The following is a 57,671-nucleotide window of genomic DNA, read 5'->3' on the forward strand; positions in this document are numbered from 1 at the left end:
GCCAGAAGCCGGCAGGAGCAAGGCTTACCTACGATGAACGATGACACGATTCATCTGACAGATCGCGGTGCGACAATCGCGGGCAAGCCTTGCTCCTACAGCACCCCGCTGCCGCACCACTGCCGGGGAATGCTTCCCGAGGTGAAAAAACCCTGATGCAGGCACTGGACATGCCGCACAAGTGGGCTCACCTTAGGGGCGCTGTCGTCCAATTCCTAGAAAGTCTGGAGTCCTTATGTCGCTTACCCCTGAGTTGGTTGCCGAACTGGAAGTCCTCGCACTCTTCAACCTGGACAGTTCCCAGGAAGGTTTGAAAATTCATCAGACCGCTGCCCCGAAACACATCGCCGCTGCCAAACGCCTTTTCGAAAAAGACCTGATCGACCAGCCCGATGGCGGTTATCTGACCAGCCTGGGGCGTGACGCCGCGCAAAATGTGCAAACAGTGCTGACCATCCTGAGCGTCGAAGAAACTGCCTGAAGTTCACCGCATCGCCCACGGAAACCCCAGCGACGGGATTTCCGCGGGCAAACCCGGTGACCCGCCGTCGACCCTCGATATAAATCTGACGTCAAAATCCAAATTCAGCTTAAAAGTGCCAGGCCCGAGGCGCTAAACTGCCCCTCATCTGCCGACCCCACTTCCGAGCCTCGCGAGCCGGTTTGAGCTGACATGACCCGCACCCATGAAATCCGCCCTGATCTGGACGAGGGAATCGACCGCAAGGTTCTCAGCCAACTGCGTGCACGCTTTCTAAAGCTTAATGAAGGTCGCATGGCCCGGGCCATGGAAGGGTTGTCGACCCGCCAGCAAACGGTGCTGACACTGCTACCGCTGTTTTTCCACGTTAATCATCCGTTATTGCCGGGGTATGTTTCCGGCAGCACGCCGGCCGGGCTGTCGAACTTCGAGCCGGATGCCAATGCCCTCGCTGAAGCGCAACGCCTGACCCGCTCGTTCTCTTACAAACCGCGCCACGGCAGCAATCCGCCGCGACCGATCCACGGCCTGTTCCTGATGGGTAGCCTTGGCACGCTGGCTCAAGCCGATCAAAGCGACATGGACGTTTGGGTCTGTCATGCGCCGGACCTCAGCGAAAGCGAACTCGCCGAGCTGCGTAAAAAGTGCCAGCTACTGGAGATCTGGGCCGCCAGCCAGGGTGCCGAGGCGCATTTCTTCCTGATCGACCCAACGCGCTTCGTGCTTGGCGAGCGCGATTCCCGGTTGAGTTCCGAAGACTGCGGCACCACCCAGCACTACTTGCTGCTGGACGAGTTCTACCGCACCGCCATCTGGCTGGCGGGCCGCACACCCATCTGGTGGCTAGTGCCGGTCTACGAAGAATCAGCCTACGACCGATATACCCACACGCTCCTGTCCAAACGCTTCATTCGTGCCGATGAAAGCCTGGACCTGGGGCATCTGGCCTACATTCCTCCCGGCGAATTCATCGGCGCCGGGCTCTGGCAGTTGTTCAAGGGCATCGAGTCGCCCTACAAGTCGGTGCTCAAACTGCTGCTGACCGAGGTCTACGCCAGCGAACACCCGAAGGTTCATTGCCTGAGCCTGCGTTTCAAGCAAGCCGTATTCGCCAATCAACTGGACCTCGACGAGCTGGACCCTTACATCGTGGTCTACCGGCGCATCGAGGAATACCTTATGACTCGGGGCGAACCGGAACGGCTGGAATTGGTGCGCCGCGCGCTGTACTTGAAGGTCAATCGCAAACTCACCGGCAACAGCCGCACTCAAAGTTGGCAACGCTCATTGCTTGAGCGGCTGGCTCAGGAATGGGGCTGGGATCAACGGCAACTGGCGCTGCTCGATAGCCGCAGCCAATGGAAAGTGCGCCAGGTCAGCGCCGAACGCCGCGCGCTGGTCAACGAACTGAATTACAGCTACCGCTTCCTGACCCAGTTCGCCCGCACTGAACGCACCGCCAGCCTGATCAACAAGCGCGACCTCAACGTGTTGGGTCGCCGGCTGTATGCGGCTTTTGAGCGCAAGGCCGACAAGGTCGAATTCATCAACCCGGGCATCGCCCCGGACCTGGCCGAAGACACGCTGACGCTGGTGCAGGCGCCCAACAAGAAAGAGCCGGGGCAAACCCAATGGGGTTTGTACAACGGCAGCCTGACTGCTCAGGAGTGGGAGCATTTCGCGCCGATCAAGCGCAGCCGCCAACTACTGGAACTCCTGACCTGGTGCCACCGCAATGGCGTGATCGACAGCAGCACGCGGCTCGCCCTGCACCCCGGAACCAGCGACCTGAGCGAGTTCGAACTGTTCAACCTCCTCGGCAGCCTGCAACAGAGCATCGCGCTGCCCCTGCCTACCGTCGCAGAGGAGCCTTTGCTGCGCGCCAGCGTACCGAGCGAGGTGCTGATTCTGGTGAACGTTGGCGTCGATCCGCTCAAGCACCATCGCGACTTGAACATCCTGATGACCACCGAGCGCACCGACTCCCTGAGCTATGCCGGGGTCCGCGAGAACCTGGTGCTGACACTGGACCAGGTCACGCTCAACAGCTGGAACGAAGTGCTGGTCAGCCGCTACGACGGCCCTCACGCATTGCTCGACTGCCTGAGCGCTTATCTCAACAATCTGCCGAGCGGACCACAGCAGCCCAAACTACGGGTTCGCTGTTTCTGCCATAACCGTGCGCAGTTCATTGCCCGACGGGTTGAAGAGGTGATCGACACCGCGCAGAACCTGCTGCTGAGCAACCTCAATCACCGTTACCTGATACAGGTCCAACAGCACTATCACGTGCTGGAGTTGGTGCCAGGCCAGGTTCATCACGTCGCCATCGCCACCTTGCCGGCGCTGATCGATTACCTGGGGGAGGAACTGGCAGAGTACAGCCCGCTGCACCTGGACCCGATGGCGCTGGAAGACCACGACCTCGCGCTGATCCTGCCGATGGGTCAGCCCGAGTGCATTCAGGTGTTCTACAGAATCAACGAGGATCAGGCCGACCTCTACGTTCTGGATGAATTCAATGCGCTGTGGCAACAACGCTTGCCCTATCACGACGAACAAAGTCTGTTGGTGCCGCTGCAACGTTTCCTGCAATCGATCCAATATCGGCGCGATGCCTTGTTGCCGATGGACGCCGCGCAGCCCTTGAGCCTGGACACGCTGTATTACCAACTGCTGCCGTCCGGCCCCGGGCGGGCGCGCCGGGTTGAAGTGCGGCCAGCGCCGCAAACGCCAGTCAACAAGCCGTTCTACGACGTGCAGGCGATCATCGGCAAAGCCGCACCGGGCAAGGTGCAGGTAACGTTGTATTGCAATCAGCGAGAGTTTTCAGAGCTGGAGCATGGCGACCAACTGTTCAGCGTGGTCGCGCAAGAAATCGTCGAGCAGCGTCGCGAAACGGAACGTTATCGCTGCTACATCACCGACCTGGACCTCTCGGGCCTGATCGGTGACGGTCAGAGTTCCAGCAATCTGTACCTGCGCTATAAGGCCGACCTGGAGCGCTCGTTGAACGAGGCGCTCGAACAGGTCTGAGGAGCGTTATTCCGGGAAATCGCCGCCATTGGCCGGCTGTGATTCGACTTCCAGCAACGTCAGCTTGAGAGTCTTGCCGCCCGGAGCCGGCCAGTCGATGTGCTGACCGACCTTGAGACCCAGCAACGCACTGCCGACCGGCGCCAGAATGGAAATCTTGCCTTCGTCGGCGTTGGCATTCTTGGGATAAACCAAGGTCAAGTGATAGTCCTTGCCACTGCTTTCTTCACGGCAATGCACACGGGAGTTCATGGTCACGACATCGGCAGGCACTTCGTCGTGACCGACCACGGCATCGGCGCGATCCAGTTCGGTTTGCAGCGCGATTACGCCCGGCAGCGTGTCATCCAGGCTGTCGATCAGGCGCTCCAGACGTTGCACGTCCAGACGAGTAAGGGTGATGGAAGGTGCGGTCATGATTGAGGCAGACTCCTTTCTTCTGCGCAGAAAAAGCAAAACCCCGCCAGAAAAAGACGGGGTTTTCACGGAGCCTCGATGGGTTGAGGCGTTTCTGGACACTATCACAGCTCAATAAATATACAAGTCAGGCGCGACCACGGTGCCGACAGGTGGAAATTGTAAATGGCACAGAGAGACCTTGTGGGAGCAAGCTCGCCCCTACAGGGGTTATGCGTCAGACGCAAGATTTGCGCTGGACCGCCTGCGCACAAATAACGCGCCGCCGTTCATCATCCGCCGAGCGCCATTCGCGGATGTCTTCGACATGGCGAAAACACCCCAGGCAAACCTTTTGCTCGTCCAGCCGGCACACTCCGCTGCACGGCGAAGGCACCGCCGGGCTGACATTGCTGTAGAGCGGCTTGGGCGGGCGAACGACGGCAGGCTCGGTCACGATCTCACAGACCTTCGAAATCGAGTTCGACGTCAGCTTGCTGCTTGACGATGCGCTCCAGCATTTCGCCCAGCTGCTCTTCGCTCTTGTCGCACATCCAGCGCTCGCTCTCTTCGTCGTAGTCGAAGTGGAAGCCGCCGGACACAGCTGCCAGCCACAGCTGACGCAGCGGTTCCTGTCGACTGAAGATCAACTGGCTGCCGTTTTCAAATTTCACGGTCAGCACACCGGCCGAGCTTTCCAGATCAATATCCAGGCCACTTTCGTCGAAAATATCTTCCAGCATCTGCTGGGTGGCATCGACCAGATCGTGGAAACGGGCTTCGGTCAAACTCATTGCGGCAACCTCAAAAAGTGTCTGTTCTCGCTCAAGCGCCGCAAGATACGGGCGAGCCCCAGTGATTGCAAAGGATAACGACCCAGCGTCGATATCGATACGGTAAGCACTGTACTTGTGGGAGCGAGCCTGCTCGCGAAGAGGCCGGCACATTCAATATCTTTGTTGACTGAACTATCGCTTTCGCGGGCAAGCCCGCTCCTACAGGGATTGGGCATGGCTGACCAGCATCGTGCGAAGCCCCGCCGGACGGGAGCCCCATCGCATAGGCAAGCTGTCGGGTGGCCGGTATACTCCGGCGCAATTAACGCATTTTCAAGGATTTCGCCATGAAGCGCCTGATCTCGTCCTTTGCTGCGCTCGCTTCGCTCGTCGCTTTTGCCTGCTTATTATCGGCCTGTGGTCAAAAAGGCCCGCTGTATTTGCCAGACGAAAACCTGGACCCTGTCGAGCAGGCCAAGTCGTCGCAGCAGCAGCCTGCATCCAAAGCACACAAGCACGACGTCTACCAATAAGGGAACGACATGGACGCTTTTAATTACCGTGGCGGTGAGCTGTTCGCGGAAGGTGTGGCCCTGTCTGCCATCGCCGAACGTTTCGGCACACCGACCTACGTCTACTCCCGCGCGCACATCGAAGCTCAGTATCTGGCATACGCCGATGCACTGACCGGCATGCCGCATCTGGTTTGCTTTGCAGTCAAGGCCAACTCCAACCTGGGTGTGCTGAATGTCCTGGCGCGTTTGGGTGCCGGTTTTGACATCGTCTCCCGCGGCGAACTGGAGCGTGTTCTGGCCGCTGGCGGCAGCGCTGACAAGATCGTGTTCTCCGGTGTCGGCAAGACCCGTGACGACATGCGTCGCGCCCTGGAAGTCGGCGTGCACTGCTTTAACGTCGAATCCACCGATGAGCTGGAACGCCTGCAAGTGGTTGCCGCCGAGCTGGGCGTTCGCGCACCGATCTCGCTGCGTGTGAACCCGGACGTTGATGCCGGCACGCACCCGTACATTTCCACCGGTCTCAAAGAGAACAAGTTCGGCATCGCCATTGCTGACGCGGAAGACGTGTACATCCGTGCCGCGCAGTTGCCGAACCTGGAAATCGTCGGCGTCGATTGCCACATCGGTTCGCAACTGACCACCCTGCCCCCGTTCATCGATGCCCTCGACCGCCTGCTGGGCCTGGTCGACCGCCTCGGCGATTGCGGCATCTACCTGCGCCACATCGATCTCGGTGGTGGTTTGGGCGTGCGTTACCGTGATGAAGAGCCGCCATTGGCTGGCGACTACATCAAGGCTGTGCGCGAGCGTCTCGACGGGCGTGACCTGGCGCTGGTGTTTGAACCGGGTCGCTTCATCGTGGCCAACGCCGGCGTGCTGCTGACGCAAGTCGAATACCTCAAGCACACCGAACACAAAGACTTCGCCATCGTCGACGCGGCCATGAACGACTTGATCCGCCCGGCGCTGTATCAGGCCTGGATGGACGTCACCGCTGTGCGCCCGCGTGATACGGCGGCTCGTGCCTACGACATCGTCGGCCCGATCTGCGAAACCGGCGACTTCCTGGCCAAGGACCGTCAGCTGGCCCTGGAAGAAGGCGATCTGCTGGCTGTGCATTCGGCCGGCGCCTATGGGTTTGTCATGAGTTCCAACTACAACACCCGCGGCCGCGCCGCTGAAGTGTTGGTGGACGGTGATCAGGCAGTTGAAGTGCGTCGCCGTGAGACGGTAGCCGAGTTGTTTGCTGGCGAAAGCCTGCTGCCGGAGTAACCCCATGCTGCTGCGTTTTACCAAGATGCACGGCCTGGGCAATGACTTCATGGTCCTCGACCTGGTCAGCCAGCACGCGCATATTCTGCCCAAGCACGCCAAGCAATGGGGCGACCGGCACACTGGTATCGGTTTTGACCAGCTGCTGATCGTCGAAGCGCCGAGCAACCCGGACGTGGATTTCCGTTATCGGATCTTCAATTCCGACGGCTCAGAAGTGGAACAGTGCGGCAACGGTGCGCGCTGTTTCGCCCGCTTCGTACTCGACAAACGCCTGACCGCAAAACGGCAGATACGCGTCGAAACCAAAAGCGGCATCATCGAACTCGATGTGCGTAGCGACGGCCAGATCAGCGTCAACATGGGCGCACCGCGCCTTGTGCCGGCCGACATTCCGTTTGTTGCCCCGGAACAGGCACTGAGCTATCCGGTTGACGTCGATGGCACCCCGGTCGAACTGGCCGCCGTGTCCATGGGCAACCCCCATGCCGTGCTGCGGGTCAGCGACATCAACAATGCGCCGGTGCATGAACTGGGTCCAAAAATCGAACACCACCCGCGCTTCCCGGCGCGGGTCAATGTCGGTTTTCTCCAGGTCATCGACCGGAGCCGTGCGCAGTTGCGCGTCTGGGAACGCGGTGCCGGGGAAACCCAGGCCTGCGGAACCGGTGCCTGTGCAGCCGCAGTGGCCGCAATCAGCCAGGGGTGGATGGATTCGCCGCTATTGATCGACCTGCCTGGCGGGCGTTTGTCCATTGAGTGGGCAGGCCCAGGCCAACCGGTCATGATGACCGGCCCGGCAGTACGCGTGTATGAAGGACAAGTGCGTCTTTAAGTGAGCGAAATCCATGACCGATAAGCCCCAGGTTCCCGCCCTGCAGCCCGACGAAGCCCCTTGCGAAAGCCTTGAGGCGGCGGCGATTGCCGCGTACCTGGAGGCTCATCCGGATTTCTTCATCGACCACGAAGAACTGCTCCCGGCCATGCGTATTCCGCACCGTCGAGGTGACACCATTTCGCTGGTCGAACGGCAGATGACCATCCTGCGCGACCGCAACATTGAGCTGCGTCATCGCCTCTCGCACTTGATGGACGTGGCCCGCGATAACGACCGACTTTTCGATAAGACCCGCCGCCTTATTCTCGCGCTGATGGACGCCACCAGCCTGGAAGACGTGGTGATCAGCGTCGAAGACAGCTTGCGCCAGGACTTTCAGGTGCCCTTTGTCAGCCTGATTCTGCTGGGTGACAACCCGATGCCGGTGGGTCGCTGGGCCACTCACGCCGAAGCGCAAACGGCCATCGGCGGCTTGCTTACGGAAGACAAAAGCATCAGCGGCAGCCTGCGTGAACACGAACTGGACTTCCTGTTCGGCGAAGAACAGCGCAAGCAGATCGGCTCCACCGCCGTCGTCGCGATCAGCCACCAAGGTATTCACGGCATCCTGGCCATCGCCAGCCGTGATCCGCAGCACTACAAAAGCTCGGTCGGCACCCTGTTCCTGAGTTACATCGCCGAAGTCATGGGCCGCGTGCTGCCACGGGTCAACACCTCCCTGCGCTCGGTACGCTGAGCATGGAACGGCAACTGGACGCTTACTGCGAACACCTGCGCAGTGAGCGACAGGTGTCGCCTCACACGCTGTACGCCTACCGCCGCGACCTCGACAAGGTGCTGGGCTGGTGCGCCAAACAGAACATCGACAGCTGGGCCGCCCTGGACATCCAGCGCCTGCGCAGCCTGATAGCCCGCCTGCATTCACAAGGTCAATCATCCCGCAGCCTCGCGCGGCTGCTATCGGCGGTGCGCGGGCTTTATCACTATCTGAATCGCGAAGGTCTGTGCGACCACGACCCGGCCAATGGCCTGGCGCCGCCCAAGGGTGAGCGTCGCCTGCCGAAAACCCTCGACACCGACCGCGCACTGCAACTGCTGGAAGGCGCAGTCGAGGATGATTTCCTGGCGCGGCGGGATCAGGCGATTCTGGAGTTGTTCTACTCCTCTGGCCTGCGCCTTTCAGAACTGACCGGGCTCAATCTGGATCAGTTGGATCTGGCCGACGGCATGGTTCAAGTGCTGGGCAAGGGCAGCAAAACCCGTCTGCTGCCGGTTGGCAAAAAGGCGCGCGAAGCGCTGGAACTGTGGTTACCGCTGCGGGCCATGACCAACCCGGCGGACGACGCCGTGTTCGTCAGCCAGCAAGGCCGGCGCCTCGGCCCACGAGCCATTCAGGTGCGGGTCAAGTCTGCGGGTGAGCGCGAGCTGGGGCAAAATCTGCACCCGCACATGCTGCGGCACTCCTTTGCCAGTCACTTGCTGGAATCCTCGCAAGACTTGCGCGCGGTGCAGGAATTGCTCGGCCACTCAGACATCAAGACCACCCAGATCTACACCCACCTGGACTTCCAGCACCTGGCCACGGTTTACGACAGCGCCCATCCACGGGCCAAACGCATTAAGGGCGATGACTCATGACCATCCAATTGATCACCTTCGACCTCGACGACACCCTGTGGGACACCGCCCCGGTGATCCTCAGCGCCGAAGCCGTACTGCGTGAATGGCTGACCGAGCATGCGCCGAACCTTGGGGGCGTGCCTGTAGAGCATTTGTGGGCCATTCGAGAGCGGATCCTGAGCAGCGAGCCGGGTCTCAAGCACCGCATCAGCGCGTTGCGCCGTCGGGTGTTGTTCCATGCGCTGGAAGAGGCCGGTTACGACCACGGCCAGGCAACCGAACTCGCCGAAAAAAGCTTTGAAGTGTTTTTGCATGCGCGGCATCAGATCGAAGTGTTCCCCGAAGTCGAGCCGACCCTGATAACACTGGCCAAGCACTACGCCTTGGGCGTGATCACCAACGGCAACGCCGATGTACGCCGGTTAGGGCTGGCGGATTACTTCAAGTTTGCGCTGTGCGCCGAAGATATCGGCATCGCCAAACCGGACGCACGCTTGTTTCATGAGGCGTTGCAACGGGGTGGGGCGACGGCGGAAACGGCCGTGCACATCGGCGATCATCCGGGCGATGACATTGCCGGGGCGCAGCAGGCAGGGTTGCGGGCGGTCTGGTTTAACCCGCAAGGCAAGTTGTGGGAAGCTGATCGCCTGCCTGACGCGGAGATTCGCAGCCTGACCGAATTGCCGGCGTTGTTGGCCCTCTGGAATTCCCAGCACTGACCGCAATCCACACACCGCCCGTGTAGGAGCCGAGCTTGCTCGCGATGGCTGCATAACATTCAGAATTTATATCGACTGGCGCACCACAATCGTCGGAACGCCGCCCGGAGCAAGCTCAGCTCCTACAGGGTTGCGTCAGGCCCCAAGGCTTTTGTTCCGCCCATGAAAAAGCCCGCAGCGACGGCGGGCTTTTTCAGCAAGCAAGTGGCAGGCGCTTAGATAGGCCGGCTGCCGTACTTGTTATCAGGCTTCTTGGGAGGGTCGGCGACCACATTGGCCTCCACTTCCTGCACCTTACCGCCTTTGGCCAAAAACTCTTCCATGGCCCGCGCGAGTGCATCGCGTTCCTTGTTCTTGGCTTCAACGCTCGGCAGCTCATCGACCGACACCGCAGCCTTGGCTTTGCCTTTGGCGGTCGGAACAGGCGCTTCACCACCATCGTCTTCAGCGACGTCTTCGGCCGCTGCTTCCAGACCTTCTTCGGTTTCGTCGTCGTCGCCTACTTCGAGGTCGTCGTTTTCCAGATCATCGTCGCTCATGTTCTACCTCATGACTTGCGAAAAGCAGATTAGTTATAGCCCAGCTTCACCGTCTGTCGACAGTCGCCGGAAAAATTCAATAACCGCCGGTGACCAGCGGTTCATGCCTCTTCACCGTGCACGGTGGCGAGGACTTTACGGGCACCGCCAAAATCACGGTGCTCGCCCAGATAAACACCTTGCCAGGTCCCCAGCGCCAGTCGGCCTGCCGAGATCGGCAAACTGAGCTGACAGCCAAGCACGCTGGCCTTGAAGTGCGCCGGGAGGTCGTCCAGGCCTTCGTCGTTATGCTCATAGCCGTCTGTTCCTTGTGGGATCAGACGATTGAAAAATCGTTCGAAGTCGCGACGTACCGCCGGATCGGCGTTCTCGTTGATGGTCAACGACGCCGAGGTATGCTGCAGCCACAAATGCAACAGACCGACCCGACACGCCTTGAGTTCAGGCAAGCCGGCGAGTAACTCGTCCGTTACCAGATGAAAGCCCCGGGGCCGAGCCCGCAGGGTAATCAGAGTCTGTTGCCACATACAGTTCTCCGCACCTTCGGGGCGCATTCTAGCGCGCTCTGGGAAAAAACAAAGGCCCTAATATTCCTTCAATGATGTAAGCCATTGGCCGCAGAAAAACGCCCGTCGTAAACGCCCCTGAACGTGTACGAAAAAACCTTTCAGCAGTTCCTTCACTGACAAACACCAGACAAAAAAATGCCCGGCAAGCCGGGCAAGTTTTTTATGCGCGTCTTACAAGTTGTAGCCGCGCTCGTTATGAAGTGCCAGGTCGATGCCGACAGCCTCTTCTTCTTCCGTGATCCGCAGGCCCATGACGGCGTCCAGGACCTTGAGAATGATGAAGGTGACGATCGCGGTGTAGATCACCGTGAAGCCCACGCCTTTGCACTGAATCCAGACTTGTGCGGCAATGTCGGTGACGGTGCCGAAGCCACCCAGGGATGGCGCAGCGAACACGCCAGTCAGGATCGCGCCGAGGATACCGCCGATACCGTGTACACCGAACGCGTCCAGGGAATCGTCATAACCGAGTTTGCGTTTCAGGGTCGTGGCGCAGAAGAAGCACACCACGCCGGCCGCCAGGCCGATGACCAGCGCGCCCATCGGGCCCACGGTGCCAGCGGCTGGCGTGATTGCCACCAGACCGGCGACAACACCCGAGGCGATACCCAGTGCACTTGGTTTGCCGTGAGTGATCCACTCGGCGAACATCCAGCCCAGTGCCGCAGCGCCGGTTGCGATCTGGGTCACCAGCATCGCCATGCCGGCCGTGCCGTTGGCCGCAGCAGCGGAGCCGGCGTTGAAGCCGAACCAGCCGACCCACAACATCGCGGCGCCCATCAGGGTGTAACCGAGGTTGTGCGGAGCCATCGGGGTGGTCGGGAAGCCTTTGCGCTTGCCCAGTACCAGGCAGGCAATCAGTCCGGCCACACCGGCGTTGATGTGCACCACGGTGCCGCCGGCGAAGTCGAGCACGCCCCAGTCCCACAACAGGCCGCCGTTACCGGACCAGACCATGTGTGCAATCGGTGCGTAAACCAGGGTGAACCACACGCCCATGAAGATCAGCATGGCGGAGAACTTCATCCGCTCGGCGAAGGCACCGACGATCAGCGCAGGGGTGATGATGGCGAAGGTCATCTGGAAGGTGATGAACACCGCCTCAGGGAACAGCGCCGCAGGACCGGTCAGGCTCGATGGCGTGACGCCGGCGAGGAATGCCTTGCCCATGCCGCCGACGAACGAATTGAAGTTGACGACGCCCTGCTCCATGCCAGTCGTGTCGAACGCGATGCTGTAGCCATAAATGACCCACAGGACGCTGATCAGACCAGTAATGGCGAAGCACTGCATCATCACGGAAAGAATGTTTTTGGACCGCACCATGCCGCCGTAGAACAGCGCGAGGCCAGGAATGGTCATGAACAGCACAAGGGCTGTCGAGGTCATCATCCAGGCGGTATCGCCGGAGTTTAGGACTGGGGCCGCCACTTCGTCTGCCGCCATAGCCAAGCCGGGCATTACGAGGGACAACAGGGCTCCTAGCCCTGCGAATTTACGCAGAGTCATATTGTTTTCTCCTGGGGCGTTGGGTTTGTGGCGGCTTAGATTGCGTCGGTATCGGTTTCGCCGGTACGGATGCGAATCGCCTGTTCCAGATTGACCACGAAGATCTTGCCGTCACCGATCTTGCCGGTGTTGGCCGCCTTGGTTATCGCCTCGATAACCCGATCCAGATCCTTGTCGTCAATGGCGACATCGATCTTCACTTTAGGCAGAAAATCGACCACGTATTCCGCGCCGCGATACAGCTCGGTGTGACCCTTCTGCCGACCGAATCCCTTGACTTCCGTAACGGTAATGCCCTGCACGCCGATCTCGGACAGCGACTCGCGCACGTCGTCCAGTTTGAACGGCTTGATGATGGCAGTGACTAGCTTCATGAAAACTCTCTCCCGAATTGGTGGACTTGCCCCAGGAAAACAAACCCGTCTCAAGTCTAAGCGCAGTGCCTGGCTTTGTAACGCATCGTCGGCCTTGAATGCCCGTCCGACTCCAGCTAACCACCCCGTACGAAACACTTCCCCCCCGTTTCGCCTGGCGCACTGCATTCGACACAGCGACTGCATCAGTGCATGGGTTGATAGTCACTAAGCAGAAAGCTTGCCATCTCAACAAAACCCATTGAATTCAATCTCTTGGCCAATACCACAAGCCACCGCCCTGAATTACCCGGGAACTAACGCACAACAACGGTGCGCCGCCGTCCGTCCGCATGCGCGAAAAACGTGCACTGGCTGGCTACCGGAATTGACTATAGACACTGCGTGATACACTGCCCGCCAATGTTTCCAGGACCTTTCCCATGCTCGCGCCCAAAGACTTCCTAGACGCCCTGACGGGCACCGCCTCCCGCCTCTTCAGCGGCGAAACCCCGCTGCCGAAAAGCGAAATCGAAAGCCAGTTCAAGGCGCTGTTGCAGAGCGGCTTCAGCAAGCTCGACCTGGTGAGCCGTGAAGAGTTTGATAGCCAGATGGTCGTGCTCGCACGCACCCGGGCACGACTGGAGAGTCTTGAGGCGAAGGTGGCAGAGCTGGAAGCGAAGCTCAATCCGCCAACCGAGTAACACCACCGCTCCCACTTTGAAACCCGATCTAATGTGGGATCGGTGGTGCGGCGATCCGACTTGCCGCATGTTCAAGAGCTGATGACGCGATCTCGATACCCTCGCGGCACATCGCTGTACCGCGAGCACAATCGACAGTCACCCGCAGTCCAGTACCCAGCCGCGACTATCAAGCATCGCGCTTGACCACGCGCCGGTGGCAATCTGCCGGGGTCAATATCTTGCCCGCTCTGGAACGAACCGTGATGATCTCGACCGGTTCCGACAGATCGTTGTCCAGCAGCACCGAATAACGCTCGCCCTTGCTGAAGAGGAAGCGCTCACCCCACTGGCGCATGCTGACCACTATGGGAAACACGGCGCGCCCCATCTCGCTCAAAACATACTCCTTGTAGGCACTGCCGTCGGATGCCGGCTGGATTTCGAATACGCCCAACTCGACCAACATCTTGAGTTTTACCGTAAGGATGTTTCTGGCGAGGCCAAGACGCTTCTGGAATTCACTGAAGCGGCGAACATCATCGAAAGCGTCGCGGATGATCATCAGCACCCAACGATCTCCGATAGCTTCAAGCGTGCGGGCCACAGGGCATTCACTTTGTGCCAGTAGCTGCTGTCTGGCCATGTCTCTCCAAATTTGAGGGATAGATCGTTTAAAAAAAGTCCTAACGTCAGACGAAAATATTTTGTAAAAGTAGTTGTAGATTAAAACTAGTTTTGTTAAAAATCAACGCATCGGTTTTGTTTAGAAACCACTTGGTTCCAAGGATGGAATGATGTCGCTGAACCCTCTAAAGCCTTCGAAAATGGGCGTAGAAGCCGAAATATCAGCTGGCGGAGGCACCACCCTGCCCCCTCAGGGACGTGCAGCCACCGGCTTAAGTCGTTACCAGACATTTCTCTTCGCCATCACCTGCGCCATGGCCGTGGCCAATGTCTATTTCGCACAACCGTTGCTGGAGTCCATGGCAGCCAGCCTCTCGGTTGCACCCGGCACTATTGGCGTGGTGGTCACTGCTACTCAAGCCGGATATGCGGTGGGGCTGCTTTTCATCGTCCCTCTGGGCGATCTGCTGAACCGCAAGAGACTGATTCTGACGCAGATGCTGCTGTCGTCCGTGGCTTTGTGCGCAGTAGGACTGGCCCAGGATTGGGGCATGCTGCTCGGCGCAATGGTGCTGGTCGGCTTGATGGCCGTCGTGGTTCAAGTGGTGGTCGCCTACGCTGCCACACTGGCGAGCCCGGACCAGCGCGGTCAAGCCATCGGAACGGTGACCAGTGGGGTAGTGCTGGGCATTCTGCTCGCCCGCTTCGTCTCCGGCGCGGTGGCCGACCTGGCCGGGTGGCGAGGCGTGTACTTCATGTCGGCAGCCTTGATGATCGGCATGGCGTTGGTGCTGTATCGAACCATGCCGGCATCGACAACGCCGCCAGCCAAAGGCAGCTACTGGCAGTTACTGCGTTCGGTCTTCCAGTTGTATCTGACAGAACCCACGCTACGAGTCAGAGGCACCTTCGCCCTGCTCATATTCGCTGCATTCAGCGTGTTGTGGACCGCAATGGTCCTTCCGCTTAGCGCGCCTCCGCTATCGCTGTCACATACCCAGATCGGCCTGTTCGGTCTCGCGGGAGTGGCGGGCGCACTAGCAGCGGCACGGGCCGGACGACTGGCCGACCAAGGCTTCGGCAATCGCACGACAGGCATTGCTCTGGCGTTATTGACTTTGTCCTGGCTGCCAACCGCGTTTGTTGAAAGCTCATTGCTGGCCATGGTGGTAGGAGTGGTACTGCTGGACTTCGCCGTGCAAGCGGTGCATGTGACCAACCAAAGCCTGATCTTCGCCGCACGGCCCGATGCACAAAGCCGCCTGGTGGGCGCCTATATGTGCTTCTACTCGGTGGGTAGCGGTGCGGGCGCCATAGCTGCAACTTACACTTATGCCAACTTTGGCTGGGTGAGCGTTTGCCTGTTGGGGGCTGCCATTAGTGGAATAGCGTTGTTGTATTGGTTGTATCTTGAGCTGACTCACCGATAACTTCAAAATTAACCAAGCCCCTCTCCATAGTTTATAAACTCTGGCGTAAAACTGTGTGCCTGCCACACGAATTTTAATATTGACATGAGGCATGTATGGCACTGCACACATTAACAATTACTTCGCATCAACTTGAATTCCAGCTACCGGTCAATGCGCCCTTCACGGACATAGAGTACGAAGCCGGAGGGAAAAACGTGATTCCTCTGGGGTGTCGCGTAGGGGCGTGTGGCGCCTGTCTGATCAGGGTTACATCAGGGATCGAGGCGTTGAATCCTCGGGATGACGATGAAGAGGCTTTTATCGAGGTTCTGGGTTACAGCGGCGAAGAATACCGGCTGGCCTGTCAATGCTTGATAAGAGGTGAAGTGGCCATTGATGTTATTGGCTAACCGTTGCAATTGAACTGTGGTTGTAATTAAAGCGTTTTAAACAAACTAAAAATAGAGGCTTGATTATGCTTAACCGTGTAAAGAATGTTGGCTATGGTGATCGCACTCCTTTTCTCAACGCCGCTGGCTCGGTGAATCTGCGCGCAGAAATCGACAAGATCATCGACGGGCAAGTAGAGCAATGGTACGAAACCGTACCTCAAGCCGCTCACCTGGAAGGCAAGGACGTAAACAGCCTGTACTACAAGCGTCATCTGATCGAAACCGCATGGCGTATCCGTCTGCTGCGGGTTGCCGAAGCAAAAGCGCTAGTGGAAGTGGCTAAGGTCAGCCCGGAAGCTGCGCAGATCTGGGCTCACTACGAGCAGGAAGAGATGCTCCACGACGACTTGTTCATTCAGGACCTGGAGCGTGTAGGCGTCAGCCGCGAGGAGTTCCTCGCCACCGAACCTTACCTGTCCACCAAACTGCTGGCCGGTTTCTTCTCTTACCTGCTGGACCATGAAGGACCGCTCGGCGTGGTCGCTTATTCCTACCTGGTCGAGTACGTCAACGTGAAGCTTGAACCGCGCAAGCTCGAAGCGCTCAAGTCTTCGATCGGCGAGACCAAGATTGTTGGCCAGGTTTCCCACTCGCATACCGACATCAATGATGACCACCCGGGTGAAGTCTGGGCGGCACTGCGCTTCCTGATCAAGGGCGAGCAGGACATCAATGCGCTGAAACGCTACCTCGAAGAGCACCAGAAGATCCTCGCGATGTACTTCAGCGAGCTGTACATCAACACCCTGGCCAAGCCGCAAGACAAGGCAGCTTAAGCCATGGAGCAGGCAATGAATTCAAACCGACCCGGTGTTCTGATCCTGAGCCACTGCGGCTTTTCTTTCCTGGAGGACTTGAAGGAGGAGCTGCATCGACGGCAGCTCCGGTGTTTCGTGCTGTCTTCATTGCCGCTCCCAGAACATGTGCCGTCCAGGCTGGAACAGATTCAGACCTGGACGGACCGGCTTTACACCACCGACTCTCACCAGTTGAGGCTCGAGGATGTACAGAATGCACTGCAGACCCTGCGCAAGTCCGGCGAGCAGGTCACGTGCTGCATCAGTGTATGGGAAGGCTATCGCCACCTGATGGCGGCGGCCAACGCTTCGCTCGGGACTTATGACATTGATGCCGGGCAGGCACTGGCACTGCGTAACAAGCTCAATGTGCGCAACCGACTCGCCGAGGCGGGCTTGTCGCAGGCTAACGCCCACGCGCTGACTGCACCTGTGCTGGAATTGCTGAAGGCGCAGGATCAGCGCTATTTCATCAAACCGATTCATGGGATTGCTTCCTACGCTGCATTTCCCATGCGCGAAGACACTACGTGGAATGCACTCGAAGCTCTGCGTCTGGCCTCTGCCGAAGACACGGTGTACGCGTCTGCGTTCAACGATGGACTGGCGTTCATGGCGGAGAATTACATCCCCGGCCACGAATTCAGTTTCGAGACTCTGCTGGTCGATGGTCAGGTCCATGTCGTGGCCATCCATGAAAAATACGAAGTGACCGAGACCGCCGAGACGGTGCTGGAGGACAGTTGCACCACGCCCCCGGTAAGCCTCGACCAGGCCCAGATCGTTGCAGGTCTGCACTGGCTCGAAAATGTACTGGGCTGCATGGAGCTCAAGTGGGGCTGCTATCACGTGGAAGCGCGCTTCACCGGGGAGCACTGGGACCTGATCGAAATCAATCCGCGAGTCGGCGGCAGCCTGATTTCTCACAGCGTCGAGGCTGTCACCCTCGGTCACAGCATGCTTTCACTGTGGTTGGACCTTCTGCTGGCCAGCCAGGACGATGCGCAGCCACGCAAAGAACTCGTGCAGCGCCTGGCTCAGTATGGCTGGCGTGCGGATGGCACCAGCGCACAGTCCGTGGCGACATTCTTTCGGGTGTATTTCGCGAAGCCGGGAACGCTGAGTTCAGTGACGTTGAACGAGTTGCCGCTCGCCCCGGTCGTGAAGCACATCCTTTTGAAAGCAGGCGATGTGATTCCTGCGCATGCCCGTGAAGTGTTCCTGGGTCAATTGTTGTGGACGTTCGAACGTGCCAGTCAGGCATCGGAGCTTAAACACCTGGCCAGCATTTCCGCTACAGCGCTGGATATCCGGTATCAGGCCCAAAGCCATTAAAAAATCGGCGAGCAATCGCCTGGAACATCACTGCTGTCCATGCCCCCCCGGATGAGGATGACGAACATGCCGCTGCGAGCGCCTGTATTGCTAATTGTGGACTACAACCTGAGCCGGATCGGCGATGTCCTGCACATGCGCGACTATGCGCGCAAACAGTGGGGTGCGCAGACCTGGCTGGTCAGGGCCAACCCCCAGGACCATGACAAGGACATCAGCGACAGAGTGATCGATGCCGATCCTCTGGATCCTGATTTCATCAGTCATGCACTGAGACAGCTGGGCGATGACGCTGCCAGGATCACAGCTGGAATGGTCTTTTCCGACAACGCGGTGGCCAGCGGTGCAGCGCTGCTTGAACGGCTCGGGCTGCCAGTGGACGAGGCAGAACTTGCGCTTGGAGCGTTTGACAAACTGGTGTACCGCATCGCCGAAAATCGCATCCGTCCCCTGCTGAACCAGCAGGGGGTGATGTTGCCGGACTTCGTGCGGATCGATTGTTTGAACGATGTGCGCAATTTTGCCGTCCGCCAGGAGCGCGGTTTCGTGATCAAACCCGCTTGCGAAGGCAACAACCGCGGCGTGGTGATGGTAGCGCCGGGAGGTGACTGTGAGCAGGCCTTTTCGGAAGTGGCGCCTTATCTTGACAAGGGCGTGCTGGCAGAGGCTTTCATCACGTTCACTCGCGAATACTCCTATGACGGGCTGGGGAGTCTGTGGTTCGTCACGGAGAAAGTCAGCGCTACCGGGCGCTACCCCGTGGAAGTGGCGCAGATCCTGCCTGCCCGCCTGAGCGAGGAAGAGCAACGTGCCATTCGAGTGGCGGGCGAGCACGTCAATCGACTGGTCGGCCAGCGCATCGGTCCGTTTCACAACGAAATCAAGCTCAGCGATACCGGCTACAAGACTGCAGTGATCGAGCCGAACCGTCGTCCCGGCGGCATGAAGATCTGGACGCTGGCGCAAGCCGTTCATGGTCTTGACCTGTATGCGGCCTGGGTTGACTCGGTCTTTGCCGGGCAAGTGCCGGATGTGCTGCCAGCCGCCACCTGCAGCGCCGCGACGGTGATGTTCGGTGTGCCTCGCGATGTGACGATCGACGTGGCCGAGCTGGGCGATATACAGGCACTGGTCCACCACGCGCTGGCCCTGGCGGCGCGGGCGTTGATCCTGACGAAGGAAAATATCGCCCTCATCGAGTGCGCGTGGATCGCTGGCGAGTCACGGCTGATCCATGCAATCCCCCGAGACAACAGCGACTTCGTGGCCCACGCATGCGTCGCGCTGCATGACCCGAGCGTCGACATCCGCGATCTGGTGAAGGTGCTGCGCGAGCAGTGGCTGGTCGTACTGGACCGCAGCCTGGCGTCCGAGCGTCTGTTCAAGGTTGCGTCCTGACTCCTATCTTTTACGCTTCGAGACCATTTTCATGAAAATTCTCATCCTTCATCGGGTGCCCTACCCGCGCATCGAGTATCACCGTGGCATCGACCATGAACTGCACGATGTCACGTACCTGGGAAAACAATCGGCGATCGATACGCTGCCGCCAGGACTGCGCTGCAACAGCGTAGTCCGGCCGGGGTCGGCCAGCGCCTACGATGAAGCGCTGCAGTGGCTGGCACAGTTTCCACAACGCTTTGACCGGATCATCTCGATGTCCGAGTACGAATTGCTCGACGCTGCGCGCCTGCGCGAAGCGCTGAATGTCGAAGGTGCTTCGCTGGAGATGGTGAACCTGGCGCGCAACAAGCTGGACATGAAAGCGGCGGTTCAGACCCGACAGCTGCGAGTACCACGCTTCATGTCGCTTGATCGCTACCTGGCACTTCAGGGCCGGGTACCGTGGCACGGGGCCACCGTGCTCAAGCCACACAGTGGCGCATCGAGCATGGATGTCAGCATTCACCAGCAGCCGGCTCGAACCTTTGATGAGATCAGTCGCAAGATCAGCGACCTGTCCTTGTGCATCGAAGATTTTCAGGTCGAAGAATACATCAGTGGTCCCATCCGCCATTTCGACGGCCTGGTACAGAACGGCCGGATCCTCACCATGCTTTCCAGCCAATATGTAGGTACGTGCCTGGACTACATGGAGCGCGGCCATCCTCTGGGCTCCTGGCACCTGGAGACCACCGCGCAGATGCAGGTATGGGTCAGCGCTGCGCTGGAAGCGGTGCAGATCCGCAATGGCGCGTTCCATCTGGAAGCCATCATGGAGGGTGACGAACCGGTGTTCCTTGAGGTGGGTAACCGGGTGGGTGGCGCCGATGTGGTAGCGACCTATGAGTTGGCCACCGGCATCCACATGCCGTCGCTGGAGTTGCGCATCCACATTGAGGGCGAACTGGACATCGCGCATCTGACCAAGCAGCAGCCAAACCTGGGCTTCGGCTGGTTTGTTTTCCCTGGGCACACTCACCCCGAGCGGATCTATCAAGGACTGCACGGCGCAGACGAACTGCGTGAAAACCCATTCGTCGTGCAGTGGAACGAACTGCAACCGGGCGCGCTCCTGCCGGGGCACGTGACTTATTCGGCCTTCGAGGCACCGCTGGCAGGCATCGTCAAGACAGCAGACCCGCAACAGACCCAGGCCTGGATGCAAGCGCTGTTTTCCCGAGTGAGCCTCGCCGAAAACCTGACTTCCGTAGCGTGACATTGCCCACCCTTATCAAGGCGACTCATCAATGAAACCACTGCACGTAGTGTTGGCTGTACTGATCACGGCAATATGGGGTGTCAATTTCTCAGTGATCAAACTGGGACTGGCCACCGTAGATCCGTTCATCCTGGCGGGCATCCGCTTCAGTCTCTGTGCGTTACCGGCGATCTTCTTCATCCGCAAGCCCGATGTGCCGTGGCGCTACATCATCGGATACGGACTGGTGTTCGGCATCGGACTGTGGGGCATGGTAAACCTGGGCATCAAGGCCGGACTCTCGGCAGGCATCGCCTCGCTGGTGCTGCAGTTCAGCGCGTTCTTCACCATCCTGCTGGGCGGGTGGGTATTCAAGGAGGCGCTGACCCGCTTTCAGGTGCTGGGCATGTTGATCGCATTCGGCGGGCTCTTGTGCATCATCATGATCAGCGATGGCTCGGTCAGCCTGCCTGGCGTGCTTCTGGTACTGGTTGGCGCGGCCTCATGGAGCGTAGCCAATATCATCAACAAGAAGGCCAGCACCAAGGATGTCTTTGGTTTTCTGGTCTGGTCCAGCGCCTTCGCGCCGATTCCGTTGTTCGCCCTCGACTACGCGGTGAACGGCAGCGCCGGCTATACCACGTTCGTCAATCAGGTCGACACGACCGCCGTGCTGTCGATTCTGTTTCAGGTCTACCCCAATACCCTGTTCGCCTACTGGATATGGAACTCGCTGCTCAAGACCTATCCGGTTTCGACGGTAGCGCCACTGTCGTTGTTGGTGCCGATCTTCGGCATGCTCGGTTCTGTTTTCGTATTCAACGAAAGTGTGCCGCCGAGCAAAGTACTGGCGGTGGTTCTGATCGTGCTCGGCCTGGCCGTCGGCCTCTATGGACAGCGCATTTTCAATGCTATGTTCGCGCGTCCTGCGCGCACTTCAATATGAATCGACAGGGAGTTGATATGAGTCTGGGAAGACGTGAATTCGTGGGTGCGGCTGTTGGCGCGACCCTGGTTGGAGGCAGCATGATCGCAGGCGTGGCGGGTGCACAGGTGGGTAACAAACCTGTTCAGGATGATTTGGTAGCAGCGCTGGACCCCAACGACTGGGCGTCCGTGCGGGCGCAGTTCAAGCTGTCGCCAGAGTTCGTACACATTTCCAACTTCTTTCTGGCCTCCAACCCCAAGCCCGTGCGCGACGCGATGGCCCGCCACCGGCAGGCATTCGATGAAAACCCCTATACCTACCTGGAGGACAATATGTTCGCCAGACCCGAGGACATGGTTTGGCGCAAGGTCTGCGCAACGGCGGCAGACTATACCGGTGGACGGGCTGAGGACATCGCACTGACAACCAGTACCACGCAGGGCCTGGCGCTGGTCTACAACGGTCTCAAACTGGCACCAGACCAGGAAATCCTGACGACAAACCACGAGTGGTACACCCACGACGAGGCCATGCGCCTGGCTGTCGTCAAATGGGGCGGGAGCGTGAGACGGATTGACCTTTACGAACGGCCCGAGGATGTCAGTGTTGACGCAATCGTCGGCCGAATTGAAGCAGCCATCAGGCCCTCGACCCGGATCCTGGCAATGACCTGGGTGCATTCGGGTACCGGCGTGCGTTTACCGCTGAAGGAGATCGGGGCACTCGTGGCGCGAGTCAATCAGGATCGCGCCGAGGCAGACAGAATCATCTATGTGATCGACGGCGTACACGGCTTCGGTTGTTCCGAGGCGCAGATTGCCAGCCTGGGTTGCGACTTTTTCTGCGCAGGGACGCACAAGTGGATCCTTGGCCCGCACGGTACGGGCCTGGTCTGGGCTCGTGAAGGTCAATGGGCACAGATCATGCCGACCATTCCTACCATCATGGCAGCCGAGCCCGCTAATGCGTGGCGACAACAGCGCGATCCTCAGGGAGATACACAGGCTGCCTGGGTCAGTCCCGGAGGATTCCTGGCGTTCGAAAACCAGTGGGGCGTGATCGAGGCATTCGAGTTCATCAAGCAGATCGGCCGCAAGCGCATTGCTGACCGCGTCGCTGAACTCAATGGACAGCTGAAGGAAGGATTGTCGAAGCTGCCCGGTGTGCACCTGCACACGCCCCAGTCTGCGCAGTTTTCCGCGGGAATCGTCTGCTGTGATGTAAAAGGCCGGGACCCTAAAGAGGTGGTGGCCAAGCTGAAGGCGCAGAAGATCATCGCCAGTGCCACGCCCTACCGCAATTCGACGGTGCGGTTCTCGGCCGGGATCATCAACACGCCGCAAGACATCGACAGGACCCTCAGAGTGATGCGCACTCTGGTCTGACGCCCAGTCCTGGTCGACGTCAGCCTCATGCACTTGCACAACGCTAGTGCAATCGCTGGCGTCAGCCATTCAATCAAGAATCGCCGCGTACTCAAGGGCAAGGATCGATTACATGAATGAACGACAAGTCATGATGAAAAGCACTTCAAAAGAGCTGGCCATGTTCCTGGTCTGCTCGACGGTTTATCGACTGTTTTCCGGCGCGCTGCTGGTCTCGTTGACGTGGACCATCCTCAATCAGAACGAAGGCGATTACCTGCCGTTGGCGCTGGCCATTTTCTGCTCGTTCATACCGGCCTTTGTCACGCCCGTGATGATCAAGCGCCTGTCGAGCCGAATGAACGGTCGCCAGATGAGCAGCTGGTTTCTGATGTGCCTGACCGGCCTCGCCCTGGTATCCGGAGTGTCCAGAGACTTCACGATCGGCCTGCTGATCACCAATCTGTTTGTCTGGCTGATGATCATGGCGCTCGAGGCCAGTCTGGATATGTGGTTCACCCAGATTCAACGTGGCATGGATGAAACGAAGGTGCGCCGGATCAGCGGTGCAACCACTGCCACCAGCCAGGCAGCCCTGATGATTGGCCCTTTGCTCGCGGCGGGCCTGATGCCGATTCTGACCGGTATGGGTTTTTCAATTCTGCTGTGCGCCGGCTTCTTGTTGGTTGCAGCCATCTGTTACACGCGCGACAGTCTACCGGTGCTGGCGCAGGAGGCTGGCGAAGCAGCCGCTCCAGCCAGGCTTCCGCTGACGTTGTTTGTGCCGATGGTACTGATCTGGCCAATCCTCGGGGCGTTCAACTTTATGCTGCCCGTCTATGTGTCGAGCCACGGCTGGGCGCTGTTTGAACTTGGTGTGCTCGATGCGGTGTTCGGCATGGGCATGGCGCTGATCGGGGTACTGGTCATCATTGCCAATACCGGTCGTAACCTGTTGGCTTATCTCTCAGCCCTGATCGCGCTTGCGGTGATTTCCACGTCTATGTGGTTGCTGATGCCAGACACTTTGATACTGAAAGCACTGAGCCTGTTGATTCTCGGTATGGCTTTCGGCGGTGCGCGGGTGCATATCCGTGTCGCCATCGCCTGCCGCTATAGCGAGGCCGCGGTGGGCGCGTATGTCAGCCGGGCGAATGCCTTGGCCACGCCGGTGCTGCTGTTGATCCTCAGCCTGCAATTGGCAATGATCGAGAACGCCTGGCTGCTTCCTTTCCTGCTGGTCACATTGACCGTCACTCTGTTGCTGCAGACATCGGCGACCCGCTTTGCCCGAGGGCATACGCGCGTCGAAACAGTGGGCGCCTGAAAAGTCGCCCTGCATTTCATCTGACAGCTTCGGGAAGGGAGTTTCGAGATATACGCGCGGGTAATGTGTAGCCCTTGCCGAGGTTCCCCGGGGCTCGGCCCGCGCCGTGGTTTGAGCCACTAACGGGGCATCCGGTCAGTTTCGGCGATCTGCACATCGTGGTTTGATTGCAGATTCAGCCAGAATTCGGGCGTGGTGTTCAGGTGAATGGAAAGCTTCTTGGCCAGATCAGGGCTGACGCCTACGCTCTGCGCCACCAACTCACGCATTTCACAGCCACCGTAATACCCAACGGCTCAAGAAACTCCTTTTCAAGGATTTCGCCGGGATGAATCGGCCGCATTCCATTTGTATGCATTTCCCCTCCTGAGGGCTTGATCTGCTGTGAGCATAAGCAGCGCCCTCTAGCGCACAAGAGCGTCCGTGTGCTTTAGCCGACGTCCTTGATGCTTCTCGGCTCAGTCCTACAAATACTAATGTCTATGCAGCCAATACCAGCCCCGACGCAACCTATGCAGCTGCCGAAGGCTGCGCCAGCTGCTACATATCATGCGAACCAGCAATATCTTGCGAAGGTTTCCCTCCTCTCCGGCCAGACTCCACGACTACCCTTCAAAAATCCGCAGGAAGCGGCCCCCGTACAGCTCAAGGAACGACCATGTCCCTCTCCATCGTCCACAGCCGCGCCCAGATTGGCGTGGATGCGCCTGCCGTCACCGTTGAAGTCCACTTGGCCAACGGTTTGCCCTCGCTGACCATGGTCGGTTTGCCGGAGGCGGCGGTGAAGGAAAGCAAGGATCGGGTGCGCAGCGCGATCATCAATTCGGGGCTGCAATTCCCGGCGCGGCGCATCACGCTGAATCTCGCCCCTGCGGATTTGCCGAAGGACGGTGGCCGGTTTGATCTGGCGATTGCCTTGGGGATTCTATCCGCCAGCGTGCAGGTGCCGACGTTGACGCTGGACGATGTGGAATGCCTTGGGGAGTTGGCGCTTTCAGGCGCGGTGAGGGCAGTTCGGGGTGTATTGCCGGCAGCACTGGCAGCGCGCAAGGCTGGACGGTCGCTGATGGTGCCGCGCGCAAATGCCGAGGAAGCGTGCCTGGCCTCGGGCTTGAAGGTGATTGCAGTAGATCATCTGCTGCAAGCGGTGGCGCACTTCAACGGTCACACGCCCATCGAACCTTACGTGTCGAATGGCCTGCTGTACGCCAGCAAACCCTATCCCGACTTGAATGAAGTCCAGGGCCAGCTCTCGGCCAAACGCGCCTTGCTGATTGCGGCAGCGGGCGCTCATAACCTGTTGTTCAGCGGTCCGCCCGGTACCGGAAAAACACTGCTGGCCAGCCGTTTGCCAGGGCTGTTGCCGCCGCTGGCGGAAAGCGAAGCACTGGAGGTGGCGGCGATTCAATCGGTCGCCTGTTGCGCGCCGCTGAGTCATTGGCCGCAACGACCGTTCCGCCAGCCTCATCACTCGGCATCCGGCCCGGCATTGGTAGGCGGCGGTTCGAAACCGCAACCTGGCGAAATCACCCTCGCCCATCACGGCGTTCTATTCCTCGATGAACTCCCGGAATTCGATCGCAAGGTGCTGGAGGTTTTGAGGGAACCGCTGGAATCCGGCCACATCGTGATTTCCCGCGCCAAGGATCGCGTCAGGTTTCCGGCCCGCTTTCAATTAGTGGCCGCGATGAACCCGTGCCCCTGTGGATATCTTGGCGAACCCAGCGGCAAATGCAGTTGTACGCCGGACATGGTCCAGCGTTACCGCAACAAACTGTCGGGGCCGTTACTGGATCGAATCGACCTGCACCTGACCGTCGCTCGGGAAGCCACGGCGTTGAATCCTGCTCTGAAACCCGGTGACGACACCGCTACCGCCGCAGTACTGGTTGCCGACGCACGAGAGCGACAACAAAAACGCCAGGGGTGCGCGAACGCTTTCCTTGATCTGCCGGGCCTGCGCAAACACTGCAAGTTATCCACAACCGACGAAACCTGGCTGGAAACGGCGTGTGAGCGGTTGACCTTGTCGCTGCGAGCGGCCCATCGACTGCTCAAAGTCGCACGCACTTTGGCGGACCTTGAACAAGTCGACGCTATCACTCGCGAGCACTTGGCCGAGGCGCTTCAATACCGGCCAACCACAAACTAGCCGGGATTATTCTTTGCCGAGGTCCACCAACGGTGTAGGCCTCACCTCAGTCTCCCGTCCACCTTGAATATCACTCACCCGCTTCAGAGCCTTATCCACAGCCCCCTTATCCGCCAGCAAGCTGTACCTGATCTGAAACTGCTTCTGCTCTTTAACCCCAATCGTCGGCACCAAGCCAATCGGCCGCTGATAACGACGGTTGTAAGAAAAACTCGTCCCCGGCTCCAACCCGGTCACATATCCCTGCCCTTGCGTATCGGTGTTCTTCCACAACGAAAATACGGGCAACTGCTGAGTATTAAACCCAACCGACACCCCAAGGCTCCCAGCCTTGTTATGCAACACGGTCAACGTGTCCCCTTTGGCATCGCCATAAGGCACAACGTTATAAACCGTTTCGTCATAGTCCTTGGTCGGCGCGCGATAGGTCTGCCAATCCGCCAGATCCCCTTTGGCCTTGTCGTTGAACGGCGACACCTGTTTGACCGGCGCCACAAATCGGGCGCCCTGTTCAAGGAACGGCGTACTGAAGTTACTGTGGTAAAGCGCCTGGTATTCCTTCGGATAATCACCGTTGTTGGTCAGGGTGTCATTGATGGCAAACGCGACGCTTCCGGGCTCAGTGACCAGCTCAGTCATCACCGAGAAATCGACTTTCTTGAACGCCTGCTCTTTGAGTTCGCCACGCAGGCTGATCGCGTAAGGCGGTTTTTCATCAATATGCAGCGTGACTTTGCTGGCCGGGATGTTGGCGGCGCGGCCATGCAGGGTCAGCAGTTCGCCGTTGTCCATGCCAGGATGGCCGACCCATTCGTAGCCGCAGCGAGTGACGAGTTCGTTGAAGCCTTCCAGCCAGCCCAGACCGCCACGACCGTTGAGTTCAATGAAGGACGGATTGACCACGTCCTTGACCGGCGAATCCCAGCCCATGCGCACATTACCGACCGACGCCTGCAGGACGTTCATCCCACGAGTCGGCACCACCGAGAGTTTCATCGTGCCGTTATCGATGTCGACGATGCTGACGCCCTCTTGCCGACCGCCGTGCAAGGTACGAAGGGTCACGGAGAAGGGTTGGTCGGTCTTCACACCGAGTTGCTGGCTGGTGATCTGCCAGTTTTGCGCGGCTTTGTCGCTGTCGAGCAGGACGAAATCCCAGGCCATGGCGTGGGAGGCGGACAGCGCGCCAAGGGCGACGAGGAGTTTGAGCGGGGTCATGGGGAAAGCCTTTCTTGGAGTTGTGCATTTTTTATAGCGCTGATGAAACGATTCAGCAAGCTTAAAAAAACTTACACCCGAGCCTTCCCAAGCCAATTAAAATTGACCTTATGCAACCTCCGCACGCTTACGTTAGTCTCATAAGGTTTGAACCTCCTGCAGATTGACGGCGATATCATGATGACATTAAGGTCGCCCGCTTAATGCAGGAGCAAGCACAGACATCTTTGTCTGTCATTTTTGCGCAACGGATCGTATGGAGTTTGAATGCGCGGGGCACTATTACGCAGCGGTAAGAGCGGGTCATTCACTGCCCTCGGCGAAACAGGTCAACCGGTCTACCGGGCAGCCCTGCAATTGCGCGAAGCCATTCGCCGCAAGAATCCCGATTTGGTCGATCATCTGGCCATCCCTCAAAGCGATGAACTCGGCAACCAGATCGATTGGTACAGCGCCCTCGACGGCGATGTGATTCCGTGGAGCAGCGCGACCGAAGAAGAACGCGCCCCTGCCCGCCGCCAGCTTGAAGCCCTGAAGACCGCGCTCGAAGAATTGAGCCAGCGTTTCCTGGGCACTGATTCCGGCGAACAGCAGCAAGGCGACAAAGCCGTGTTCGGCAAGTTGCTCAAGCGCGTCATTCATATCCCTGACGAAAACTTCGTGTACCTGGTGCAAGGCAAACCGGTGCTGACCTTTTGGGGTTTCGAGCACGCAGGTACCGACCTCAATCGCGATCCCCTGCACTGCCTCTATCAGGTTCCGCCGCTGCCACCCGTAGTCGAAGCGCCTGTTGTTGCGCCCATCGTGCCGGTGGTGGCTCGTCCGTGGTGGCGGCGCTGGTGGTGGCTGTTGCTGCTGCCGCTCCTGCTGCTTTTGTGGCTGTTGCTCGGCCTGCGCGGTTGCGTCCCGATTCCGTTGGTGGCGGTAGATTTGCTGCCTAAGGGCGTCGTGCCGGTGGAGAAACAATTGGAAGAGCCACCACGGACCGGCAATGTCACGACGCTCAATGGCGTCCCCGTGACCGGCACTGTCGTAGGTACCACCAACGGCACCGGCGCCGACACTGCAGTGACTGGAACACAGGGTGTGGAAGCGCCGGACGTCGAGGGTAACGAGGCTGACGCAGCGCCCGCCGACTTGACCAAAGACCCAGCCAAAGACCCGGCAGCCGAAAACAAAACCGTGCCACCCGAAAACAAAACCGCGCCGCCGGATGTCACATCGCCCGAAGCAGAAAAATCCGCCGCCGCAAAAAACGGCCCGCCCCTGAGCATCCCGCCAGACGCCGCCGACGGTGCCGCCAGGTTTCTCGATGGTCAGTACAGCGCAGGCGCCGGGATACAGGACCGCCGGACCGGCAAGCCGCTGCGTCTGGAATACCAGCTCAAGGACGGTAAGGGCCAAGTCACCGTACACCAGGCCGACGGCTCGAAATGTAGCGGGCCGGTGAGCGCTACTATGAAGGGTGGCAGCCTGGCCATCGACAGCCAGGGCCAGGCCGTTTGCGGCGACGGCAGCACTTACGACATGCCCAAGATCAACTGCCGCAAAGGGGCGACCACGGTCGCGGACTGCACCGGCGGTTACGGAAAAGATCAATTCCCCATGTCCATGCGGCACGTGGGCGAATAAAAACGGAATAACCTGACATGTTGCCTGAAGTCACACAATTCGAAGACACCGTCACGCTGGTCAGCGACACCGGCATCCAGTTCATGGATTTCGCCCTGCGCCTGGATCCCCGCAAGGAACCGGCGGGCGAGTTCGCACCGATGATCAGCGGGCTGATCTGCCGCTTGGCGTACAACGAAGAGAAAGACTTCTTTTTCTACGAGCCCGAACCGGAAAAGGTCGAAAAGGCCAAACCTGCGTTCAGCGTCGACATGAAAAGCAGCCTCGATTTGCTCGACGGTATCTGGCTGCCGACCCCGTTTTTCCRCTTCATGCCGCCACATCGCTTCGATGAAGGCCCGACCAACTGGTCGCGCATGCGTCTGGTGAAACTGGCGACACCCGACATCGACGGCAACACCCACCGCCTGACGATGGCGTTCGACAGCCGCGTCATGCCCAAGCGTGACGGCACTGCTTACCTGGCGCCAAACGAAGAAGACATCAGCTCCGGCGTGTCTTTCAAACTGGCGACCAAGGCCAGCGAAACCCGCTGGTTCCTGGCGCAGCCGTGGGTCAACGAGTGGCTGCTCGAAGTGTTCAACGAGGGCAATGCCCACCGTTCGCGCGCAGAGCTGGACATCGATATCCGCGCCAACTATCACCTGGCGCACTACCTCAACTTGCTCAGCCTGTTGAGCAAACCGTCGGCGGCCCAACAATCGACGGCCCGGGCGAAAGTTGAAATCCCCGAACTGAAAGTGGTCGCCAACGACAGCAATGGCCTGGTCAAACCGATTCCTGTGGACCTGGTGCTGGACGTCGGCAACTCGCGCACCTGCGGCATCCTGATCGAAAACCACGGTCAGGCCGGCTCCGGGCTGAAGCAGAACTACGTGCTGGAACTGCGCGACCTGATCACCCCCGAACACACCTACAATTTGCCGTTCGAAAGCCGCGTGGAATTCGCCCAGGCGTACTTCGGCAAGGACCACTGCTCGGTCAAGAGTGGCCGTCACGATGCGTTCCAATGGGCGACGATTGCCCGTGTCGGCAATGAGGCCAGCCGTCTGGCCAGCCGTCGTCGCGGCACCGAAGGCTCCACTGGCCTGTCCAGCCCGAAACGCTATCTGTGGGACGAAAACGCCTATGGCCATGGCTGGCGCTTCAACTGCTCGTACATCAAGACCGATAACGAGCCGTACGCCACCGCCGCGCCGTTCTCGCATCTGATCAACGAAACCGGCGAGGCGCTGTACAGCCTCGAGGAAGACGATCGTCTGCCGGTGTTCATGCCGCGTTATTCGCGCAGCTCGCTGATGACCTTCATGCTCGCCGAAGTGCTGGCCCAGGCGCTGTCGCAAATCAACAGCCCGGCCCAGCGCTCGCGTCAGGGGCACACCCGCGTGCCGCGCCAGCTCAACAGCATTACCCTGACCGTGCCACCGGGCATGCCGCAGGCCGAGCGCAGCATCCTCAACGAACGCATGCTGCAAGCCATCGGCCTGGTGTGGAAAAGCCTCGGCTGGCATGCCGGCGAGGAAGATCCACATCAGGATCAGGCCGTCAGCCCGCGCACGCCGATCCCGAGTATCCGCGTGGAATGGGACGAAGCGTCCTGCGGCCAGTTGGTGTACCTGTACACCGAGGTCAACGAGAACTTCGCCGGTCATCCGGAGGAGTTTTTTGACACCATCGCCCGGCCGGACAAGACCGACCGCCAACGCATCACCCTCGCGACCATCGACATCGGCGGCGGCACCACCGACCTGGTGATCACCGACTATCGCCTTGACCGCGCGGGTAATACCGGCAGCGGCAGCAACGTGCACATCGTGCCCGAACAGCGTTTTCGCGATGGCTTCAAAGTGGCCGGCGACGACATCCTGCTGGACGTGATTCAGGACTTCATCCTGCCGAGTTTCGAAAAAGCCTTGCAGAACGCCGGCGTGAAAGCCCCGGATTCGCTGATGTCACGGCTGTGTGGCGATGAATCGGTCAGCGCCCAGGACATGATCCTGCGTCAGCAATTGAACCTCCAGGTGTTCGCCCCGCTGGGCCTGGCGCTGCTCAAGGCGTACGAGCATTACGATCCGCAGGTCCCGCAAGAAGTCACCCCGCAAAGCTACCGCCAATTGCTCGGTGACAACGCGATCAGCAAGACCGTGCTCGACTACGTCAACGCCGCCGTGCGTCGCGATGTCGGCAGTCAGAGTGGTTTCGACCTGTATGCCGCGCCGATCAGCTTCGACCTGCAAAAGCTCCACGCCGCGTTCCTCAACGACCAGATCAACATCACCAAAATCCTTGGTGCGCTGTGTGAAGTGGTCGCGCAGTACCCGTGCGATGTCTTGCTGCTGACCGGCCGCCCTTCGCGCCTGCCCGGCATCCAGGCGTTCATTCGCAAGGTGTTGCCGCTGCCACCGGGGCGCATTCTGGCGCTGCAAAACTACCGCACCGGCGGCTGGTATCCGTTCCACAAGAACGGCCGGATCGACGACCCGAAAAGCACCGCATCGGTCGGCGCCATGCTCTGCCTGTTGTGCGCCAACCACAGCGTGCCGAACTTCTACTTCCGGGCATCGGCGCTCAAGCCGTATTCGACGGTCAAGCACATCGGCGTCATCGACCTGAACAACGTGATCAAGGATGCTGACGTGCTGTACCGCGACATCCAGTCCGAAGACTACAAAATCAAGCTGCCTGAAATTGGCGTTGGCGACGCCGCCGACACGCCGCAGCTGGAAATGCGCGGCGATCTGCGCCTCGGTTTCCGCCAGTTGGCCGCTGACCGCTGGGCCGCCTCGCCGCTGTACACCTTGCGGTTCACCAAGGCGGGTCGGGAGAAGTTTTCCCGGGCAATCGGTGAAAACGGCAGCGCGCCGCTGCTCAAGGTGCGGTTTGAGGTCAAACCGGCAGACAAATACACGCGCAAGCAGGATCTGGTCAGCGACCGCCTCTCGGTCCGCGACATCGAATCCAACAGCAACAACGTCAACTTCAACCCGCGCAGCGACCTCGAGCTGGAACTCAACACCATGCTCGACGCCGGCCTGAGCGAGACCAAGTACTGGCTCGACAGTGGAAGTGTGAAACGCAAATGAAAGACCTGACCCCCGATCAAACTCAGCTCTCTGCCAGTTGGGCCGCTGTTTATGAAGGCGCCGGTCAGGCGCTGGACTGGATCAGCCAAACGCGCGGCAATGCGCCGCGTCTGGACAGCGAAGCCGACAACCTGAACATCCGCCTGCACCGCGCCCGCAACCTGGCCCAAAGCCTCGGTCGCGTGGCCTGCACGCCGATGACCATTGGCTTTTTCGGCTTGTCCCAGGCCGGCAAGTCCTACCTGATTTCGGCCCTCGCCGCCGGTCAGAACGGCAAACTGGAAACCGATTTCGGCGGCCAGCACCTGGACTTCATCAAGCACATCAACCCGGTGGGTGGTGGCAAGGAAGCCACCGGCCTGGTAACGCGCTTCAGCCGTCGGGCGACGGAAAGTCAGGACAAGGACTTCCCGGTAGAACTCACGTTGTTCAAGGAAATCGAGCTGGCAAAGATTCTCGCCAACGCCTGGTTCAAGGATTTTGACCTTGAACGGATTTCCTACGAGATCGACGAAGAGCGCATCCAGCGCGTGCTCAAACCGTTCGAAGGCCGCGAAACCGGGCCGCTGCAAACGGGGGTCAATGCTGACGATCTGGTGTCGCTGTGGGATTACCTGCGCGACAACTTCCGCAACTCGGTGAAGAAGCTTGAGCACCTGTACTGGCCCAAAGCGTTGCAATTGGCGCCACGCCTGAATTTCCAGGAACGGGCCGAGCTGTTTTCGATTCTCTGGGGCGAGCAAAGCGAGTTGACGCGCGTGTACCAGCAACTGGCCGGCGCGCTGCACAAGCTGGGTCTGCCCGAGACCGTGTTCGCACCGTTGAAGGCCTTGGTGAGTTTCGAAAACGACACCTACAGCCAGCGCGACAGCATCATGAACGTCGACATTCTCGAACGCTTCGGCAGCCCGTTGGACTTGCCGATTGAAGTTCGACCACTGGTTGGCGATCGCCTGCAAAACAGTCAGGCGATTGCGGTCGCGCAACTGGCGGCACTGACCGCCGAAATGACCTTCCGCCTGATCGAAGCGCCGGTGGATGACATCGTCAATCAGGTCGACCTGCTGGATTTCCCCGGTTATCGCGGGCGCCAGAAACTGCACGAGATCGCCGATTCCAACGACCCGCAATCCACCGCCAAGGACAACTCCGTTTCCCAGCTGATCCTGCGCGGCAAGGTCGCCTACCTGTTCGAACGCTACACCGACAACCAGGAAATGAACGCGCTGGTGGTCTGCACCGGCTCGACCAAGCAGAGCGACGTCAACGACGTGGGCCCGGTACTCACCCGCTGGATCGAAAAGACACAGGGCGCCGACTCGGCCGCTCGCAGCAAGCGCGATACCGGTCTGATCTGGGCGCTGACCATGCTCGATCTGCGCATTACCAACTCCCTCAGCCTGACACCGGATCAGTACGACGAGAGCTGGAACGGCATGGTCAAGCTGACCATGCTGGAGCGCTTCGGCAGCCTGAGCTGGATGAACGACTGGGCCGGCACACCGTTTCAGAACACCTATCTGGTGCGCAAACCGCGTATGGACGCGGCGTTCATCGGGCAGGACGCGACCGGTGCGGAAACCGGCCTCAATGCCATCTATCAGGAACGTGTCAGCGCGCTGGGCACCAGCTTCGCCAGCAACGCTCTGGTGTGCAAACACATCAAGAACCCGGCCAACGCCTGGGCAGAAATGCTGCGCAACGATGACGGTGGCATCAGCCACTTCAGCGGCAGTTTCAAAGGCGTGGCCAATATCGAATTCAAATTGCAGCGCATTCGCGAGCAATTGAGCGAGTGCCTCGAAGGCCTGACCACTCATGGTCTCAGCACTTGGTACCACGCAGACGGGGACGGTGCCGCAGCCGCCAAGAAAGCCAAGGCGCAAATGATTTTGACGGGCCTGGGCCGTCGCCCTGCGGTGCTTGGCGAATTGATCGATCAACTCGACATGCCGAGTGAAGAGGTGCGCGACCTGTACCTCAGCGGCGTGTACGAAACCGATGACGAGCCGGCCGTGAACGACGAACCGACTGCCCCGACACCGAGCCAGAGCCTGTACGGCAACGACGCCGGTTTCGATTTCGACTTCAGTGACGACCTGAGCCACGATGCGCCAGTCAGCAGCAAAACCGGCACCCCGGCGCCCGAACTGCAAAGCAACGAGCACCGTTTTGCCAAAGCGGCATTCAAGGCCTGGATCGCGCACCTGCGTGAACTGACCACCCGGCAAAGCCTGCTCAACCTGCTGGGGCTGGAAAAGGCCTTGCTGGAAGCGGTGGTCGATGAACTGATCACCGCCGGCTATCGCCAGGACTTGCCGGGGCAACTGAGCCGCGCCGTCCTCAAACGTGCACAGAGTGGCGCGCGGCGCGATCAACTGGTCGAACGCCAGGTACTGGAAGTGCAACGTGTGCTGCGCGATTTCGTGTCCTGGTTCGGCTACCTCCAGAAGCCGGTGAGCGAGCGTCCGAACAGTCGCGCCGGTGCCAAGGAGCCGTTGTTTTCGTTCTACACCGACATTAGTCCGGGACAAGTCCCCATGCTGCCGGCGCAACCGGCGAATCAGGCGCAGCGGTATCTAGGCGACTGGCTCTCGGGCTTGGCCTACATCACGCAGGACAATGCCGGCCATGGTGCCGGACGTGAAATCACCCCTGAACAGAACGAACGGCTGGGCCAAGTGCTCACAGCCTTCGCAGCGAGATAAGCAATGCCAATTCGTGTCGACCTGCTCGCGTTAGAGCCCAATGTGCCTGGCCAGGCCCGCCTCACTGTGAAGAAATGGCAGGGTGGCGAGGAACAGCTGGAGTTTTCCATTCAGCGCAACCAGGACGGTTTTTACCTTCAGGACCACAAGGCCTGGAGCAACAATCCATTCTGGTTCAAGGTCTCGCGTTTCAACCTCACGGCCAACGGCGAAGCTTTGGAAACGCAGGTCGGCCCGGACGTGGTCGACCCGCTGCTGGAAGGCGGCGCCAACTCGCAATTCCAGATCGAACTGCGCGAACAGAACCACGGTCATGCCGATAAAGGTGTGGTTCGCCCGGGCGTTGGTTTGCTGCCGTCCACGGCCGGCGGCCAGACACGCTCGACTTACGGCGGTGCCGAACTGACGGCACCGAGCGCACCGGCACCGGAGATCCCGGAGATCCCGGAGATGCCTGAACTGATCCTGTCCACCGCCGAGCCAGAAGTGGAGTTGGAGTCGGTACTCACCGAGCCCGACTACACGCCGCCTCCCGCACCGGTGAAGAAAAGCAACAAAGGCCTGATCGGTCTGTTGATTGTCGTGTTGTTGCTGGCAGCGGGCGCCGGATTCTGGTTCTACAAACGTCCCCCGGCCCCTGCGGTTGCAGCCACTGCCGCCGCACCCGCCGGCGCCGACGCTCAAGCCTGCACCCTCGACAGCATGAACAGCCTGCCCGAGTTGACCTTCGTCCAGACCTGCATCAAGGCAGCGCCCGACAGTGCCAAGTTGCTGGAGATCATCAACCAGGCCAAGGCCGGCAAGCACTGCGGCGTCGCCCAGCGCCTGTATGCCAACCGTGCCCAGGCCGGTGACGCGCTGATCGCCAACGCCTATGCCCGCGAATACGACCCTAAATACCTGAAGGCCAGCGAGTGCTTCCCGACCGCGGACAACGCCACCGCCGCTTATTGGTATGAAACCATCCTCACCCAGGACCCGAACAACGCCGAAGCCAAGCAGCGCTTCGAGGAGTTGCAGAAGTGATGCGCTCGCCCATGAGTCGATTCCTGCTGAGCGGTGCCGCATTACTGGCGCTGTGCATCAGCCCGCTGTCCCAGGCCGAAGACAAACCGCTGATCCAGGCCGGTAAAAAGACCCTGTTCCAACGCGTGCTGACCACGCCCGGCTGCAAAATAAGCCCGAAGGCGGGCGGTGCCGAAGGTGACGCACAACCAGTCTTTAGCCGCTTTTATGTGTACGAGCGCGCGCAAGCAAACAACGCCGAGTGGCTGAAAGTCGGCCCTGACAGCTACGGCAAAACCATTGGCTGGCTGCCTGCCAGCTGCACCACCGACTGGAAGATGCAACTGACGCTGGCCTTCACCAACCCGGCCAACCGCGACCGATTGCTGTTTTTCAAGGACCGCGCCACCGTCGAAGGCATCCTTGATGCGCCGGACCCGGTCAGCAAAGTCGCGCCGCTGCGGGCCACGCTGAAAAAGGGCCAGCAAGCACCGGGCGTACTGGCTGAAGAGCCGGAATACTTCGTCGACCTGCAAAAGCAGTTCTACCTGCTGCCGGTGCTCAGTGGCGAAGAAGTCATGACCGAAAGCGGTTTCCGCACGCGCCTGCTCAACGTCGCCTCCGTCAGCAAGCCGGATGACAAGAACGCCAAGGGCGGTGCTGCAAACAGCCCTGCCGGCAGCAAGGAAGCCGAAGACAAAAAGGCCAACCAGCTGAAGGAATTCAGTGCGGCCGTGGTATTTGTCATCGACTCGACGATCTCGATGGACCCCTACATCGACCGCACCCGCGAGGCGATCCGCAAGGTTTACCAGAAGATCGAAGCGCAGAATCTCGGCAAGCAGGTCAAATTCGGCCTGGTGGCTTTCCGCTCCAACACCCAGGCGGTGCCGGGGCTGGAATACACCACCAAGATGTACGCCGACCCGACGAAGGTGAAAGACAGCGCCGACTTTTTCGCCAAGATCGCCGACCTCAAACAAGCCACCGTGTCGAGCAGCAGCTTTGATGAAGACTCGTTTGCCGGCGTAATGGAGAGCATCGACAAGGTCGACTGGAGCCAGTTCGGCGCGCGCTACGTGGTGTTGATCACCGACGCGGGTGCCATCGAAGGCGACGACAAACTGTCGAAGACCGGTTTGAGCGCCGCGCAGGTGCGTATGGAAGCCGCCAACCCGGGCGTGGCGATTTACACCCTGCACTTGAAAACCCCGGCCGGGGCCAAGGACCACGCCAAGGCCGAGGCGCAGTACAAGAACCTGTCGACCTACCCGGGCACCAACACCTCGCTGTATTACCCGGTGAACGCCGGCGATGTGCAGGAATTCGGGCGCAAGGTCGACGCACTGGCCGCGGCGATCACTACACAAGTCAAAGCCGCCTACATGGGCGAAGACGCCATCGGCAGTGCGGCGAACGCCAAGCAGGACCCGGCCGAGAAGAAAATGCTCGAAGACGCGGCGCTGATCGGCCACGCCATGCAACTCGCCTATCTCGGCGAGAAAACCAACAGCAAGGCCCCGCCAGTGTTCAAGGCGTGGATCACCGACCGCGACCTGATCAAGCAGAACATCCCGACCACCGACGTGCGGGTGCTACTGACCAAGTCACAGCTCAGCGACTTGAGTGACGTGATGAAGCAGATTCTCGATGCCGCCAACGAAGGCCTGATTTCACCCACGGAAATGTTCGATCGCCTGCGCTCGGTGGCGGCGACCATGGGCGCCGATCCCAATCAGCTCAAGCAGAACGGCAACGCCAAACTGGCGGACATGCACGTCCTCGGCGAGTACCTCGAAGACCTGCCTTATCACAGTGAAGTGCTGAATCTGGATGAAGAGACCTGGAAGAGCTGGGACGGTCTGGCGCAAGAGAAATTCATCCGCACGCTGAACACCAAACTGCGGCATTACCAGCGTTACAACGCCGATGTCGACCGTTGGGTGGCTTTAGCCAAAGACAGTGATGCGCGGGACAACGTATACCCCGTGCCACTGGAAATGATGCCTTAACGAGACGCCGATGCTTGATATCAAGAACCTGCTGGTGCGCCGTGGTGAAGGCGCACAGGCTCATCACGTGCGATTGCCGCACTTGCAGGTCGGCGCCGGGGAAATCCTCGCCATCACCGGCGAGAGCGGCAGCGGCAAAAGCACGTTGCTCGAAGCCATCGGCCTGTTGCTCGCGCCGGTGGAACTCGAGCGCTTCCGGCTGGGCCCGACGCACGCTCAGGATATCGCCCAACTGCTGGCCACTGACGACCAGCCTGCTCTTGCAGCGGTGCGTTCACGGCATCTGGGATTCATTTTGCAGAGCGGCGGCTTGCTGCCGTTCCTGAGCGTGCGTGACAACATCAGCCTGCCGCGCCGTTTGCTCGGGATGCCGGCAAAGAGCGAGCACATCGACCACGCCGTTGACGTGTTGCGCCTGCAAGGGCTGCTGGATAAACAACCTCAGGCCTTGTCGATCGGCGAACGCCAGCGCGTGGCCTGCGTTCGGGCAATTGCCCATGAACCGCTGCTGCTGTTGGCCGACGAGCCGACCGCCGCGCTCGACCCTCACAGTGCCCGGCGTTTGTTCGAGTTGCTGCTGAGCCTGGTGTCGAGCATGGGTTTGAGTGCACTCGTTGTGTCCCATGACTGGGCCTTGCTGAAGGATTTCGGCTTGCCGCGTCTCGGCGCTATCAGCCATCAGGGAGAGACTCTGTTTGAACCGATGGACTGATCGCTTGCACCTGCTGGGTTCACTGGCGCTGCAAGACCTCTGGCACGACCGCAAGGTCTCGCTGTGCATCGCCGCCTCCCTGGTGGCGGTGATCGCGCCGTTGTTGCTGCTGTTCGGGCTCAAACACGGGGTGGTCAGCCAGCTGCAGGACGAACTGCTGCGCGACCCGCGCAACCTTGAAGTGAAGATGCTCAGCAACGGCAACTACGACACGGCCTGGATCGAGCGTTTACGCCTGCGCCCCGAGACCGGTTTTGCCCTCGGCCAGACCCGCTCGCTCAATACCCAGGCTGACCTGCTGATCGGCATGCAACGGTTTGTCGAAGGTGCGGAAATCATCGCCACCGAACCCGGCGACCCACAACTGAACCTGGCGTCACTCAACCCCGTCGGCAATCAAGTGATCCTCAGCGCCAGTGCAGCGCAACGCTTGCAGGCCAAGGCCGGCGACAGCGTGCAGATGCGGGCCTTGCGCCGCCTGGAAGGTGTCAATGAACGCGGCGAGATGACGCTGACGGTACTGGCCGTGCTCGACGGAGCCCGTTTCGGTCGCGCTGCCGGGTTTGTCGCCCCGCCGCTGCTGCTGGATCTGGAGCGCTTTCGTGACGGTTATCAGGTCAGTGGGTTCGGTGTGACCACCGGCAAGCCTCAGGGTGATCTGCAACCGCTGTATGCCCGCGCCCGCGTGTATGCGCGCGACATCGATCAGGTCGCGCCGCTGGAACACTGGCTCAACGAACAACACATCGAAACCTCGAGCCGACTGGCCGACATCGACAACGTCAAAGCCATCAACCATGTGCTGGGGCTGATCTTCGGTGTGATCGCCATGGCGGCGCTGATCGGCTGCGTGGCGTCGATGGTCGGCGCGTTCCTGGCCAACATCGACCGCAAACGCAAAAGCCTGGCGGTCCTGCGTCTGCTGGGCTTCAAACGCAGGGCCGTCGGCGGTTTCGTGGTCCTGCAAGCGCTATTGCTGAGCCTGGCCGGCTACGTGGGCGGGCTGGGGTTTTATGCCGTGGGCAGTCATTTGTTCGACTACCTGCTCGGCAGCAGCCAGGCCACCGGCACCTTCGTTTGCCACATCACTGTCTGGCATGGCCTGGCCGCCCTGCTCCTGACCTTTTTGGTCGCTGCACTGGTGGCCGTGATCGGCGCCCTGCGGGCCATCAACATCCAACCTGCGGAGAGTCTGCGTGAGCTATAAACGTTTTGGCTTGCTGTTACCCCTGAGCCTCGGCTACTTGCTCGACGCCTCGGCGGCGGGCTGGGAAGAGAAGTATTACAACCCGATGCCCGAGGCTAGCGACGTCGTGCTGCCGATGCCCTGTGAAGGCTCGATGGTGTTTCGCAAGGTGTTCATTCCGGTGGCCGGTCCGCTGGATGACTACCCGATCAACATCGGTCAGGACGGTGCGGAATACGGCTACGTCGAACAGACCCGTCCGACCTTTATCGCAGGCAGCTTTACCGGGGCCAAGAACGACAAATCCCGCTACTACCTGATGGCCAAGTACGAGATGAGTCAACTGCAATACGCCGCGCTGACCGAAGCAACCTGCCCCACCGCCGCCACCAAGATGCGCTTGCCGCAAACGGCGGTGAGCTGGGTGCAAGCCATCGACGCCGCCGACAAGTACAACTTGTGGCTGCGCAAAAACGCCGCCGGCAAGCTGCCCAAGGAAGACGGCGCCCAAGGCTTCCTGCGCCTGCCCACCGAAGTCGAGTGGGAGTTCGCCGCGCGCGGCGGGCTGGAAGTCGGTGCCGCTGAATTCCGCGACACGCACTACCCGATGCCAGAAGGCATCAACGCCTACGAGTGGTTCGCCGGGGCGCAATCGTCCAACGGCAAAGTGCAATTGACCGGACTGCAAAAGCCCAACCCGCTGGGCCTGCATGACATGCTCGGTAACGTCGACGAAATGATGTTCGAGCCGTTTCGCCTGAACAAACTCGACCGCCAGCACGGTCAGGCCGGCGGCTACGTCGTCCGTGGCGGCAACTACCTGACCGCTCAGGCCGACCTGCGTACGGCATTGCGTAAGGAAGAGCCGTATTACAACGCCGAAGGCCAGGTGAAAAACAAGACCACCGGCCTGCGACTGGTGCTGGTCTCACCGACCCTCACCTCTCGCGAGCGGGTCGCCAGCATCGAAAGCAGCTGGAAGAAACTCGGCACCGGCAGCAAGGAAGCCGAATCCGCCGACAAAGGCACCGTACAATCCCTGAACAACCTCGCCTCGGGCGTCGAAGACAAAGCGCTCAAGGAAAAACTCCAGGCCCTGGAAAACCAGCTGCGCGCCAGCAACCAGCAGCAGGAAGAAACCCGCGACCAGGCGATCCGCGCCAGCCTCAACCTGGGTGCATTCCTGTGCACCAAAATGCTCGACGACGGTCAATACGTGGACTTCCTGCAAAAGAACTACAAGCTCAACTGCGAAAGCGCAGACAAAGATGCCAGTTGCGACATGCGTAAAGGCAAGCTCGACGAGCAAAAGGATCGCCTGCACAAACTTAGCCGTTACTACGCCAGCAGCCTGGTGGAATCGGCTACCTTGTACGGCCAGCCACTGCTTGAAACGCAAGTCCCGGTAATGGAAGAAATCATCAGCCGCAACAAACAGCTGCAAGACCTCAAACCTTACTTGCGCACCCACTGGGCCAATCAGAAGGCGTTCCTGCAAAAGCAGAAAATCGATACTGAAGCCTGGTTGAACAGCTGCAAAACCGTCACTCAATAACAACGCGTCAACACCGTTACCTAGGAGTTTCACCATGTCGCGCAGCCTTTGGACTCGCTTCAAGCTACAGATCGCTTTCGTGGTCGCCGGCAGCCTGCTAATGACCGGTTGCGCCAACACCGGCAGCTCTATGCTCGGCGAAGGCGACGGTGCCGACCCGCGCCTGACCCAGGGCAATGACGCAGAGTTCTTCAGCAAATCCGGATACCAGGCCTGCGCCGTCGGCGCCGGTGTCGGCATCCTCGCTTGCGCACTGTCCAACAGCAACAACAAAACCGTGTGTGTCATCGCCGCCGGTATTACCGCATGTGGCGTGGCCATGGGCGCCAACTATTACCTGGATCAACGTCGCAGCGAATACGCCGACACCACCACCCGTTTGGCGAAGATGAACAGCGACGTCCAACAAGACACGCAGAACGTGATCGCCCGTACCGCGACCGCTCAACAAGTGATCAATGATGACCAGGCGCAAATCGCCCAGATCAAAAAGGACATCGCCAACAAGAAAGTCGACAAGAGCAAGGCTCAGGCACAAATCGCCGGGATCGATTCGGACATCGCGCGCCTGCGTAAAGACCTTGCCAACATGCGCACCAAAGTCACCGAGTACAGCAAAGTGGCAGACGCCGAACGCGCACAAGGCACCAGCGCCGAGATGAAGCAGGTAGACATGAACATTCAGAAAATGAACCAGAAAGTCGTCAGCCTGCAGAAGGAAGTCGACGCTCTGTACAGCCAACGCTCCGCAATCACCCTGGGCTAAGCACATGACGCTAAGACAACTGATGGTCATCACTGCCGCCCTGGCCCTGAGCGGTTGCGCGGCCAAGCCTGGCGAATGCGATGCGACCAATCGCGACAGCAGCATGCTGACCAAGATGAACTGCGACTACTCCGGTGGTTACAGCGATCAGGTCAAGCAGAATGAACAGGCCCTGAGCGAGTCCCGTCAGCAAAACGCAATGTTCCGTCAGGTGTACGAGAACATTCAGGCCCAACAACTCAGCACCAAAACCGATCTGGCCAGCCAGCAGAAATCCCAGGTGGCGCTGAATCAGTCGCTGACGCAACTGCTGAACTCGCTCAAGGCCCGGCGTGGCAATGAAGCCCAGGTGCAGAAGCAGATTGCCGACCTCGAGCGGCAGCTCAAGGCTTCGCAAGCGGCGCCAACGACCAAATCAACGCCCGCAACGCTGGCGGCCAAGCAGCAAGAGCTGAAGACGTTGCAGAAGAAGGTCAATCAGCTGCAATTCAGCCTCGGCTACGAAGAGTAACTTTTCACCCCGCAGGGCATCCCGACGGATGCCTGCACTTTTTCAGGAATCGTCGTCATGCAGCGGGTCATCAGGGATGCGCAAGCCACATCGGAGGGGATGAGTGCGCTGCAAGCCAAAGTCGCCCTCATCCAGAAACACTTTCCGCCGACCGTCGCCAGTCTGTTTGCTATCCCGCGGATGGGCAGCGGCGACGTGCTGGAATGGTGGACCGAACTGGGTGGCCAACCCACGCCCTATGCCGACCTCAACGAGGACGCGCAACGACGTTTGCTGGAAACCTATGAAGTGCGTCAGACGTCCCTCGGACAGCTGGCGGATGAACTGCAAAAACGCGGTCAACCGACGGTAGCGGATGACCTGCGCAGCCTGCTCGGCACGCCTGAGCTGGACAAACTCTACAGCCTCAACGGTGAGCCATTGGTGGTGCGCTGGAACCAGCGTCCGCCCAAACCGATCGTGCCTCCGGTAGTTCCGATGGTGCCGGTGGTACCGCCGTCGCGTCGTGGCTGGTGGATCGCGGCGGCTTTGCTCGCGCTGCTGTTGCTGCTTCTGGCGCTGTGGCTCTGGTGGTTCCTGCACCGTGAACCGGTTGTCGTGGTTCCGCCTGTAGCGCCAGCGCCGCCGGTGGTGACGCCGGTTGAGAAACCGGTTGAGAAACCAATCGAGCCTGTCCCCGAGCCTGTCGTGGAACCGGAACCTGTTCCGGCACCGGAACCCACACCAGAACCGGTACCGGAGCCCAAGCCGGTCCCGCCACCAAAGCCGGCACCGGAACCCAAGCCGATCCCGCCACCTAAACCAGTTCCACCACCAAAACCGGTAGTGGCTGCCCCACCTCCACCTCCAGCCCCGCCACCGGCCCCGACGCTGGACAACTTCGCATGCCGTAAAAATGCGCCGCCCGCAGAGGTCCCGCAATTCGTGGTGGTGCTCGACACCTCGGGTTCGATGAACCTGAACATCAAGTCAGTGAAAGCCGACGAGGACTGGTTTTACGGTGGTGGTGACCTCAACAAGCTCCTGGACCCGAATCGCTACATGCGGCTCACCGCCAAACCCAGCCGCATGGACGTCGCCAAGGACTCGCTGGCCGGCATGATCAACGGGCTGGACCCGAAGATCGACACACGCCTGATCACCTTCGCCGGCTGCGAAAGAACGCCGGACCGGGGTGTGTTCAAGCTCGGCGATCGCCCGCGGCTGATCAACGGGATTCGAGGTCTGGTTCCCGACGACGGCACACCGCTGGCGGACAGCCTGGCCCGCGCGGCGAGTACCGTCGACGGGCGTAATAACGATGCGGTTATCGTGATGTTTGTCGACGGTGAAGACGGTTGCGGGCAGGACGTTTGCGCGGTATCCCGTCGAATCGCCAGGGAACAACCGCGGCTGCGGGTCAATGTGGTGAAAATCGGTGTTGGCGGCACGTCACGCTGCATCGCTGAAAACACCGGTGGCCGGGTTTACAACAGCACCAATGCGGCTGAACTGGGCAGCCTGTTGAAACAGGCGAGCAAGGAAGTGTCCAGCAGTGCCAAGTGCGACTAGCTTGGGATAGATCCTGAATTGAGGTGAGCCCATTCGCGAGCAGGCTCGCTCCCACACTGGATTTGTGATCGACTCAAACCCTGTGGGAGCGAGCCTGCTCGCGATGGCTATCTCAGAGGCGCCTCAACAAAACCGGCCAACCTCATGCCGTAAGTCCGCCGCCAGGCTTTCCACAGAGTCAGCGCAGGTGCTCGACCGCCGGTAACTCCATGGCCCGAACCTCACCCAAGAGGAAATCGCTGAGGCGGCGCAAACGTTCACCTCCGGGGCGGGTTTTCGGCCAGACCAGGTAATAATTCTCACCGCTGGCGACCGCCGTCGGCCACGGCAAACTCAGGCGTCCCTGCGCAACATCCTCCGCCACCATCAACAAGTCGCCCATGGACACGCCATAGCCTCGGGCGGCGGCGATCATGCCCAACTCCAGCGTGTCGAACACCTGACCGCCCTTGAGCGAGACCTGATCGGTCAGGCCCATGCGCTCCAGCCAACTGCGCCAGTCGCGACGATCGGGCGTTGGGTGCAGCAGTTCGGTGCTGGCCAGGCGCGCGACGTCCCACGGCTGATCGTTCAGCAGATTCGGCGCGCCTACGGGAATCAGCTCCTCGGGGAACAGCAGCGTGGCCTCCCAGTCCGGCGGAAAATGCCCGCTGCTGAGGATCACGGCGCAATCGAACGGCTCCTGATTGAAGTCCACCGAGTCGATGTCCATCCAGGCGCTGGTCAGTTGCACTTCATTGCCCGGTTGCAGGTGCCGAAAACGGCTGAGCCGCGCCAGCAACCAGCGCATGGTCAACGTCGACGGCGCTTTCATGCGCAGGATGTCGTCTTCGGCGCGCAAGGTATTGCAGGCGCGCTCCAGGGCGGTGAAACCGTCACGAATGCCCGGCAGGATCAGCCGCGCCGACTCGGTGAGTTGCAAGTTGCGCCCGCTGCGGTGAAACAACCGACAGGCAAAATGCTCTTCAAGCGTACGAATGTGTCGGCTGACGGCACTCTGGGTGATCGACAATTCTTCGGCGGCGCGGGTAAACGAGCTATGCCGCGCCGCCGCTTCAAATGCGCGCAAGGCATATAAGGGAGGAAGACGACGAGACATGAGGAAAGCTCCTATAGCGCAATCCGGCTACCGTACCAGAAACTCCCCAGCATGAGTCTGACTCATGCTACCCATCCTTTTTATCCCTTTGTGCAAACCCCGTGAAGCGCCGAGAATCGACGCTTTCCTGTTCTCTTTGATAATCGAGCGTGATGACCATGAAGCATCCAGCGCGTATTGAACTCTGGGCCATCCTGCGGCTGGCGGGGCCGTTGATTGCCTCGCAGTTGGCGCACATGCTGATGGTCCTCACCGACACCTTGATGATGGCGCGCTTGAGCCCCGAAGCATTGGCCGGTGGCGGCCTGGGTGCGGCGACTTACTCGTTCGTGTCGATTTTCTGCATTGGCGTCATCGCCGCCGTCGGCACCTTGGTGGCGATCCGTCAGGGCGCGGGCGACATCGTTGGCGCGGCGCGACTGACCCAGGCCGGATTGTGGCTGGCGTGGTTGATGGCGCTGGTGGCCGGGCTGCTGCTGTGGAACCTCAAACCCGTGCTGCTGCTGTTCGGCCAGACGGAAAGCAACGTCCACGCGGCCGGGCAGTTTCTGCTGATCCTGCCGTTCGCCCTGCCCGGTTACCTGAGTTTCATGGCCCTGCGCGGTTTCACCAGCGCAATTGGCCGCGCAACACCGGTCATGGTAATCAGCCTCGGCGGCACGGTGGCCAACTTCCTGCTCAACTATGCGTTGATCACCGGGATGTTCGGCCTGCCGAAATTGGGCTTGATGGGCATCGGGCTGGTGACGGCGATTGTCGCCAACCTGATGGCGGTCGCGCTGGCGCTGCACATTCGTCGGCATCCGGCGTATGACACGTATCCCTTGCGCCAGGGTCTGTCGCGGCCAAACCGCCAGTACTTGAAAGAGCTGTGGCGTCTTGGCCTGCCGATTGGCGGCACGTACGCGGTGGAAGTCGGGCTGTTTGCGTTCGCTGCGCTGTGCATGGGCACCATGGGCAGCACGCAGTTGGCGGCGCACCAGATCGCCCTGCAAATCGTATCGGTCGCGTTCATGATTCCGGCGGGGCTTTCTTACGCGATCACGATGCGTATCGGCCAGCACTATGGCGCCGGGCAATTGCTCGATGCGCGACTGGCCGGACGGGTCGGCATTGCCTTCGGCGCGGCGGCGATGCTGGGTTTCGCGATGGTCTTCTGGCTGCTGCCAAATCAGTTGATCGGCCTGTTCCTGGACCACAACGACCCGGCGTTCCGCCCCGTCATTGAACTGGCGGTGAGCCTGCTGGCGGTGGCGGCCTGGTTCGAGCTGTTCGACGGCACGCAAACCATCGCCATGGGCTGCATACGTGGACTCAAGGATGCCAAGACCACATTCCTGGTCGGTTTGGGTTGCTATTGGCTGATTGGCGCACCGGCCGCATGGTGGATGGCCTTTCATATGCACTGGGGGCCGACGGGCGTCTGGTGGGGGTTGGCGCTGGGACTGGCGTGCGCGGCGGTGAGTTTGACGCTGGCGTTTGAATGGAAGATGAAACGGATGATTCGACAGGAGCCTCAATCTCAAGGTTTCAAGATCGCTCAGCCCGAGTGAAATCCCCCTGTGGGGGCGAGCCTGCTCGCGATTGCGGTCTGTCAGTTAATCACTATGTTGACTGATACACCGCTATCGCGAGCAGGCTCGCTCCCACAGGGGTTTGTGGTTAATTCACCACATCCATCAATGGCTGCTGGTTGCTGTCGAAGGTCAGATACTCAACCAGCTCCGCCAGCGGCAACGGCTTGCTGATCAAGTAACCCTGCACCTGATCGCAGCCAAACCCGCGCAACAACTCCAGCTGTTCCGCTGTTTCCACCCCTTCAGCGACGACCTCAAGATTGAGGTTGTGCGCCAGGTTGATCATCGCGTGGACCAGTTTGCGATTCTCTTCACGTTCTTCCATGCCGCCGACAAAGCTCTTGTCGACCTTGAGCAAGGCGATCGGCAGGCTGTTGAGGTGCACGAAGGAAGAGAACCCAGTGCCGAAGTCATCCAGCGAGAAGCGCACGCCCAGGCGTCCGAGGGCGTCCATGGTTTGCTTGACCAGATCGCTGCGGCGCATCACGGCGGTTTCGGTCAGTTCGAACTCCAGCCACTGCGCTTCGACGCCGCGTTCGGCAATCAGCCGGCTCAAGGTGGAGAGCAACTGGCTGTCCTGAAACTGCCGGAATGACAGGTTGATCGCCATGTGCAACGCCGGCAAACCCTGTTCGCGCAAGGCTTGCATGTCCCGCAGCGCCCGGGAAATCACCCAGTAACCCAGCGGCACGATCAAACCGCTTTGCTCGGCCAGCGGTACGAATTCGCTCGGTGGCAGCAAACCGCGCTCGGCATGACGCCAGCGCACCAACGCTTCGAGGCCAACGATCTGGCCGTCAGCAAGGTTCAGGCGGGGCTGGTAATGCAGTTCCAGTTCGTCACGGCGCAAGGCCCGGCGCAGCTCGCTTTCAAGGTCGGCCATGCTGCGGGCGTTGCGGTTGATGCGTTCGTTGAAGATGTGAAAGGTGCAGCCTTGGGTGCTCTTGGCTTGCTGCATAGCGATGTGCGCGTGCCACATCAGCGGGTCGGCACCGGCCCGGGCCCGGGCGTGGGCAATGCCCAGGCTGGAACCGATCAACAGGCTTTCGCCGTCGACCCAGTACGGTTCGGCCAGTGCTTCGGTAATGCGCTCGGCCATCCACTCGGCGCGCTGAGGCGCACGGCGGGTGTCGATCAGCAAGGCGAATTCATCACTGCCCAGGCGCGCCAGTTGATCGCCGGCCTCAAGCTGGCTTTTCAACCGCGCGACCACTTGCAGGATCAAGCGGTCGCCGGCCTGATGTCCGAGGGCATCGTTGGCGTGACGGAAGTTGTCGAGATCAAGGTGACCGAGGGCCAGGCCGCGGCCATCGCTTTCCGCCAGACGCGCTGCCAGCAAAGTCTGAAAACCCTGGCGGTTGGCGATACCGGTCAACGGATCTTGCTCCGCCAGGCGCTGTAAGGTGTTTTCCAGCAGGCCTCGCTCACGCACATGCCGCAGGCAACGGCGCAGCATGCCGGCATCGAGCAGATCACGCACCAGCCAGTCACTCACACCATCGGGCGTCACCGGTGGCTCGTGTTCGACCAACAACACCGTCGGCAAGCTGCAACGGCCAGGTAGCGGCTGAAGTGCAGGAACAGTCAACAACACCGCGTTGCGGTTGTCATCGAACAAATTGCTGACCGACTCCCAGCTCGGCGCACTGATAAGCACGGCCGAGCTCCCCATCGGAGCCAGACACTCACGCAACAACGCTACCCACGCTGGCTCTTCGGCCAGTAGCAGCAAACGCAAGGGTTCGACAGGCGTAGACAAGCTAGCTCCCTAGACTCTGCAAGGATGTAGGCGACAGGCATTATGCCGCGCCGGTAACCAATGTCCAAATGACATCAGTTATCAAGCGCGGCTTTGTGTCTGGAATCTGAACATTAGCCGCACATTCACCGCGCATCCTGCTTGAAAGTATCAAAACCGGCAATTAGAGAAAGCGTGTTACGTCACAAGTCGGACAGAGCAGCACAATTCGCTGAGCCTGTTAAAATGCCGGCCCATTTCACAAACGACTCCCTGAATTCTGTATGTCCCGACTCAATCCCCGGCAGCAAGAAGCCGTGAGCTACGTCGGCGGCCCTCTTTTGGTGCTCGCCGGCGCAGGCTCCGGCAAGACCAGTGTGATCACGCGCAAAATCGCGCACCTGATCCAGAGTTGCGGCATCCGCGCCCAGTACATTGTCGCCATGACCTTTACCAACAAGGCCGCGCGCGAAATGAAGGAACGGGTCGGCACCCTGCTCAAGGGCGGCGAAGGCCGTGGCCTGACGGTATGCACCTTCCACAACCTGGGCCTGAACATCATCCGCAAGGAACACGTGCGGCTGGGCTACAAACCGGGCTTCTCGATCTTTGACGAGACCGACGTCAAAGCCTTGATGACCGACATCATGCAGAAGGAATACGCAGGCGACGACGGCGTCGACGAGATCAAGAACATGATCGGCTCGTGGAAAAACGACCTGATCCTGCCCGCCGAAGCCCTGGAAAATGCGCGCAACCCCAAGGAACAGACCGCCGCCATCGTCTACACCCACTACCAACGCACGCTCAAGGCGTTCAACGCGGTGGACTTCGATGACCTGATCCTGCTGCCGGTGAAGCTGTTCCAGGAACACGCCGACATCCTCGAAAAGTGGCAGAACAAAGTCCGCTACCTGCTGGTGGACGAATATCAGGACACCAACGCCAGCCAGTATTTGCTGGTGAAATTGCTGATCGGCATACGCAACCAGTTCACCGTGGTCGGCGACGATGACCAGTCGATCTACGCCTGGCGTGGAGCGCGCCCGGAAAACCTGATGCTGCTCAAGGACGACTATCCATCGCTGAAAGTCGTCATGCTGGAGCAAAACTACCGCTCCACCAGCCGCATCCTGCGTTGCGCGAACGTGCTGATCTCGAACAACCCGCACGAATTCGAAAAGCAGCTGTGGAGTGAGATGGGCCACGGCGACGAGATCCGCGTGATCCGCTGCCGCAACGAAGACGCCGAAGCCGAGCGCGTGGCCGTGGAACTGCTGACCCTGCATTTGCGCACGGACCGGCCGTACAGCGATTTCGCGATCCTGTATCGCGGTAACTACCAGGCCAAGCTGATCGAGCTGAAGCTGCAACATCACCAGATTCCGTATCGCCTGTCCGGCGGCAACAGCTTTTTCGGGCGTCAGGAAGTGAAAGACCTGATGGCCTACTTCCGCCTGATCGTGAACCCGGACGACGACAACGCTTTCCTGCGGGTGATCAACGTTCCACGCCGGGAAATCGGCTCGACCACCCTGGAAAAGCTCGGCAACTACGCCACCGAACGCAAAATCTCGATGTACGCCGCCACCGACGAAATCGGTCTGGGCGAGCATCTGGACACGCGCTTCACCGATCGCCTGTCGCGTTTCAAACGCTTTATGGACAAGGTGCGCGAGCAATGCGCCGGCGAAGACCCGATCTCGGCGCTGCGCAGCATGGTCATGGACATCGACTACGAGAACTGGCTGCGCACCAACAGCTCCAGCGACAAGGCAGCTGATTACCGCATGGGTAACGTCTGGTTTCTGATCGAGGCGCTGAAAAACACCCTGGAGAAAGACGAAGAAGGCGAGATGACCGTCGAAGACGCCATCGGCAAACTCGTGCTGCGCGACATGCTGGAACGTCAGCAGGAAGAGGAAGACGGCGCCGAAGGTGTGCAGATGATGACCTTGCACGCCTCCAAGGGTCTGGAATTCCCCTACGTGTTCATCATGGGCATGGAAGAGGAAATCCTCCCGCACCGTTCCAGCATCGAAGCCGACACCATCGAGGAAGAACGCCGCCTGGCCTACGTCGGAATTACCCGCGCTCGCCAGACCCTGGCCTTCACTTTCGCTGCCAAGCGTAAGCAGTACGGCGAAATCATCGATTGCGCGCCAAGCCGCTTCCTGGATGAGCTGCCGCCGGACGATCTGGCCTGGGAAGGCAACGACGACACGCCCGTCGAAGTCAAAGCCGTTCGCGGAAATACCGCATTGGCGGATATACGCGCGATGTTAAAGCGCTAGAATTGCACACTTTTTAATCAAAGCATTTTTAACCGAACACTTTTTACAAGCTAGGCGCATTCGGCGCCAGTAGAGGAAAGCTTCATGGAAGCACTGCACAAGAAAATCCGCGAAGAAGGCATCGTGCTTTCCGATCAGGTCCTGAAGGTCGACGCCTTTCTGAACCACCAGATCGACCCGGCCCTGATGAAGCTGATCGGCGACGAATTCGCCACGCTGTTCAAGGACTCGGGTATCACCAAGATCGTCACCATCGAAGCTTCGGGCATCGCTCCGGCGATCATGACCGGCCTGAACCTCGGCGTGCCGGTGATCTTCGCCCGCAAGCACCAGTCCCTGACCCTGACTGAAAACCTGCTGTCGGCGACCGTTTACTCGTTCACCAAGCAGACCGAAAGCACCGTGGCGATCTCCCCGCGCCACCTGACCAGCAGCGACCGCGTGCTGATCATCGATGACTTTCTGGCCAACGGTAAGGCGTCGCAGGCGCTGATCTCGATCATCAAACAGGCCGGTGCGACCGTGGCAGGTTTGGGGATCGTGATCGAGAAGTCGTTCCAGGGTGGGCGTGCGGAACTGGATGCGCAGGGTTATCGCGTGGAATCGTTGGCTCGCGTGCAATCGCTGGCTAACGGCGTCGTGACCTTCATCGAGTAAAGCCACACACCGCCTTACCTGTAGGAGCCGAGCTTGCTCGCGATGAGGCCATAACATTCAACATTAATGTCGACTGTCCGGCCGCCATCGCGAGCAAGCTCGGCTCCTACAAGGTTTGGTGGTGGCTGTTATTGCGTGGTGGCTTTTAGGCCGGTGAGCAGTAGCCGCTGCAACAAATCTTCCTTCAACCCGTCCGGGTTGGTCAGCTGCATCCGCTCCAAATGCTCTGGAAACATCGAAGCCTCTGGCGCATCCAGCGCTGCTTTCCCCAACTCCAGAATCTCCGTCAGTTTGAACTTGCTCTTCAGCCAGTTCAGCGCCCGCAACACGTCGCGTTCCACCTCGGTGAAATCACAGCCCAGCGGATATTCCGGAAACTGGTTCGGGTGCCGCGCCTGAATCGCCTGTAAACGTTCCGGACTGTTATCGGCGAAACGTGGATCGATGCGGAAACCCTTCGGCAGCTTACCCACACTATGTGCCTGCTCGATCAACCCCGACTGAAACCGCGAATCGCTGATATTGAGCAACGCCTCGATCACCGCCACATCGGTCTTGCCACGCAAGTCGGCGATGCCGTATTCGGTGACCACAATGTCCCGCAGATGCCTTGGGATCGTGCAGTGGCCGTACTCCCAGACAATGTTCGAGCTGACCTGCCCTCCCGACTCTCGCCAGCTACGCAGCAACAGCACCGAACGCGCGCCTTCCAGCGCATGGCCTTGGGCGACGAAGTTGTACTGCCCGCCCACACCGCTGAGTACCCGCCCGTCTTCAAGCTGATCGGCCACGCCGGCACCCAGTAAGGTCATGGTGAACACGGTGTTGATGAAGCGCGCATCGCGGCGCTGCAAGCGTTTGAGCTCTTCCTGACCGTACAGCTCGTTGATGTAGCTGATGCGGGTCATGTTGAATTCGAGGCGCTTGCTTTGCGGCAGCTCACGCAGGCGCTCGTAGAAACTGCGGGGCCCGAGGAAGAAACCACCGTGGACCGAGATGCCATCAGTTTGCGCGGCTTCATCGAGGGTGCCGGCGTTCGCCTGTTGCTGAGTCGGCACATCCGGATAGACCTTGCGCCGCACGATCCCGGCATCGACCAGTACCAGCAAGCCGTTGACGAACATTTCACTGCAACCGTACAGGCCTTTGGCGAACGGTTCGAGGCCGCCTTCGCGGTCGATCAACTGCGCCCACTGGCTGAGATTCACGTCCGCCAGCAACGCCTTGTATCCGACATTGTCGTCTTGCCGCGCCAGCAACGCAGCGGTCAGCGCATCGCCTATGGCTCCGATGCCGATTTGCAAGGTGCCGCCATCGCGCACCAGCGCACTGGCGTGCAGGCCGATGAAGTGGTCCTGGAAGCCCACCGGCATGTTCGGCGTGGAAAACAGCGTGGTGCTGTCTTTTTCGTCGATCAGAAGGTCGAAGGTATCGATGCCGATTTCGGCGTCGCCGGGCATGTAGGGCAAGTCGTTGTGTACCTGGCCCACCAGCAGGATTGTCTCCCCCGCCGCTCGGCGTTTGGCGATCATCGGGAACAGGTCGAGGGTGATGTCCGGGTTGCAGCTCAGGCTCAGTCGATCCGCGTGCTCGGGATGGCTGGCCACCAGCTGTGCGACCAGGTTCAAACCGGCGGCGTTGATGTCCCGCGCGGCGTGGCTGTAGTTGCTGCTGACGTAATCCTGCTGGGCCGATGCACTATGCAGCAGACTGCCCGGCTGCATGAAGAACTGCTGGATGTGGATGTTCGGCGGCAGATTGTCTTTATGCAGGCCCTCCAGAAAATCCAGTTCCGGATAGTCACCGAACACCCGTTCGATAAAGGGCTCAAGAAAGCGTTTCTGCAAACCATCGCCCAAGGCAGGACGACCCAGGCACAGCGCGGTATAGATCGTCAGCCGCCGTTCAGGCGATTGCGCAATGCGCTGGTACAGCGCGTTGACGAAGTGGTTGGGTTTGCCCAGACCAAGGGGCAAGCCCATGTGAATGTGCGCCGGCAACCGTGCCAATACGTCCTCCACCGCCTGCTCGATAGAACACAGCTGCACCATCTGATCCTCCCTTACATTCCGTGATTCGGGTTGGACCGAGCTTGCCGGGTCTTTGCTGCAATGAACAGTCTTGGGGGTAAATCGCAGGCACAAAAAAACCGCTCGAAAGCGGCTTTCTCGCTGAAGATGGTGGCTTATTTCAAGCCGGACATCTTCTGGATGGCGCCTTTGAGATCGGCGTCCGCACAATCGGCGCAGGTGCCTTTTGGCGGCATTGCATTGAGGCCGGAGATCGCCTTTGCGAGCAGGCCGTCAACACCGCCTTCCTTCTTGGCACGCTCGCCCCACGCTGCGGCGTCACCGATTTTCGGTGCGCCCAACAGACCGCTGCCGTGGCAAGCGTTGCAATGTTTAGCAATCACTTCGTCCGGGGTTTTGGCACCGCCACCACCGCCAGCAGAGGCAGCAACTTCCATGCCCTTGCACTCTTTGCCCTGAACGCAAACCTGGCCGACTGGCTCAAGGCGTTTGGCAATATCGTCGTTCGTCGCAGCTTGAGCGCTGACAGCCCATAGGGCCAATACGGTTGCTGGTACAGCCAGCATTTTCATAATTAGGTTCACGCGTTCACCCTCAATGGTGGCTAGTCACGCCTACGGCCACGGTTCGCAGGCGGGCGCAAGTATAGCGGTAAGCCCGCCACACTGAAACAACCCCAAACTCGAAGGGGTCTTATGTAACAGTGGAAAACTACCGGGGGCCTCGGCCTGACTGGCAGAGCGCCTTCTTTACTTAGAAATTCGCCGGTGTCGCTGCGCTGATTAGTCGCGCCGGCGCATCGAACGGATTTCGGAAACGGTGCGGCTTGGTACTTTCAAAGTAGTAGCTATCGCCGGCTTCGAGCACAAAAGTTTCCAGCCCGACCACCAGTTCCAGCCGACCTTCCACCAAAATGCCGGTTTCCTCGCCCTCATGGGTGAGCATCTCGTCACCGGTGTCGGCGCCTGGCGGGTAGATTTCATTCAGAAAAGCGATAGCCCGGCTCGGATGCGCCCGCCCGACCAGTTTCATGGTCACGGCGCCATCGGAAATATCGATCAGCTCGTTGGCTTTGTAGACGATCTGCGTCGGCTTTTCCTGCAGGATTTCTTCAGAAAAGAACTCGACCATGGACATGGGAATCCCGCCCAGTACTTTGCGCAGCGAACTGATCGAGGGGCTGACGCTGTTCTTCTCGATCATCGAAATCGTGCTGTTGGTGACACCCGCGCGCTTGGCGAGCTCACGCTGCGAAAGGCCTTTGAGCTTACGGATGGATTGCAGTCGTTCACCGACGTCCAATGCTTGCGCCTCCAGGGATTCAGGTTGTTGGAATATTGAGCGTTATCATGGCGACAGCGTTCAGTATTTACAACACTTGGACCTGAATCCTGTGGGGTGAGGCGACTTTCGGTGTGGACCGTTGGCTGTCAGCCCTCGGAATAGAGCAGTGGCACCCGGCGCAGGTTGCAGAAAATCTGATAAGGAATCGTGTCCGCTGCCGCCGCCACGTCACTGGCGAGGATGTTTTTACCCCATAACTCGACGGTCGAACCGAGGTCGGCTTGCGGCACATCGGTCAGGTCGATGCAGAGCATGTCCATCGATACCCGGCCGATCAACTGGCTGCGTTGCCCAGCGACCATGACCGGCGTGCCGGTCGGCGCGTGGCGCGGGTAACCGTCGGCATAGCCCATGGCGACTACGCCAACGCGCATCGGCTTGGGTGTGATGAACCTGGCGCCGTAACCAATCGGCTCGCCGGCCGGCAGTTCACGCACGCAAATCACTTTCGATTCCAGGGTCATCACCGGTTGCAGGCGAGCGGCCACGGTGTTGGCTTCTTCGAACGGTGTCGCGCCATACAGCATGATGCCAGGGCGAACCCAATCACTCGGGATCTGCGGCCAACCCAACACGGCTGGCGAGTTGCGCAGGCTGACTTCCGCCGACAAACCTTTACGCGCGGCTTCAAAAACCGCGACCTGCTCAGCACTGGACTGTTCGTGCAGCTCATCGGCCCGGGCGAAGTGGCTCATCAGCACAACTTTCGCGACCTTGCCGCTGGCCAGAAGCCGCTGATAGGCCTCCTGATAATCCTTTGGATGCAGACCGACGCGGTGCATGCCTGAATCGAGCTTGAGCCAGACGGTGATCGGCTTGCTCAGCGTGGCCTTTTCAATGGCTTCAAGCTGCCACAGCGAGTGCACCACACACCAGAAATCGTGCTCGACGATCAGCGCCAACTCATCGGCTTCGAAGAACCCTTCCAGCAGCAATACCGGCGCCCGAATGCCCGCCGCGCGCAGCTCCAACGCCTCTTCGATACAGGCCACGGCAAAGCCGTCGGCATCGGCTTCCAGCGCTTGTGCGCAACGCACCGCGCCATGGCCGTAGGCATCGGCCTTGATCACCGCGAGGGCCTTGGCCCCGGTGATTTCACGGGCGATCCGATAGTTGTGACGCAGGGCTTGAAGATCGATCAGGGCACGGGCTGGACGCATGGCGGCAGACTTCTAGGCGGTCATGGGAATAAAAAACCGGCGCTGGCTGGCGGCGTGAACCGCCAACAGCACCGGCAGAGGGATCTTGCTGAGTCAATTACGGCAGAGCGGCTACAACCGACAGCTCGACCAGAATTTCCGGTTCGCACAGCTTCGACTCAACGGTCGCACGGGCCGGGGCAACGCCTTTTGGCAGCCACTTGTCCCAGACGGCGTTCATGCCTTCGAAGTGTGCATCAATGTCTTTCAGGTAAATCGTCACCGACAACAGGTGGTTCTTGTCGGTGCCCGCCTGATCGAGCAAACGCTCGATGCTGGCAAGGGTTTCACGGGTCTGCTGTTCAATCCCGGCGCTCATGTCATCGCCGACCTGCCCTGCCAGATACACAGTGCCGTTGTGGCTGACGATCTGACTCATGCGCTCATTGGTGAGCTGGCGCTGGATTGACATGTTTTGCGGACTCCTGGGTCTTGCTGCCATAACGGGAAATATCGAGGCCTTCGGCGCTGATCTGCGGCGCTTTCTTCGCCATCAGGTCAGCCAGTAAGCGACCGGAGCCACAGGCCATGGTCCAGCCGAGTGTGCCGTGACCGGTGTTCAGGAACAGATTCTTGAACGGTGTCGCGCCCACGATCGGCGTGCCGTCCGGGGTAGTCGGGCGCAGGCCGGTCCAGAAACTTGCCTGGGCCAGATCGCCGCCCTGAGGATAAAGGTCGTTGACGATCATCTCCAGGGTTTCGCGCCGACGCGGGTTCAGCGACAGGTCAAAACCGGCGATTTCAGCCATGCCGCCGACGCGGATGCGGTTGTCGAAACGGGTGATCGCGACCTTGTAAGTCTCGTCGAGAATGGTCGACGTCGGGGCCATTGCCGGGTTGGTGATCGGCACAGTCAGCGAGTAACCCTTGAGCGGGTACACCGGGGCTTTGATGCCCAGCGGCTTGAGCAATTGCGGGGAGTAGCTGCCGAGTGCCAGCACGTAGCGGTCAGCGGTTTCCAGCTTGCCGTCGATCCACACGCCGTTGATGCGATCACCGGCGTAGTCGAGCTTCTGAATGTCCTGGCCGAAACGGAATTCCACACCCAGTTTCACGGCCATTTCGGCCAAGCGGGTGGTGAAAATCTGGCAGTCGCCGGTTTGGTCGTTTGGCAGGCGCAGGGCACCGGCGAGGATGTCGGTGACGGCGGCCAGCGCCGGTTCAACGCGGGCAATGCCGGCGCGGTCGAGCAGTTCAAACGGTACGCCGGACTCTTTCAGCACTGCGATGTCTTTCGCGGCGCCGTCCAGTTGAGCCTGGGTGCGGAACAGCTGGGTCGTGCCGAGGCTACGGCCTTCGTAGGCGATACCGGTTTCGGCGCGCAATTCGTCGAGGCAGTCACGGCTGTACTCGGACAGACGGACCATGCGCTCCTTGTTCACCGCGTAACGGCTGGCGGTGCAGTTGCGCAGCATCTGCGCCATCCACAGGTATTGGTCGATGTCGGCGG

At 59.9% G+C, this 57,671-nt stretch carries 50 protein-coding genes and 1 pseudogene (1 of these 51 only partly in view); 33 read left to right on the forward strand and 18 right to left on the reverse strand.

Annotation, left to right across the window (positions count from 1 at the left end; genetic code table 11):
• The first annotated feature begins 235 nt into the window (after nt 1-235).
• Together AC1DWM_RS11820 and AC1DWM_RS11825 are read left to right on the forward strand one after the other, a co-directional pair.
• On the forward strand, nt 236-481 hold the full coding sequence (locus tag AC1DWM_RS11820; RefSeq protein ID WP_223517767.1) for a TIGR02647 family protein: 246 nt from the start codon (nt 236-238) through the stop codon (nt 479-481).
• 192 nt (nt 482-673) lie between these two features.
• Entirely contained in the window at nt 674-3,517 is a 2,844-nt protein-coding gene (locus tag AC1DWM_RS11825) for a class I adenylate cyclase (protein ID WP_477795245.1), read from the forward strand.
• Nucleotides 3,518-3,523: 6 nt separating this feature from the next.
• Here AC1DWM_RS11825 and rnk read toward each other — a convergent pair whose 3' ends face one another.
• The 3 genes from rnk to cyaY form a co-directional block, all read right to left on the reverse strand.
• The gene (rnk, locus tag AC1DWM_RS11830; RefSeq protein ID WP_223517765.1) at nt 3,524-3,934 is read right to left on the reverse strand and encodes a nucleoside diphosphate kinase regulator; all 411 of its coding nucleotides are present in this window, start codon (nt 3,932-3,934) and stop codon (nt 3,524-3,526) included.
• A gap of 217 nt (nt 3,935-4,151) precedes the next feature.
• Nucleotides 4,152-4,370: a DUF1289 domain-containing protein gene (locus AC1DWM_RS11835; RefSeq protein ID WP_223517764.1), complete on the reverse strand. Its 219-nt coding sequence runs from the start codon at nt 4,368-4,370 to the stop codon at nt 4,152-4,154.
• A gap of 4 nt (nt 4,371-4,374) precedes the next feature.
• A complete protein-coding gene (gene cyaY, locus AC1DWM_RS11840; RefSeq protein ID WP_477795246.1) occupies nt 4,375-4,707 on the reverse strand; it encodes an iron donor protein CyaY in 333 nt (110 codons plus the stop codon).
• Between the two features lie 329 nt (nt 4,708-5,036).
• Here cyaY and lptM point away from each other — a divergent pair, with 329 nt between their 5' ends.
• From lptM to AC1DWM_RS11870, 6 genes are read left to right on the forward strand one after another with little or no spacing between them, the layout of a single operon-like run.
• A complete protein-coding gene (gene lptM, locus AC1DWM_RS11845) occupies nt 5,037-5,222 on the forward strand; it encodes an LPS translocon maturation chaperone LptM (protein ID WP_223517756.1) in 186 nt (61 codons plus the stop codon).
• A 9-nt stretch (nt 5,223-5,231) separates the two neighbouring features.
• Complete coding sequence (lysA, locus tag AC1DWM_RS11850; protein ID WP_223517755.1) at nt 5,232-6,479, forward strand: diaminopimelate decarboxylase; 1,248 nt, start codon at nt 5,232-5,234, stop codon at nt 6,477-6,479.
• A gap of 4 nt (nt 6,480-6,483) precedes the next feature.
• Nucleotides 6,484-7,314, forward strand: coding sequence for a diaminopimelate epimerase (dapF, locus tag AC1DWM_RS11855; RefSeq protein WP_223517754.1), 831 nt, complete (start codon nt 6,484-6,486; stop codon nt 7,312-7,314).
• Nucleotides 7,315-7,327: 13 nt separating this feature from the next.
• Complete coding sequence (locus AC1DWM_RS11860) at nt 7,328-8,053, forward strand: DUF484 family protein (RefSeq protein ID WP_223517753.1); 726 nt, start codon at nt 7,328-7,330, stop codon at nt 8,051-8,053.
• A gap of 2 nt (nt 8,054-8,055) precedes the next feature.
• Nucleotides 8,056-8,955 carry a tyrosine recombinase XerC gene (gene xerC / locus AC1DWM_RS11865; protein ID WP_223517751.1) on the forward strand — a complete coding sequence of 300 codons (900 nt, stop codon included), beginning with the start codon at nt 8,056-8,058 and terminating at the stop codon, nt 8,953-8,955.
• Nucleotides 8,952-9,656: an HAD family hydrolase gene (locus AC1DWM_RS11870; protein WP_223517749.1), complete on the forward strand. Its 705-nt coding sequence runs from the start codon at nt 8,952-8,954 to the stop codon at nt 9,654-9,656. The genes xerC and AC1DWM_RS11870 overlap by 4 nt, the downstream gene beginning before the upstream one ends.
• Before the next feature lie 215 nt (nt 9,657-9,871).
• Here the strand turns inward: AC1DWM_RS11870 and sutA are convergent, their stop codons facing one another.
• The 4 genes from sutA to glnK form a co-directional block, all read right to left on the reverse strand.
• A complete protein-coding gene (sutA, locus tag AC1DWM_RS11875; protein WP_007942370.1) occupies nt 9,872-10,195 on the reverse strand; it encodes a transcriptional regulator SutA in 324 nt (107 codons plus the stop codon).
• 101 nt (nt 10,196-10,296) lie between these two features.
• A complete protein-coding gene (locus AC1DWM_RS11880; RefSeq protein WP_008030499.1) occupies nt 10,297-10,722 on the reverse strand; it encodes a secondary thiamine-phosphate synthase enzyme YjbQ in 426 nt (141 codons plus the stop codon).
• A gap of 213 nt (nt 10,723-10,935) precedes the next feature.
• Entirely contained in the window at nt 10,936-12,273 is a 1,338-nt protein-coding gene (locus AC1DWM_RS11885) for an ammonium transporter (protein ID WP_223517748.1), read from the reverse strand.
• A gap of 35 nt (nt 12,274-12,308) precedes the next feature.
• The gene (glnK, locus tag AC1DWM_RS11890; protein WP_002555808.1) at nt 12,309-12,647 is read right to left on the reverse strand and encodes a P-II family nitrogen regulator; all 339 of its coding nucleotides are present in this window, start codon (nt 12,645-12,647) and stop codon (nt 12,309-12,311) included.
• 422 nt (nt 12,648-13,069) lie between these two features.
• On the opposite strand from glnK, the gene AC1DWM_RS11895 reads away from it, so the two are divergent.
• Entirely contained in the window at nt 13,070-13,330 is a 261-nt protein-coding gene (locus AC1DWM_RS11895) for an accessory factor UbiK family protein (RefSeq protein ID WP_033060695.1), read from the forward strand.
• Nucleotides 13,331-13,499: 169 nt separating this feature from the next.
• Here the strand turns inward: AC1DWM_RS11895 and AC1DWM_RS11900 are convergent, their stop codons facing one another.
• On the reverse strand, nt 13,500-13,955 hold the full coding sequence (locus AC1DWM_RS11900) for a winged helix-turn-helix transcriptional regulator (protein WP_223517747.1): 456 nt from the start codon (nt 13,953-13,955) through the stop codon (nt 13,500-13,502).
• 151 nt (nt 13,956-14,106) lie between these two features.
• Between AC1DWM_RS11900 and AC1DWM_RS11905 the strand changes: the two genes are divergently transcribed.
• The 9 genes from AC1DWM_RS11905 (at nt 14,107) to AC1DWM_RS11945 (ending at nt 24,192) form a co-directional block, all read left to right on the forward strand.
• Nucleotides 14,107-15,366 (forward strand): MFS transporter, encoded by a 1,260-nt coding sequence (locus tag AC1DWM_RS11905; protein WP_223517745.1) that lies wholly within the window; start codon nt 14,107-14,109, stop codon nt 15,364-15,366.
• Between the two features lie 95 nt (nt 15,367-15,461).
• Complete coding sequence (locus AC1DWM_RS11910) at nt 15,462-15,758, forward strand: 2Fe-2S iron-sulfur cluster-binding protein (RefSeq protein ID WP_477795247.1); 297 nt, start codon at nt 15,462-15,464, stop codon at nt 15,756-15,758.
• Between the two features lie 65 nt (nt 15,759-15,823).
• Entirely contained in the window at nt 15,824-16,576 is a 753-nt protein-coding gene (locus AC1DWM_RS11915) for a hypothetical protein (RefSeq protein ID WP_223517743.1), read from the forward strand.
• A 15-nt stretch (nt 16,577-16,591) separates the two neighbouring features.
• On the forward strand, nt 16,592-17,932 hold the full coding sequence (locus tag AC1DWM_RS11920; protein ID WP_223517742.1) for an ATP-grasp domain-containing protein: 1,341 nt from the start codon (nt 16,592-16,594) through the stop codon (nt 17,930-17,932).
• 66 nt (nt 17,933-17,998) lie between these two features.
• Nucleotides 17,999-19,330, forward strand: a complete 1,332-nt coding sequence (locus AC1DWM_RS11925; RefSeq protein WP_477795248.1) for an ATP-grasp domain-containing protein — start codon at nt 17,999-18,001, stop codon at nt 19,328-19,330.
• Between the two features lie 31 nt (nt 19,331-19,361).
• Nucleotides 19,362-20,591: an ATP-grasp domain-containing protein gene (locus AC1DWM_RS11930; protein WP_477795249.1), complete on the forward strand. Its 1,230-nt coding sequence runs from the start codon at nt 19,362-19,364 to the stop codon at nt 20,589-20,591.
• Between the two features lie 31 nt (nt 20,592-20,622).
• On the forward strand, nt 20,623-21,519 hold the full coding sequence (locus AC1DWM_RS11935) for an EamA family transporter (RefSeq protein ID WP_477795250.1): 897 nt from the start codon (nt 20,623-20,625) through the stop codon (nt 21,517-21,519).
• A gap of 17 nt (nt 21,520-21,536) precedes the next feature.
• The gene (locus AC1DWM_RS11940; RefSeq protein WP_477795251.1) at nt 21,537-22,886 is read left to right on the forward strand and encodes an aminotransferase class V-fold PLP-dependent enzyme; all 1,350 of its coding nucleotides are present in this window, start codon (nt 21,537-21,539) and stop codon (nt 22,884-22,886) included.
• Between the two features lie 112 nt (nt 22,887-22,998).
• Nucleotides 22,999-24,192, forward strand: a complete 1,194-nt coding sequence (locus AC1DWM_RS11945) for an MFS transporter (RefSeq protein ID WP_223517732.1) — start codon at nt 22,999-23,001, stop codon at nt 24,190-24,192.
• A 119-nt stretch (nt 24,193-24,311) separates the two neighbouring features.
• Here the strand turns inward: AC1DWM_RS11945 and AC1DWM_RS11950 are convergent.
• Nucleotides 24,312-24,550, reverse strand: a pseudogene (locus AC1DWM_RS11950) (HigA family addiction module antitoxin).
• Between the two features lie 300 nt (nt 24,551-24,850).
• On the opposite strand from AC1DWM_RS11950, the gene AC1DWM_RS11955 reads away from it, so the two are divergent.
• Nucleotides 24,851-26,344, forward strand: coding sequence for a YifB family Mg chelatase-like AAA ATPase (locus tag AC1DWM_RS11955; protein ID WP_223517730.1), 1,494 nt, complete (start codon nt 24,851-24,853; stop codon nt 26,342-26,344).
• 6 nt (nt 26,345-26,350) lie between these two features.
• Here the strand turns inward: AC1DWM_RS11955 and AC1DWM_RS11960 are convergent, their stop codons facing one another.
• Nucleotides 26,351-27,562, reverse strand: coding sequence for an aldose 1-epimerase family protein (locus AC1DWM_RS11960; protein WP_477795252.1), 1,212 nt, complete (start codon nt 27,560-27,562; stop codon nt 26,351-26,353).
• A gap of 267 nt (nt 27,563-27,829) precedes the next feature.
• Between AC1DWM_RS11960 and AC1DWM_RS11965 the strand changes: the two genes are divergently transcribed.
• From AC1DWM_RS11965 to AC1DWM_RS12015, 11 genes are read left to right on the forward strand one after another with little or no spacing between them, the layout of a single operon-like run.
• On the forward strand, nt 27,830-29,194 hold the full coding sequence (locus tag AC1DWM_RS11965; RefSeq protein ID WP_477795253.1) for an SrfA family protein: 1,365 nt from the start codon (nt 27,830-27,832) through the stop codon (nt 29,192-29,194).
• Between the two features lie 17 nt (nt 29,195-29,211).
• Nucleotides 29,212-32,277, forward strand: a complete 3,066-nt coding sequence (locus tag AC1DWM_RS11970; RefSeq protein WP_477795254.1) for a virulence factor SrfB — start codon at nt 29,212-29,214, stop codon at nt 32,275-32,277.
• Nucleotides 32,274-34,985, forward strand: coding sequence for a putative virulence factor (locus tag AC1DWM_RS11975; RefSeq protein ID WP_477795255.1), 2,712 nt, complete (start codon nt 32,274-32,276; stop codon nt 34,983-34,985). Before AC1DWM_RS11970 ends, AC1DWM_RS11975 begins: the two co-directional genes overlap by 4 nt.
• Nucleotides 34,986-34,988: 3 nt before the next feature.
• A complete protein-coding gene (locus tag AC1DWM_RS11980) occupies nt 34,989-36,011 on the forward strand; it encodes a hypothetical protein (RefSeq protein ID WP_477795256.1) in 1,023 nt (340 codons plus the stop codon).
• Between the two features lie 11 nt (nt 36,012-36,022).
• Nucleotides 36,023-38,002 (forward strand): vWA domain-containing protein, encoded by a 1,980-nt coding sequence (locus AC1DWM_RS11985; RefSeq protein WP_411741855.1) that lies wholly within the window; start codon nt 36,023-36,025, stop codon nt 38,000-38,002.
• A gap of 10 nt (nt 38,003-38,012) precedes the next feature.
• Nucleotides 38,013-38,714: an ABC transporter ATP-binding protein gene (locus tag AC1DWM_RS11990; RefSeq protein WP_223517719.1), complete on the forward strand. Its 702-nt coding sequence runs from the start codon at nt 38,013-38,015 to the stop codon at nt 38,712-38,714.
• Nucleotides 38,698-39,921 carry an ABC transporter permease gene (locus AC1DWM_RS11995; protein ID WP_223517717.1) on the forward strand — a complete coding sequence of 408 codons (1,224 nt, stop codon included), beginning with the start codon at nt 38,698-38,700 and terminating at the stop codon, nt 39,919-39,921. Before AC1DWM_RS11990 ends, AC1DWM_RS11995 begins: the two co-directional genes overlap by 17 nt.
• Nucleotides 39,911-41,455 carry an SUMF1/EgtB/PvdO family nonheme iron enzyme gene (locus AC1DWM_RS12000; RefSeq protein ID WP_223517716.1) on the forward strand — a complete coding sequence of 515 codons (1,545 nt, stop codon included), beginning with the start codon at nt 39,911-39,913 and terminating at the stop codon, nt 41,453-41,455. The genes AC1DWM_RS11995 and AC1DWM_RS12000 overlap by 11 nt, the downstream gene beginning before the upstream one ends.
• Nucleotides 41,456-41,489: 34 nt before the next feature.
• A complete protein-coding gene (locus tag AC1DWM_RS12005) occupies nt 41,490-42,221 on the forward strand; it encodes a hypothetical protein (protein ID WP_223517715.1) in 732 nt (243 codons plus the stop codon).
• Between the two features lie 4 nt (nt 42,222-42,225).
• A complete protein-coding gene (locus AC1DWM_RS12010; RefSeq protein ID WP_477795257.1) occupies nt 42,226-42,732 on the forward strand; it encodes a hypothetical protein in 507 nt (168 codons plus the stop codon).
• Between the two features lie 57 nt (nt 42,733-42,789).
• The gene (locus AC1DWM_RS12015) at nt 42,790-44,283 is read left to right on the forward strand and encodes a vWA domain-containing protein (protein ID WP_452628639.1); all 1,494 of its coding nucleotides are present in this window, start codon (nt 42,790-42,792) and stop codon (nt 44,281-44,283) included.
• Between the two features lie 178 nt (nt 44,284-44,461).
• Here the strand turns inward: AC1DWM_RS12015 and AC1DWM_RS12020 are convergent, their stop codons facing one another.
• Nucleotides 44,462-45,382 (reverse strand): LysR substrate-binding domain-containing protein, encoded by a 921-nt coding sequence (locus AC1DWM_RS12020; protein ID WP_223521176.1) that lies wholly within the window; start codon nt 45,380-45,382, stop codon nt 44,462-44,464.
• A gap of 158 nt (nt 45,383-45,540) precedes the next feature.
• Between AC1DWM_RS12020 and AC1DWM_RS12025 the strand changes: the two genes are divergently transcribed.
• On the forward strand, nt 45,541-46,935 hold the full coding sequence (locus AC1DWM_RS12025) for a NorM family multidrug efflux MATE transporter (protein ID WP_223521178.1): 1,395 nt from the start codon (nt 45,541-45,543) through the stop codon (nt 46,933-46,935).
• A gap of 109 nt (nt 46,936-47,044) precedes the next feature.
• Here AC1DWM_RS12025 and AC1DWM_RS12030 read toward each other — a convergent pair whose 3' ends face one another.
• Complete coding sequence (locus AC1DWM_RS12030; RefSeq protein WP_223521180.1) at nt 47,045-48,718, reverse strand: putative bifunctional diguanylate cyclase/phosphodiesterase; 1,674 nt, start codon at nt 48,716-48,718, stop codon at nt 47,045-47,047.
• 263 nt (nt 48,719-48,981) lie between these two features.
• Between AC1DWM_RS12030 and rep the strand changes: the two genes are divergently transcribed.
• Together rep and AC1DWM_RS12040 are read left to right on the forward strand one after the other, a co-directional pair.
• Nucleotides 48,982-50,991 carry a DNA helicase Rep gene (rep, locus tag AC1DWM_RS12035; RefSeq protein WP_223521182.1) on the forward strand — a complete coding sequence of 670 codons (2,010 nt, stop codon included), beginning with the start codon at nt 48,982-48,984 and terminating at the stop codon, nt 50,989-50,991.
• A gap of 84 nt (nt 50,992-51,075) precedes the next feature.
• Entirely contained in the window at nt 51,076-51,648 is a 573-nt protein-coding gene (locus AC1DWM_RS12040) for a xanthine phosphoribosyltransferase (RefSeq protein WP_223521183.1), read from the forward strand.
• A gap of 128 nt (nt 51,649-51,776) precedes the next feature.
• On the opposite strand, the gene AC1DWM_RS12045 is transcribed toward AC1DWM_RS12040, so the two are convergent.
• The 6 genes from AC1DWM_RS12045 to dadA form a co-directional block, all read right to left on the reverse strand.
• Nucleotides 51,777-53,699, reverse strand: a complete 1,923-nt coding sequence (locus AC1DWM_RS12045; protein ID WP_477795258.1) for an acetyl-CoA hydrolase/transferase C-terminal domain-containing protein — start codon at nt 53,697-53,699, stop codon at nt 51,777-51,779.
• 134 nt (nt 53,700-53,833) lie between these two features.
• On the reverse strand, nt 53,834-54,250 hold the full coding sequence (locus AC1DWM_RS12050) for a c-type cytochrome (RefSeq protein ID WP_477795262.1): 417 nt from the start codon (nt 54,248-54,250) through the stop codon (nt 53,834-53,836).
• A gap of 181 nt (nt 54,251-54,431) precedes the next feature.
• Entirely contained in the window at nt 54,432-54,980 is a 549-nt protein-coding gene (locus AC1DWM_RS12055; protein ID WP_007947433.1) for a cupin domain-containing protein, read from the reverse strand.
• A 128-nt stretch (nt 54,981-55,108) separates the two neighbouring features.
• Nucleotides 55,109-56,182, reverse strand: coding sequence for an alanine racemase (gene alr, locus AC1DWM_RS12060; RefSeq protein ID WP_477795259.1), 1,074 nt, complete (start codon nt 56,180-56,182; stop codon nt 55,109-55,111).
• A 97-nt stretch (nt 56,183-56,279) separates the two neighbouring features.
• On the reverse strand, nt 56,280-56,633 hold the full coding sequence (locus tag AC1DWM_RS12065) for a RidA family protein (protein WP_223521189.1): 354 nt from the start codon (nt 56,631-56,633) through the stop codon (nt 56,280-56,282).
• Nucleotides 56,605-57,671, reverse strand: partial view of a D-amino acid dehydrogenase gene (dadA, locus tag AC1DWM_RS12070; protein ID WP_223521191.1) — the 3' portion only. Its footprint extends 238 nt past the window's final position; only the last 1,067 of its 1,305 coding nucleotides appear in the window; its start codon lies beyond the right edge, outside the window — the gene reads right to left on this strand; the stop codon is at nt 56,605-56,607. The genes AC1DWM_RS12065 and dadA overlap by 29 nt, the downstream gene beginning before the upstream one ends.

The sequence above is a fragment of the Pseudomonas sp. P4_C8 genome (assembly GCF_056401975.1).

Coding starts and splice junctions, on each gene's coding strand:
- AC1DWM_RS11820 (WP_223517767.1), top strand. CDS start 236: ATGTCGCTTACCCCTGAGTTGGTTGCCGAACTGGAAGTCCTCGCACTC.
- AC1DWM_RS11825 (WP_477795245.1), top strand. CDS start 674: ATGACCCGCACCCATGAAATCCGCCCTGATCTGGACGAGGGAATCGAC.
- rnk (WP_223517765.1), bottom strand. CDS start 3,934: ATGACCGCACCTTCCATCACCCTTACTCGTCTGGACGTGCAACGTCTG.
- cyaY (WP_477795246.1), bottom strand. CDS start 4,707: ATGAGTTTGACCGAAGCCCGTTTCCACGATCTGGTCGATGCCACCCAG.
- lptM (WP_223517756.1), top strand. CDS start 5,037: ATGAAGCGCCTGATCTCGTCCTTTGCTGCGCTCGCTTCGCTCGTCGCT.
- lysA (WP_223517755.1), top strand. CDS start 5,232: ATGGACGCTTTTAATTACCGTGGCGGTGAGCTGTTCGCGGAAGGTGTG.
- dapF (WP_223517754.1), top strand. CDS start 6,484: ATGCTGCTGCGTTTTACCAAGATGCACGGCCTGGGCAATGACTTCATG.
- AC1DWM_RS11860 (WP_223517753.1), top strand. CDS start 7,328: ATGACCGATAAGCCCCAGGTTCCCGCCCTGCAGCCCGACGAAGCCCCT.
- xerC (WP_223517751.1), top strand. CDS start 8,056: ATGGAACGGCAACTGGACGCTTACTGCGAACACCTGCGCAGTGAGCGA.
- AC1DWM_RS11870 (WP_223517749.1), top strand. CDS start 8,952: ATGACCATCCAATTGATCACCTTCGACCTCGACGACACCCTGTGGGAC.
- sutA (WP_007942370.1), bottom strand. CDS start 10,195: ATGAGCGACGATGATCTGGAAAACGACGACCTCGAAGTAGGCGACGAC.
- AC1DWM_RS11880 (WP_008030499.1), bottom strand. CDS start 10,722: ATGTGGCAACAGACTCTGATTACCCTGCGGGCTCGGCCCCGGGGCTTT.
- AC1DWM_RS11885 (WP_223517748.1), bottom strand. CDS start 12,273: ATGACTCTGCGTAAATTCGCAGGGCTAGGAGCCCTGTTGTCCCTCGTA.
- glnK (WP_002555808.1), bottom strand. CDS start 12,647: ATGAAGCTAGTCACTGCCATCATCAAGCCGTTCAAACTGGACGACGTG.
- AC1DWM_RS11895 (WP_033060695.1), top strand. CDS start 13,070: ATGCTCGCGCCCAAAGACTTCCTAGACGCCCTGACGGGCACCGCCTCC.
- AC1DWM_RS11900 (WP_223517747.1), bottom strand. CDS start 13,955: ATGGCCAGACAGCAGCTACTGGCACAAAGTGAATGCCCTGTGGCCCGC.
- AC1DWM_RS11905 (WP_223517745.1), top strand. CDS start 14,107: ATGTCGCTGAACCCTCTAAAGCCTTCGAAAATGGGCGTAGAAGCCGAA.
- AC1DWM_RS11910 (WP_477795247.1), top strand. CDS start 15,462: ATGGCACTGCACACATTAACAATTACTTCGCATCAACTTGAATTCCAG.
- AC1DWM_RS11915 (WP_223517743.1), top strand. CDS start 15,824: ATGCTTAACCGTGTAAAGAATGTTGGCTATGGTGATCGCACTCCTTTT.
- AC1DWM_RS11920 (WP_223517742.1), top strand. CDS start 16,592: ATGAATTCAAACCGACCCGGTGTTCTGATCCTGAGCCACTGCGGCTTT.
- AC1DWM_RS11925 (WP_477795248.1), top strand. CDS start 17,999: ATGCCGCTGCGAGCGCCTGTATTGCTAATTGTGGACTACAACCTGAGC.
- AC1DWM_RS11930 (WP_477795249.1), top strand. CDS start 19,362: ATGAAAATTCTCATCCTTCATCGGGTGCCCTACCCGCGCATCGAGTAT.
- AC1DWM_RS11935 (WP_477795250.1), top strand. CDS start 20,623: ATGAAACCACTGCACGTAGTGTTGGCTGTACTGATCACGGCAATATGG.
- AC1DWM_RS11940 (WP_477795251.1), top strand. CDS start 21,537: ATGAGTCTGGGAAGACGTGAATTCGTGGGTGCGGCTGTTGGCGCGACC.
- AC1DWM_RS11945 (WP_223517732.1), top strand. CDS start 22,999: ATGAATGAACGACAAGTCATGATGAAAAGCACTTCAAAAGAGCTGGCC.
- AC1DWM_RS11955 (WP_223517730.1), top strand. CDS start 24,851: ATGTCCCTCTCCATCGTCCACAGCCGCGCCCAGATTGGCGTGGATGCG.
- AC1DWM_RS11960 (WP_477795252.1), bottom strand. CDS start 27,562: ATGACCCCGCTCAAACTCCTCGTCGCCCTTGGCGCGCTGTCCGCCTCC.
- AC1DWM_RS11965 (WP_477795253.1), top strand. CDS start 27,830: ATGCGCGGGGCACTATTACGCAGCGGTAAGAGCGGGTCATTCACTGCC.
- AC1DWM_RS11975 (WP_477795255.1), top strand. CDS start 32,274: ATGAAAGACCTGACCCCCGATCAAACTCAGCTCTCTGCCAGTTGGGCC.
- AC1DWM_RS11980 (WP_477795256.1), top strand. CDS start 34,989: ATGCCAATTCGTGTCGACCTGCTCGCGTTAGAGCCCAATGTGCCTGGC.
- AC1DWM_RS11985 (WP_411741855.1), top strand. CDS start 36,023: ATGAGTCGATTCCTGCTGAGCGGTGCCGCATTACTGGCGCTGTGCATC.
- AC1DWM_RS11990 (WP_223517719.1), top strand. CDS start 38,013: ATGCTTGATATCAAGAACCTGCTGGTGCGCCGTGGTGAAGGCGCACAG.
- AC1DWM_RS12005 (WP_223517715.1), top strand. CDS start 41,490: ATGTCGCGCAGCCTTTGGACTCGCTTCAAGCTACAGATCGCTTTCGTG.
- AC1DWM_RS12010 (WP_477795257.1), top strand. CDS start 42,226: ATGACGCTAAGACAACTGATGGTCATCACTGCCGCCCTGGCCCTGAGC.
- AC1DWM_RS12015 (WP_452628639.1), top strand. CDS start 42,790: ATGCAGCGGGTCATCAGGGATGCGCAAGCCACATCGGAGGGGATGAGT.
- AC1DWM_RS12020 (WP_223521176.1), bottom strand. CDS start 45,382: ATGTCTCGTCGTCTTCCTCCCTTATATGCCTTGCGCGCATTTGAAGCG.
- AC1DWM_RS12025 (WP_223521178.1), top strand. CDS start 45,541: ATGAAGCATCCAGCGCGTATTGAACTCTGGGCCATCCTGCGGCTGGCG.
- rep (WP_223521182.1), top strand. CDS start 48,982: ATGTCCCGACTCAATCCCCGGCAGCAAGAAGCCGTGAGCTACGTCGGC.
- AC1DWM_RS12040 (WP_223521183.1), top strand. CDS start 51,076: ATGGAAGCACTGCACAAGAAAATCCGCGAAGAAGGCATCGTGCTTTCC.
- AC1DWM_RS12045 (WP_477795258.1), bottom strand. CDS start 53,699: ATGGTGCAGCTGTGTTCTATCGAGCAGGCGGTGGAGGACGTATTGGCA.
- AC1DWM_RS12050 (WP_477795262.1), bottom strand. CDS start 54,250: ATGAAAATGCTGGCTGTACCAGCAACCGTATTGGCCCTATGGGCTGTC.
- alr (WP_477795259.1), bottom strand. CDS start 56,182: ATGCGTCCAGCCCGTGCCCTGATCGATCTTCAAGCCCTGCGTCACAAC.
- AC1DWM_RS12065 (WP_223521189.1), bottom strand. CDS start 56,633: ATGTCAATCCAGCGCCAGCTCACCAATGAGCGCATGAGTCAGATCGTC.